37 protein-coding genes are annotated in these 44,834 nt (G+C 72.9%); 15 read left to right on the top strand and 22 right to left on the bottom strand.

The window, feature by feature from the left end; all coding sequences use genetic code 11:
* Nucleotides 1–20: 20 nt before the first annotated feature.
* The 3 genes from CITRIK5_RS00755 to glyA form a co-directional block, all read right to left on the bottom strand.
* Nucleotides 21–1,007: an ABC transporter ATP-binding protein gene (locus CITRIK5_RS00755; protein ID WP_095353399.1), complete on the bottom strand. Its 987-nt coding sequence runs from the start codon at nt 1,005–1,007 to the stop codon at nt 21–23.
* Nucleotides 1,008–1,136: 129 nt separating this feature from the next.
* The gene (locus CITRIK5_RS00750) at nt 1,137–2,048 is read right to left on the bottom strand and encodes a bifunctional methylenetetrahydrofolate dehydrogenase/methenyltetrahydrofolate cyclohydrolase (RefSeq protein ID WP_036338210.1); all 912 of its coding nucleotides are present in this window, start codon (nt 2,046–2,048) and stop codon (nt 1,137–1,139) included.
* Nucleotides 2,049–2,055: 7 nt separating this feature from the next.
* On the bottom strand, nt 2,056–3,336 hold the full coding sequence (glyA, locus tag CITRIK5_RS00745; protein WP_010079361.1) for a serine hydroxymethyltransferase: 1,281 nt from the start codon (nt 3,334–3,336) through the stop codon (nt 2,056–2,058).
* 227 nt (nt 3,337–3,563) lie between these two features.
* Here glyA and CITRIK5_RS00740 point away from each other — a divergent pair, with 227 nt between their 5' ends.
* Nucleotides 3,564–5,078, top strand: a complete 1,515-nt coding sequence (locus CITRIK5_RS00740) for a catalase (RefSeq protein ID WP_119217521.1) — start codon at nt 3,564–3,566, stop codon at nt 5,076–5,078.
* 105 nt (nt 5,079–5,183) lie between these two features.
* Here CITRIK5_RS00740 and CITRIK5_RS00735 read toward each other — a convergent pair whose 3' ends face one another.
* Nucleotides 5,184–6,734: a hypothetical protein gene (locus CITRIK5_RS00735; protein ID WP_119217522.1), complete on the bottom strand. Its 1,551-nt coding sequence runs from the start codon at nt 6,732–6,734 to the stop codon at nt 5,184–5,186.
* A gap of 179 nt (nt 6,735–6,913) precedes the next feature.
* On the opposite strand from CITRIK5_RS00735, the gene purU reads away from it, so the two are divergent.
* The 3 genes from purU to CITRIK5_RS00720 are packed head-to-tail and all read left to right on the top strand — an operon-like array spanning nt 6,914 to nt 9,425.
* A complete protein-coding gene (gene purU / locus CITRIK5_RS00730) occupies nt 6,914–7,819 on the top strand; it encodes a formyltetrahydrofolate deformylase (RefSeq protein WP_036314586.1) in 906 nt (301 codons plus the stop codon).
* Between the two features lie 55 nt (nt 7,820–7,874).
* Nucleotides 7,875–8,396 (top strand): gamma carbonic anhydrase family protein, encoded by a 522-nt coding sequence (locus tag CITRIK5_RS00725; RefSeq protein WP_036314590.1) that lies wholly within the window; start codon nt 7,875–7,877, stop codon nt 8,394–8,396.
* A 33-nt stretch (nt 8,397–8,429) separates the two neighbouring features.
* Nucleotides 8,430–9,425: a D-isomer specific 2-hydroxyacid dehydrogenase family protein gene (locus CITRIK5_RS00720; protein ID WP_230956267.1), complete on the top strand. Its 996-nt coding sequence runs from the start codon at nt 8,430–8,432 to the stop codon at nt 9,423–9,425.
* Nucleotides 9,426–9,453: 28 nt separating this feature from the next.
* Here the strand turns inward: CITRIK5_RS00720 and CITRIK5_RS00715 are convergent, their stop codons facing one another.
* The 5 genes from CITRIK5_RS00715 to CITRIK5_RS00695 form a co-directional block, all read right to left on the bottom strand.
* Nucleotides 9,454–10,746, bottom strand: a complete 1,293-nt coding sequence (locus CITRIK5_RS00715) for an ABC transporter ATP-binding protein (RefSeq protein ID WP_159832867.1) — start codon at nt 10,744–10,746, stop codon at nt 9,454–9,456.
* A gap of 35 nt (nt 10,747–10,781) precedes the next feature.
* Entirely contained in the window at nt 10,782–11,669 is an 888-nt protein-coding gene (locus CITRIK5_RS00710) for a carbohydrate ABC transporter permease (protein ID WP_041102960.1), read from the bottom strand.
* Nucleotides 11,666–12,637 (bottom strand): carbohydrate ABC transporter permease, encoded by a 972-nt coding sequence (locus CITRIK5_RS00705; RefSeq protein WP_041102962.1) that lies wholly within the window; start codon nt 12,635–12,637, stop codon nt 11,666–11,668. Before CITRIK5_RS00705 ends, CITRIK5_RS00710 begins: the two co-directional genes overlap by 4 nt.
* The gene (locus CITRIK5_RS00700) at nt 12,634–13,938 is read right to left on the bottom strand and encodes an extracellular solute-binding protein (RefSeq protein ID WP_060974376.1); all 1,305 of its coding nucleotides are present in this window, start codon (nt 13,936–13,938) and stop codon (nt 12,634–12,636) included. The genes CITRIK5_RS00705 and CITRIK5_RS00700 overlap by 4 nt, the downstream gene beginning before the upstream one ends.
* Nucleotides 13,939–14,024: 86 nt before the next feature.
* Entirely contained in the window at nt 14,025–16,712 is a 2,688-nt protein-coding gene (locus CITRIK5_RS00695) for an ATP-dependent helicase C-terminal domain-containing protein (protein ID WP_159832865.1), read from the bottom strand.
* 112 nt (nt 16,713–16,824) lie between these two features.
* On the opposite strand from CITRIK5_RS00695, the gene CITRIK5_RS00690 reads away from it, so the two are divergent.
* A complete protein-coding gene (locus tag CITRIK5_RS00690; RefSeq protein WP_095353464.1) occupies nt 16,825–17,664 on the top strand; it encodes an ATP-grasp fold amidoligase family protein in 840 nt (279 codons plus the stop codon).
* Between the two features lie 483 nt (nt 17,665–18,147).
* Here CITRIK5_RS00690 and CITRIK5_RS00685 read toward each other — a convergent pair whose 3' ends face one another.
* The gene (locus CITRIK5_RS00685; RefSeq protein ID WP_159832863.1) at nt 18,148–19,149 is read right to left on the bottom strand and encodes a glycosyltransferase; all 1,002 of its coding nucleotides are present in this window, start codon (nt 19,147–19,149) and stop codon (nt 18,148–18,150) included.
* The gene (locus CITRIK5_RS00680; protein WP_135019428.1) at nt 19,149–20,768 is read right to left on the bottom strand and encodes a hypothetical protein; all 1,620 of its coding nucleotides are present in this window, start codon (nt 20,766–20,768) and stop codon (nt 19,149–19,151) included. Before CITRIK5_RS00680 ends, CITRIK5_RS00685 begins: the two co-directional genes overlap by 1 nt.
* Nucleotides 20,769–20,877: 109 nt before the next feature.
* Here CITRIK5_RS00680 and CITRIK5_RS00675 point away from each other — a divergent pair, with 109 nt between their 5' ends.
* On the top strand, nt 20,878–22,131 hold the full coding sequence (locus tag CITRIK5_RS00675; RefSeq protein ID WP_095353390.1) for an IS256-like element ISMlu1 family transposase: 1,254 nt from the start codon (nt 20,878–20,880) through the stop codon (nt 22,129–22,131).
* 16 nt (nt 22,132–22,147) lie between these two features.
* Here the strand turns inward: CITRIK5_RS00675 and CITRIK5_RS00670 are convergent, their stop codons facing one another.
* A complete protein-coding gene (locus CITRIK5_RS00670; protein WP_135019429.1) occupies nt 22,148–22,438 on the bottom strand; it encodes a hypothetical protein in 291 nt (96 codons plus the stop codon).
* A gap of 207 nt (nt 22,439–22,645) precedes the next feature.
* Here CITRIK5_RS00670 and CITRIK5_RS00665 point away from each other — a divergent pair, with 207 nt between their 5' ends.
* Nucleotides 22,646–24,493, top strand: a complete 1,848-nt coding sequence (locus CITRIK5_RS00665) for a glutaminase (RefSeq protein WP_095353388.1) — start codon at nt 22,646–22,648, stop codon at nt 24,491–24,493.
* A gap of 46 nt (nt 24,494–24,539) precedes the next feature.
* On the opposite strand, the gene CITRIK5_RS00660 is transcribed toward CITRIK5_RS00665, so the two are convergent.
* Nucleotides 24,540–26,138, bottom strand: coding sequence for a TIGR01777 family oxidoreductase (locus CITRIK5_RS00660; RefSeq protein ID WP_095353387.1), 1,599 nt, complete (start codon nt 26,136–26,138; stop codon nt 24,540–24,542).
* 72 nt (nt 26,139–26,210) lie between these two features.
* On the opposite strand from CITRIK5_RS00660, the gene CITRIK5_RS00655 reads away from it, so the two are divergent.
* Entirely contained in the window at nt 26,211–26,804 is a 594-nt protein-coding gene (locus tag CITRIK5_RS00655) for a methylated-DNA--[protein]-cysteine S-methyltransferase (RefSeq protein ID WP_123244107.1), read from the top strand.
* A 145-nt stretch (nt 26,805–26,949) separates the two neighbouring features.
* Here the strand turns inward: CITRIK5_RS00655 and CITRIK5_RS00650 are convergent, their stop codons facing one another.
* The 4 genes from CITRIK5_RS00650 to purH all read right to left on the bottom strand — a co-directional run bounded on the left by CITRIK5_RS00650 (nt 26,950) and on the right by purH (nt 32,851).
* Complete coding sequence (locus CITRIK5_RS00650; protein WP_101967361.1) at nt 26,950–29,172, bottom strand: NADP-dependent isocitrate dehydrogenase; 2,223 nt, start codon at nt 29,170–29,172, stop codon at nt 26,950–26,952.
* A 74-nt stretch (nt 29,173–29,246) separates the two neighbouring features.
* Nucleotides 29,247–29,699 (bottom strand): hypothetical protein, encoded by a 453-nt coding sequence (locus CITRIK5_RS00645; RefSeq protein WP_228070504.1) that lies wholly within the window; start codon nt 29,697–29,699, stop codon nt 29,247–29,249.
* A gap of 39 nt (nt 29,700–29,738) precedes the next feature.
* A complete protein-coding gene (mgtE, locus tag CITRIK5_RS00640; RefSeq protein ID WP_101967362.1) occupies nt 29,739–31,091 on the bottom strand; it encodes a magnesium transporter in 1,353 nt (450 codons plus the stop codon).
* Nucleotides 31,092–31,159: 68 nt separating this feature from the next.
* The gene (gene purH, locus CITRIK5_RS00635) at nt 31,160–32,851 is read right to left on the bottom strand and encodes a bifunctional phosphoribosylaminoimidazolecarboxamide formyltransferase/IMP cyclohydrolase (protein ID WP_101967363.1); all 1,692 of its coding nucleotides are present in this window, start codon (nt 32,849–32,851) and stop codon (nt 31,160–31,162) included.
* A 76-nt stretch (nt 32,852–32,927) separates the two neighbouring features.
* Between purH and CITRIK5_RS00630 the strand changes: the two genes are divergently transcribed.
* A complete protein-coding gene (locus CITRIK5_RS00630) occupies nt 32,928–34,385 on the top strand; it encodes an MFS transporter (RefSeq protein WP_370462554.1) in 1,458 nt (485 codons plus the stop codon).
* Here CITRIK5_RS00630 and purN read toward each other — a convergent pair.
* Entirely contained in the window at nt 34,372–34,935 is a 564-nt protein-coding gene (gene purN / locus CITRIK5_RS00625; protein WP_069941533.1) for a phosphoribosylglycinamide formyltransferase, read from the bottom strand. The two genes, CITRIK5_RS00630 and purN, sit on opposite strands and share 14 nt — an antisense overlap.
* A gap of 22 nt (nt 34,936–34,957) precedes the next feature.
* Here purN and CITRIK5_RS00620 point away from each other — a divergent pair, with 22 nt between their 5' ends.
* Nucleotides 34,958–35,395: a hypothetical protein gene (locus CITRIK5_RS00620; RefSeq protein WP_036382019.1), complete on the top strand. Its 438-nt coding sequence runs from the start codon at nt 34,958–34,960 to the stop codon at nt 35,393–35,395.
* Nucleotides 35,396–35,405: 10 nt separating this feature from the next.
* Here CITRIK5_RS00620 and CITRIK5_RS00615 read toward each other — a convergent pair whose 3' ends face one another.
* On the bottom strand, nt 35,406–36,770 hold the full coding sequence (locus CITRIK5_RS00615; protein ID WP_231862054.1) for a DUF6350 family protein: 1,365 nt from the start codon (nt 36,768–36,770) through the stop codon (nt 35,406–35,408).
* A 160-nt stretch (nt 36,771–36,930) separates the two neighbouring features.
* Between CITRIK5_RS00615 and CITRIK5_RS00610 the strand changes: the two genes are divergently transcribed.
* The 4 genes from CITRIK5_RS00610 (at nt 36,931) to CITRIK5_RS12355 (ending at nt 42,152) form a co-directional block, all read left to right on the top strand.
* Nucleotides 36,931–38,148 (top strand): glycosyltransferase family 1 protein, encoded by a 1,218-nt coding sequence (locus CITRIK5_RS00610; RefSeq protein ID WP_061866968.1) that lies wholly within the window; start codon nt 36,931–36,933, stop codon nt 38,146–38,148.
* Between the two features lie 279 nt (nt 38,149–38,427).
* Nucleotides 38,428–39,402, top strand: coding sequence for an aldo/keto reductase (locus tag CITRIK5_RS00605; protein ID WP_255477340.1), 975 nt, complete (start codon nt 38,428–38,430; stop codon nt 39,400–39,402).
* 157 nt (nt 39,403–39,559) lie between these two features.
* Nucleotides 39,560–40,900: an NADP-specific glutamate dehydrogenase gene (gene gdhA / locus CITRIK5_RS00600; RefSeq protein WP_020621604.1), complete on the top strand. Its 1,341-nt coding sequence runs from the start codon at nt 39,560–39,562 to the stop codon at nt 40,898–40,900.
* Between the two features lie 193 nt (nt 40,901–41,093).
* Nucleotides 41,094–42,152, top strand: coding sequence for a hypothetical protein (locus tag CITRIK5_RS12355; protein ID WP_144825567.1), 1,059 nt, complete (start codon nt 41,094–41,096; stop codon nt 42,150–42,152).
* A 140-nt stretch (nt 42,153–42,292) separates the two neighbouring features.
* On the opposite strand, the gene CITRIK5_RS00590 is transcribed toward CITRIK5_RS12355, so the two are convergent.
* From CITRIK5_RS00590 to CITRIK5_RS00580, 3 genes are read right to left on the bottom strand one after another with little or no spacing between them, the layout of a single operon-like run.
* Nucleotides 42,293–42,739, bottom strand: coding sequence for a thioesterase family protein (locus CITRIK5_RS00590; protein WP_002853740.1), 447 nt, complete (start codon nt 42,737–42,739; stop codon nt 42,293–42,295).
* Nucleotides 42,736–43,956: an App1 family protein gene (locus CITRIK5_RS00585; RefSeq protein WP_159832861.1), complete on the bottom strand. Its 1,221-nt coding sequence runs from the start codon at nt 43,954–43,956 to the stop codon at nt 42,736–42,738. Before CITRIK5_RS00585 ends, CITRIK5_RS00590 begins: the two co-directional genes overlap by 4 nt.
* A 27-nt stretch (nt 43,957–43,983) precedes the next feature.
* Entirely contained in the window at nt 43,984–44,430 is a 447-nt protein-coding gene (locus CITRIK5_RS00580) for a DUF6508 domain-containing protein (protein WP_020621601.1), read from the bottom strand.
* A 185-nt stretch (nt 44,431–44,615) separates the two neighbouring features.
* Here CITRIK5_RS00580 and CITRIK5_RS00575 point away from each other — a divergent pair.
* Nucleotides 44,616–44,834: helix-turn-helix domain-containing protein (locus tag CITRIK5_RS00575; protein ID WP_145992809.1), on the top strand; the 219-nt coding region annotated here is incomplete at its 3' end.

Here is a 44,834-nt window from a genome sequence, read left to right as displayed (position 1 = left end):
GTGGTGGGGGACGGCACGGGTCAGTCCACCAGGGTGCGGCCGGTGAGGATGAGGAACACGTCCTCGAGGCTCGCGCGGCGGGTCAGCGTGGTGACGGGGGCGGGCAGGGCGCCCTCGTCGACGAGGCGCTGCACGACGTCGTGCAGGTCGTCCGCGCGTCGGGCGTAGACGAGGACGCGGTCCGGGAGGACCTCGACGCGGTGCACGACGCCGTCACCTGCGTGGGCCTGGACGGTGCGGGCCGCGGCCTCGTTGCGGTCCGCGCCGAAGCGCGCCTCGAGGACCTCGCGGGAGGCGTGCTCGCGGATGAGCTCGGCGGGGGTGCCGGCGGCCATGATCTCGCCGCCGTCGACCACGACGAGCCGATCGCACAGCTGCTCCGCCTCGTCCATGTGGTGCGTGGTCAGCAGCAGCGTGGTGCCGCGTTCCTTGAGCCGGTAGAGGCGGTCCCACAGGATGTGGCGGGCCTGCGGGTCCAGGCCCGTGGTGGGCTCGTCGAGGAGGAAGAGGGCCGGCTCGTTGACCAGGGCGCGGGCGATCACGAGCCGCCGCTTCATGCCGCCGGAGAGGTCGGTGACCTTGGCGTCCGCCTTCTCGGTGAGCTGGGCGAAGGCCAGCAGCTCCTCGGCCTTGGGCCGCAGGTACGAGTAGGGCAGACCGAAGTAGCGGCCGTAGATCAGGATGTTCTCCCGGGCGGTGAGCTCCTCGTCCAGGTTGTCCTGCTGGGGCACCACGCCCAGGCGCGCACGGACGGCCGGCCCGTCCTCCTCCGGGTCGATGCCCAGGATGGTCAGCTCGCCCGCGGTGCGCTGCGAGGTGCCCGCGAGCATGCGCATGGTGGTGGACTTGCCCGCGCCGTTGGGACCGAGCAGGCCGAAGCACTCACCGGGGCGCACGTCCAGGTCGATGCCCCTCACGGCGTGGAACTCGCCGTACTGCTTGCGCAGCCCACGGGCACGGATGACGGAGGCGTCGCCGGGGGACGCGTGCAGAGTGGTGTGACTCACAAGGCGACAGCATAGGCGCACCACCCGCCCGGACGCGTGCCGCCCCCTCGGCGACGAACCCTGCGATATGGCCCCCATCCGGGGTGGATGGGGGCCATATCGCAGGGTTGGTCGCGGGAGTGGGAGAGGTCAGGCTCCGGCCCGCTCCCCGGCCCAGTCCTCGCCGTCGGCGGCACGCTCGGCGGCCTCGACGACGTTCGCCAGCAGCATGACGCGGGTCATCGGCCCGACGCCGCCCGGGTTCGGCGCCATCCAGGCCGCCTTCTCCTTCACGGCCGGGTCCACGTCGCCCAGGACGCGCGACGTCCCGTCCTCCCCGGTCACGCGGGAGACGCCCACGTCCAGGACGATCACGCCCTCCTTGACCTGCTCCGGCTTCACCATGTGGGCGGAGCCGGCGGCGGCGATCACGACGTCGGCGCTCGCCAGCAGCTCGTCGAGGTTCGTGGTGCCGGTGTGGGCCAGGGTCACGGTGGCGTTGACCTCGCGGCGGGTGAACACGAGGCCGGCGGGCCGGCCGATGGTCACGCCGCGGCCGATCACGAGCACGTGCTTGCCGGCCAGCCCCACACCGTGGTGGCGCAGCAGCTCGACGCAGCCGGCCGGGGTGCACGGCAGCGGCGAGTCCAGCTCGCCGCCGACCGAGGCCACGAGCCGCCCCAGGTTCATGGGGTGCAGGCCGTCCGCGTCCTTGTCCGGGTCGATGGCCTCGAGCACCTTCTGGGTGTCCACGTGCTTCGGCAGCGGCAGCTGGACGATGTAGCCCGTGCAGGCCGGGTCCTCGTTCAGCTCGCGCACGACGTCGAGGATCTGCTCCTCCGTCGCGTCCGCGGGCAGCTCACGCTGGATGGACTCGATGCCCACCTCGGCGCAGTCGCGGTGCTTGCCCGCCACGTACTTCTGCGAGCCGGCGTCCTCACCGACGAGCAGGGTGCCGAGGCCGGGGGTGTGCCCGCGCTCGGCGAGGGCGGCCACGCGGCCGCGCAGCTCCTCCTTGATCGCGGCGGCGGTGGCCTTGCCGTCCAGGACCTTCGCGGTCATCGGCGGCTCACCAGCCCTCGAGGCCGTCGTACAGCGGGAAGTCCTCGGTGAGCTTCACGACGCGGGCGCGCAGCGCCTCCACGTCCGGGCTCGGCTTCAGCGCCTCGGCGATGACGTCGGACACCTCGCGGAACTCGGCCTCGCCGAAGCCGCGGGAGGCCAGCGCGGGGGTGCCGATGCGCAGGCCGGAGGTGGTCATCGGCGGACGCGGGTCCCACGGCACCGAGTTGCGGTTCACCGTGATGCCGACCTCGTGCAGGATGTCCTCGCCCTGCCTGCCGTCCAGCTGGGACTCGCGCAGGTCCACCAGGACCAGGTGCACGTCCGTGCCGCCGGTGAGCACCGAGATGCCGTGCTCGGCCATGTCCGGGGCGGTCAGGCGCTCGGCCAGGATCTGCGCGCCGGCCAGGGTGCGCTCCTGCTTCTCCTTGAAGTCCGCGGAGCCGGCGATCTTGAAGGCCACGGCCTTGCCCGCGATCGCGTGCATCAGCGGGCCGCCCTGCTGGCCCGGGAACACGGCGGAGTCGATCTTCTTCTTCAGCTCCTCGGTGGAGAGGATGAAGCCCGAACGGGGGCCGGCGAGGGTCTTGTGCACGGTGGAGGAGACGACGTCGGCGTGCGGCACCGGGTTCGGGTGCAGGCCGGCGGCCACGAGGCCGGCGAAGTGGGCCATGTCCACCCAGAGCCGGGCGCCGACCTCGTCCGCGATCGAGCGGAAGGCGGCGAAGTCGAGCTGACGGGGGTAGGCGGACCAGCCGGCCACGATCACCTTCGGCCGGGCCTCGAGGGCCTTCTCGCGCACCTTGTCCATGTCGATGCGGTGGGTGTCCGGCTCCACCTCGTACGCGGCGATGCTGTAGTTCTTGCCGGAGAAGTTCAGCTTCATGCCGTGCGTCAGGTGGCCGCCGTGCGCCAGGGACAGGCCCATCATCGTGTCCCCGTGGTCCAGCAGCGAGGTCATCACGGCCACGTTGGCCTGGGCGCCGGCGTGCGGCTGGACGTTGGCGTGCTCGGCGCCGAACAGGTCCTTGGCGCGCTGGATGGCCAGGTTCTCGGCCACGTCCACGAACTCGCAGCCGCCGTAGTAGCGGCGGCCCGGGTAGCCCTCCGCGTACTTGTTGGTCAGCACCGAGCCCTGCGTCTCGAGGATGGCGCGCGGCACGAAGTTCTCCGAGGCGATCATCTCGAGCGTGCCCCGCTGGCGGCCGAGCTCGTCCGCGAGCGCCGCGGCGATCTCCGGGTCCACCTCGGCGAGGGGCTGGGTGTTGATGTCGGGCGTCTGCGTCACGGGGGTTCCCTTCGAACGGGGGTCTGTGCGGCCGGAAGGCTCCGGTGCCCTCCATCCTAGTGACCAGGCGCCGTCGTCGGGCCTGCGCGACGGCGGCCCGCGGCCCCGGCGACCGACCCCGGCACCCGGTTCTTTTGACTGATTCAGAAATATGCCAAGATCGGGGGTGACGCCGCCCACCGCGCCGATCGGTGCGCGGCCGACGTCGATCGACGAAGGAGAGTTCCATGACGGAGTACCAGAAGAAGACCCCGCACGCGACCGGTTCCACCCGCCAGAACGGCGCCCCGGCCGTCAGCGACCGCCAGTCCCTGACCGTGGGCAGCGAGGGGCCCATCGTCCTGCACGACACCCACCTGCTGGAGACCCACCAGCACTTCAACCGCATGAACATCCCGGAGCGCCGCCCGCACGCCAAGGGCTCCGGCGCCTTCGGCGAGTTCGAGGTGACCGAGGACGTGTCGAAGTACACCAAGGCCCTCGTGTTCCAGCCGGGCACGAAGACCGAGACCCTCCTGCGCTTCTCCACCGTGGCCGGCGAGCTCGGCTCCCCGGACACCTGGCGCGACGTGCGCGGCTTCGCGCTGCGCTTCTACAGCGAGGAGGGCAACTACGACATCGTCGGCAACAACACCCCGATCTTCTTCCTGCGCGACCCGATGAAGTTCACCCACTTCATCCGCTCGCAGAAGCGTCTGCCGGACTCCGGCCTGCGCGATGCCACCATGCAGTGGGACTTCTGGACCAACAACCCCGAGTCGGCGCACCAGGTGACCTACCTGATGGGCCCGCGCGGCCTGCCCCGCACCTGGCGTGAGATGAACGGCTACGGCTCCCACACCTACCTGTGGGTCAACGCCCAGGGCGAGAAGCACTGGGTGAAGTACCACTTCATCTCCCAGCAGGGCGTGCACAGCCTCTCGAACGACGAGGCCACCAAGATCGCCGGCGAGAACGCCGACTTCCACCGCCAGGACCTGTTCGAGTCCATCGCCAAGGGCGACCACCCCAAGTGGGACCTCTACATCCAGGCGATCCCCTACGAGGAGGGCAAGACCTACCGGTTCAACCCCTTCGACCTGACGAAGACGATCTCCAAGAAGGACTACCCGCGCATCAAGGTCGGCACGCTGACCCTGAACCGCAACCCGGAGAACCACTTCGCGCAGATCGAGTCCGCCGCGTTCAGCCCGAGCAACACCGTGCCGGGCATCGGCCTCTCCCCGGACCGCATGCTCCTGGGCCGCGCCTTCGCGTACCACGACGCCCAGCTGTACCGCGTGGGCGCCCACGTGAACCAGCTGCCGGTGAACCGTCCCAAGAACGCGGTGCACAACTACGCCTTCGACGGCCAGATGTGGTACGACCACACCGGCGACCGCTCCACCTACGCGCCGAACTCCAACGGCGACTCCTGGTCGGACGAGACCGGCCCGGTGGACGACGGCTGGGAGGCCGACGGCACCCTGACCCGCGAGGCCCAGGCCCTGCGCGCGGACGACGACGACTTCGGCCAGGCCGGCACCCTCGTCCGCGAGGTCTTCTCGGCCCAGGAGCGCGAGGACTTCGTGGAGACCGTGGCCGGCGCGCTGAAGGGCGTCCGCCAGGACGTCCAGGCCCGCGCCTTCGAGTACTGGAAGAACGTGGACGCCACGATCGGCCAGCGCATCGAGGACGAGGTCAAGCGCCACGAGGGCGACGGCATCCCGGGCGTCGAGGCCGGCGGCGAGGCCCGCATCTGACGGCTCCTTCCCCCGGCGGGCGCCCGCGCGGGCTCCGCTGAACGCGCGGCGGCCGCTCCCTCACACGAGGGGGCGGCCGCCGTCGTCGTGGGGCGGTTGTTCCGGTCAGCGCTTGCCCCAGCGGCGCTCCTGCGCCTGGGACAGCTTGTCCTTGACCACCTTCACGACCGTGTCCTTGGCGGGCACGGCCACGTTGTCCCGCAGCGGGACGGCGACCTTGTCACGCACGGTCTCGAACGCGGAGGCCGCCACGGCGCCGACCTGGGCCAGCTTCGACTCACCCTCGGCGTCCGAGACTCGGGTCTCGTCGCGGTCCGCCCGCAGGTCCGGGAGGGCGGCGCCCTCGGTGTCGTCCTCGGCGGGCTCCTCATCCGTGGGGGCGGAGGAGGTGGAGGTGTCTGGGGCCACGGTCGTGGGCGTCGACGACGTCGGCGCGGCGGTCCCGGCAGTCCCGGCGGCTGCCGCCGACTGGGCGGCGCGGGCCTCGCGGCGGGTCGCCGGAGTGGCGTCCTCCGCACGGCCGGACGAGGCCGCGGTCGGATCCAGCTCCGGGGCGCCGCCCAGGGGCGTGGCCGGCGTGGTGCCGGCGTGGGTCTCCGGGGCCTCGGCCCGGCGGGTGGCCGGGGCGGCCTCGAGGGAAGGGCGCTCGGCTGCGGGCTCGACCGCCGCCGGCTGCGCGGCGTCCACGCGATGGTCCTCGGTACGCGCCGGCTCGCGGTCCGCCTCGGCCACGCGCCCGGGCACCCCGGGCGTGCCGTCGATGCGCAGGGCCCCGGCGGCCGAGCGATCCGCCCCGGCGGCGCCGGCCTGCTGGGCCTGGTCCAACTCGGCGGCCACGACGGTGACCGAGCCGTGCGCGGTGGTGGCGACCGTGTGCGTCTCGAGGTGCTCGCCCTGCGGGACGGGGATCGCGTCCGTGGCGAACTCCTTGGTGGGGGTGTGCTCGGTGGCGACCTCGGCGGCGGGGACGGTCCCGTGCACGTGCTCGGGAGCCGGGGTGAGGTGGCTCCTGTGCTGCGGAGCCTCGGCGGCCGGTGCCGCCGGGGCGGGGGTCTCGGTCACCGGGGACGGGGAGGCCGGGGTCGCCGGGACGTCCGCCGCGGGCGTCTGCTCGTCCAGGGTGACGCCGGAGCCGCCGGCCACACCGGCCGCGCCCAGGCCCACGGTGTCCGCCTCGCGCGCCGTGCTCGGCGCCGCCGGAGCGGGGCGCAGAGTGCCCCGGGTGGCCGGAGCCGCGGCGTCGCGGCGGTGGATCTGAGCGGCGGCGTCGGCGCTCGGGGCGTCGTGCTGGTCCACGGTCACCCCGGCACCGCCGGCCACGCCGGCGACGGACTCGTCGGTCTCGCGGTCCGCCGCGGCGGTGTCGGACGCAGCCGGACCCCCGGCGGGCTTCACCGCGGCCGCGGGGCGAGCGTCCTTCTCGGCCGCCACCTCGTCCAGGCGGGAGAGGCGGGTCGGGGCCGCGGGGGCGGCCGCGGCGGCGGCCGCCTGCTCACCCGCGGTGTCCGCGCTGACGCCCCGGCGCTCGAGCCGGGTCTCGGCCGCCTCGGCCTCGGCCTCACGACGACGGCGGGAGGCGATCACCGAGAGGATGATCAGGATCAGCAGCACGACGATGATCGCCGCGATGATCCAGTAGAGGGTGGACTGTGGCATGGGGGTGCTCCTCGGTCGTCTGGGGCGACCGGCCGGGCCGGGCGCCGCGTCGTGCTTCCCGCGCCGCCGCGCGGCGGGGAACCTGGTCTTGAGGATGACACGGGGCCCGGCCCCCCGACCAGGGATCAGCCCCGTCATCCCGCGGTTCCGCGCGGCCGGCACCGCCTACCATCGACGCCATGGACACGGCAGCCCTCTCCCCCAGCCCCTCCCCCGCCTCCGGCGCGGAGCACGCCCGCGTGCTCACGCTGGCCTGCACGAACCGCAAGGGCATCGTGCACGCCGTGACGGGCGCCCTGCTGGGCGTGGAGGCGGACATCACCGAGTCGCAGCAGTACGACTCCCCGGACACCGGCGACTTCTTCATGCGCGTGGAGTTCGTGACCCCGGCCACGCGGGAGGACATCGAGCAGGCGCTCGCGCCGGTGCGCGAGGAGTTCGGCATGCGCATGGGCCTGTGGGACGCGGCGCAGCGCATGCGCACCCTCGTGATGTGCTCCAAGGACGGGCACACCCTCAACGACCTGCTCTTCCAGCAGCGCGCCGGCACCCTGCCCATCGAGATCCCCGTGGTGGTCTCGAACCACCTGGACCTGCAGCCGCTCGCCTCCTTCTACGGCGTGCCCTTCATCCACGTGCCCGTCTCGAAGGACCCCTCGAGCCGGGACTCCAAGGAGGCCGCGGAGGACCGGCTGCGCGATCTGATCGCCCAGTTCGACATCGAGCTGGTGGTCCTGGCCCGCTACATGCAGATCCTCTCGGACGAGCTGTGCCGGGACCTGGCCGGGATGGCCATCAACATCCACCACTCGTTCCTGCCCTCCTTCAAGGGCGCCCGCCCCTACCACCAGGCGCACGAACGCGGCGTGAAGCTCATCGGCGCCACCGCCCACTACGTGACCGCCGACCTGGACGAGGGCCCGATCATCGCGCAGTCCGTGCAGCCGGTGACCCACGCCCAGACCGCCGCCGACTTCGTGGCCCGCGGCCGCGACGTCGAGGGCTCCACGCTCGCGCAGGCCGTGCGCTGGCACGCCCAGCACCGCGTCCTCGCGGACGGCCGGCGGACCGTCGTCTTCAGCTGAGCCCGGGACGACGGCGCCACGCGGCGCCGTCGTCCTGCCCGCCTAGGCTGGTGGCATGGCCCACATCATCACCGTCGCGGGTGCCACCCCGCGCATCCACGAGTCCGTCTTCCTCGCCCCGACCGCCGCGATCACCGGCGACGTCGAGATGGCCGAGCGCTCCTCGGCCTTCTACGGCGTCTCCGCCCGCGGTGACTCCGCCCCCATCCGCGTCGGGGCGGGCACCAACCTGCAGGACAACGTGGTGCTGCACGCGGACGAGGGCTTCCCGTGCACCCTGGGCGCCGGTGTCTCCGTGGGCCACTCCGCCGTGGTGCACGGGGCCACCGTGGAGGACGACTGCCTGATCGGCATGTCCGCCACGGTGATGAACGGCGCGGTCATCGGCGCCGGTTCGCTCGTGGCCGCCGGCGCCCTGGTGCTCGAGGGGACGCAGGTCCCGGCCGGCTCGCTCGTGGCGGGCGTCCCCGCGAAGGTCCGCCGCCCCCTCACGGACGAGGAGCGGGAGGGCCTCAAGAAGAACGCGGCCACCTACCTGCGGCTGTCCGCCGCGCACCGGGACGCCGTCGCCGGCTGAACCAGGCCCGGAGGATGTGGGACGGTGGGCACCATGCCCACCACTTCCACTCTCCCCCGCACCCGACCCGACGACGTCCCCGAGCGCCTGCTCATCCTCCCCGCGGCGCAGGACGTCGCCGACACCCCCTACGCCCACGCCCGGCGGCTGGCCGAGCAGGCCGTGGCCGACGTCGGCGGCACCGCCGTGGCCGAGGGCGACACCTCCGCCACGGCCCTGCTGATGGTCCGCCCGATCCCGGTCGATGCGCTCGCCGCGGCCCTGGCCGCCCACCCCCACGTGAGCTGGGTGCAGCTCCCGTTCGCCGGGATCGAGCCGTTCGTCCCCCTCGTGCGCAGCCGCCCGGACATCGTGTGGACGTCCGCCAAGGGCACGTACGCGCCGCCGGTGGCCGAACACGCGCTGCTGCTCACCCTGGCCCTGCTGCGGGACCTGCCCGCGCGCGTCCGCGCCACCACATGGGGCCCCTCCTCCGGTCGCACCCTGAACGGCCTGACCGCCGTGGTCGTGGGCGGCGGCGGGATCGCACAGGAGTACATCCGCCTGCTCAAGACCTGGGACGTGCACGTCACCGCGGTCCGCCGACGCGCGGGCGACGTGCCCGGCGCGGACCGCACCGTCACGACCGACCGCCTCGACGAGGTCCTGCCCGGCGCGCAGGTCGTGATGATCGCCGCGGCGGCCACCGAGGAGACCCGCGGCATGTTCGACGCCGACCGCCTCGCCCTCCTGGACGAGGACGCCGTGCTCGTGAACGTCGCCCGCGGGGCGCTGGTGGACACGGACGCCGTCGTCCAGACCCTCGCGGCGGGCCGGCTGCACGGCTACGGCACGGACGTCACCGACCCCGAGCCCCTCCCGGACGGCCACCCGCTCTGGACCGAGGAGCGCGCCCTCATCACGCCGCACACGGCGGACACCCCGGAGATGTGCGTCCCGCTGCTCCACGCGCGGGTCGAGCGGAACCTGCGGGCCCGCGCGGCCGGGACGGAGCTGGAGGGCCTGGTGGACGCCGAGGGCGGATACTGACCCGCCCCCGGCGTCCCGCGGCGCCGGCTCAGCGGCGCGGCGCGTCCGCCTCGTGCTCGGCGGCGTCACGCTCGGCCGCCATCTCGATCTGGCGGCGGCGCTCCTCGCCGGCCCGGCGGGTCAGCTCGGCGCCGACCTCCGGGTCGCGGGTGAGGTTCTCACCGGTCGTCGGGTCGAACAGGTGCACCCGCGTGGTGTCCACCCACAGGCGGGTCGGCGTGCCCGGCCGGGCGCGGGACTCGCCGGAGAGGGTGGCCACGACGACGGGGCGCAGCTCATCCGCATCCAGGTCCTTGGCCAGCGCGGAGAGCATCTCGGCCACGGCCGGGTCCGGCTCGAACTCGATGTAGCCGTACTGCTCGTGGCCCAGCCACTCCAGGTGCGTGAGCGTCGCGTCGAAGGTGGAGCCCCGGTCGCGGCGGCTGTCCTCCACCAGCTCGGCGTCCTCGAAGAACTCCGGCCGCAGGCCGAGGAACACGATGTCCCGCCCCTCGGCGGCGCGGGCCTTCTCGGGCGGCACCGGGATGTCACCGATCGGCGAGGACAGCACGTGGCCGCCCTCCTTCTGCTTCAGCGAGGCGGGCAGGAAGTTCATCGACGGCGAGCCGATGAAGCCGGCCACGAACAGGTTGAGCGGCTGCTCGTAGAGCTCGCGCGGGCTGGCCACCTGCTGCAGCTCGCCCTTCTTGAGCACGGCCACCCGGTCGCCCAGGGTCATGGCCTCGGTCTGGTCGTGCGTCACGTAGACGGAGGTCGTGGCCAGGCGGCGCTGCAGCTGCGAGATCTCCGCGCGCATCTGCCCGCGCAGCTTGGCGTCCAGGTTGGACAGCGGCTCGTCGAAGAGGAACGCGTCCGCCTCGCGCACGATCGCCCGGCCCATGGCCACACGCTGACGCTGGCCGCCGGAGAGGTTGCCGGGCTTGCGCCCGAGGTGGTCCTCGAGCTCGAGCACGCGGGCGGCGTCGCGCACCTTGCGGTCGATCTCCTCCTCGGAGGGCTTGTTGTCCTTGATCAGCCGCAGCGGGAAGGCGATGTTCTCGTACACCGTCAGGTGCGGGTACAGCGCGTAGTTCTGGAACACCATCGCGAGGTTGCGGTCCTTGGGGGCCGCCTCGTTCACGCGGCGGCCGTCGATCAGCATCTCGCCGTCGGTGATGTCCTCGAGGCCCACGATCATGCGCAGCAGCGTGGACTTGCCGGAGCCGGAGGGGCCCACGAGGATGACGAACTCGCCGTCCTCGATCTCCAGGTTCACGTCCTTGATGGCGTGGAAGCCGTCGTCGTAGGTCTTGTCGATGTGGTTCAGGGTGATGGAGGCCATCGGGGGGTCCTTTCAGGAGGTCTCGTGTGCGGGCCTCAGCCCTTCACCGCGCCGTTGGTCAGGCCGGCCACGATCTGACGCTGGAACGCCAGCACCAGGATCACGATCGGGATGGTCACGATGATCGCGGCCGCCGAGATGGCCCCGGTCGGCGACTCGAACTGCGAGGCGCCGGTGAAGAAGGCCAGGGCGGCGGGCACGGTGCGCGCGGTCTCGGTGGAGGTCAGGGAGATGCCGAACACGAAGTCGTTCCAGGCGATGAAGAAGGCGATGATCGCCGTCGTGAAGACGCCGGGGGCGGCCAGCGGGACGATCACCTTGCGGAACGCCTCGAGCGGGGTGGCGCCGTCCACCTGCGCGGCCTGGTCGAGCTCCCACGGGATCTGGCGGAAGAACGCGGCCAGGGTCCAGATGGAGATCGGCAGGGTCAGGGACAGGTAGGGGATGATCAGGCCGACCCACGTGTCGTACAGCCCGAGGGTGCGCCACATGTTGAACAGCGGCGTCACCAGGGAGATGACGGGGAACATCGAGACCATCAGGGACACCGTGAGCACGATCCGCTTGCCCGGGAAGTCCAGGCGGGCGATCGCGTAGGCGCACAGCGTGGCCAGGATGACGGCGATGATCGTGGCGATCACGGTGATGCCGATCGAGTTGCGCAGCGCCGTGAGGAACAGCTCGCGCGAGCCGCCCACGAAGATCTCCTCGTAGTTCACCGTGGACCACTGGGTGGGCAGCAGCTTGCCGTTGGCGAGGTCGGCGGGCGTCTTGAAGCTGGTCGCGAAGATCGAGAACAGCGGGAAGAGGCACCACACGCCGATCACGACGGTGAGGATCCACCACAGTGCGGTGGCCTTCCCGGTGCCGCGACGGTGGGGCGCGCGGCCCTCGGGGGCGGGAGCGGATGCGGCGGTGCTCACTTGGAACCTCCTCGGTCGGCCAGGTCCACCTTGAAGCCCTTGACGGCGATGACCGCCATGAGGGCCACGCACAGGAACAGGATCACGGAGACCGCCGAACCCATGCCGATCTCGAGCCGGCCGATGGACGTGCGGTAGGCCAGCAGCGAGAGGACCTCGGTGCCGTAGGCGCCGTTGGTCATGATGTAGATGGAGTCGAAGATGCGGAACGCGTCCATCGCGCGGAACAGGACGGCCACCATGATCGAGGCCTTCATGTTCGGCAGGATGACCAGCTTCATCCGCTGCCACCACGAGGCGCCGTCGACGGAGGCGGCCTCGGTGAGGTCGCCCGGCACCTGGGCCAGGCCGGCCAGCAGGAGCAGGGAGATGAACGGGGTGGTCTTCCAGATCTCGGAGAGCATGATCACGAACAGCGCGGTGCTGCCCTGCGCGAACCAGTTCAGGTCCGCGTCGACGCCCGGCAGCCACTCGAACCAGGCGTTGATGTAGCCCGAGTCGATCGAGAACATGTAGAACCACGCGAACGCGGAGACCACGGTGATGATGCCGTACGGCACCAGGATGATCGTGCGGATCAGGCCGCGGGTCTGCTTGATGGCGTGGTGCATGGCCAGGGCCAGCAGGAAGCCGAGGATGAGCTCGACCACCACGGTCACCACGGTGATCAGCAGGGTCACCCCGAGGCCCTTCCAGAACACGGGGTCCGTGAGGATCACGCCGTAGTTGCCCAGGCCCACGAACTCGCGGTCGCCCGGCGCGGTGAGCCGGTACTTGAACAGCGAGTCGTAGAGGGCCTGCAGGATCGGGTACAGGACCACGAACAGCATCACGAAGAACGCGGGGCCGGCCAGGAGCCAGCCGAGACGCGCCTCGGACTTCGCGCGCTGGGACTTCACCCGGCGGGGGCGACGACCCTCGGCGGCGCGCGGGGTGGATGCGGCGGGTGCGGTGTCGACGTGGCTCACAGCAGACGCTCCCCTCTCAGGACTTCCTGGATGAAGTCGTCGGTCTCGGCCGGGGTGGACTCGGAGACGCCCGACGGCGGCGCGTAGCGCTGCTGGATCGCGGTGGAGACCTCGTTGTAGTACGGGGTCTGCGGCCGCGGGGCGCCGAGTTCGAGGGACTCCCGGATGGTGTCCGCCATGGGGTACTTCTCGGCGACCTCGGGGGCGTCGTAGGCCGCCGGGTCGGCGGGCGGGTTGCCGTTCTCGACGAAGTACTGGCTCTGGTGCTCGGTGGTGGTGATGCAGGAGATCGCGTCCCAGGCGAGGTCCTGGTGCTCGGACTTCGCGCCCACCCCCAGGTTGATGCCGCCCACGGGCGGCGCGGCGTCCTTGCCCTCGACGGTGCGGGGGTAGACGGCCCAGCCGATGTCCTCGGGCAGGTCCTCCGGCAGCGAGCCCTCCTCCACGGAACCGAGGGTGGCCGGCCAGACGAACGGCCAGTTGACCATGAACGAGCCGTTCTTGCCCTGGAAGAGCAGCATGGAGGCGTTCTCGTCCTGGGTCGGCAGGCCGGCGCTGCCGAGGCCCTCCTTGCCGATCGTGGAGATGATCCGGGCGGCGGTGCGGCCGGCCTCGGAGTCGAGGTTCGTGGTGACCTCGTCCGTGGGCGCCTCGGCGTTGGGGACGATCTGCTCCCCGCCGCCCTCGATGAGCGCGTTGAGCCACACGGTCATGGACTCGGCACGGGCGCCCTGGACGGCCAGGTCCTTGTCCTGGCTGCGGGCGGCCTCGATCAGCTGGTCCCACGTGACGGGCTGGGACATGTCCAGCCCCGCTGCCTCGGCGACCGACTTGCGGTACCAGAGCAGCTGCGTGTTGGCCCAGAACGGGACCGTGACGAGCTCGTCCTTCCAGCTGGCGGCCGCGAGCGCGCCCTCCAGGGCGTTGTCCTTCGCGTACGCCTGCATCTCCTCCGGCACGGGGGCCAGGAAGCCGGGCTCGGCGAGCTCGGGGACGAACGGCGGGTCGAGGGACATGATGTCCATCGACGTGTCGCCCGCGGCGAGGCGGCGGGTCAGCTGCTCGCGCTGGGAGGCGGCGTCCGTCGGAAGCATGGACGTCTCGACTCTGTACCGGCCGTTCGCGGCGTCGGTGCACTGGGCGGCGATCTTCGCCTGCCCGCCGTCGTCGGGGTTGGTGTACCAGGTCAGGGTGGGCGTCTGCTCGGCCGGAGCACACCCGGCCAGGATCAGCGCGCCCGCGGCGACGGCGCCGGCCAGCGTGGCCCGGCGCCGTTGACGTGCCCGCGTGTCGTGTCTCACAAGTGGAACCTCAATCGATGCGAGTCGGATGTGACGGCCATCATCACGCATCACAGCGATTCCTGCACGTTTCGCGGACCCCTTTCTCAGCGGGCGCGGCGGTTCGTCCGGGCGGTCGGCTCCGCGGCGGCGGGATCCTCGGGCCACGGGTGCTTGGGGTAGCGCCCCCGGTTCTCAGCGCGGACCTGCGCGTAGGGGCCGGCCCAGAAGGAGGGCAGGTCGGCGGTCACGGCGAGCGGGCGACCTGCCGGGGAGAGCAGGTGCAGGACCACCGGCTCACGACCGTCCGCGACAGCGGGGGTGACACGCGCCCCGAAGAACTCCTGCAGCTTGGCGGCGACCACGGGCGGGGTGTCCTCGTGGACGGCCGGATAGTCCACGACGACGGCGCGCCCGCTCGGCACGGGCAGGCGCTCGGGGGCGAGCTCGTCCAGCCGGCCCGCCTCCGGCCAGGGCAGGGCGCCGCGCAGCAGCGCCTCGGCGTCCAGGCGTGCGAGGGACCGCCCCGCGGCCAGGTCGGCCGCAAGCCCGTCGACCAGCGCGTCCAGGCCGGGCAGCGCCGCGTCCGAGAGGTCCGGCCACGGGGCGCCGAGGACGCGGTGGAGCAGGTGCACCCGGCGGCGCAGGCGTTCGGTCCGACCGCTCGGGTCGAACCGGGCGAGGCCGTCGGCGGCGAGTGCGGCGCGCACGGCCTGCGCGGCGGCGTCGGGGGCGACGGGGGCCGGCGTCTCCGCCAGCACGAGCGCGCCCAGCCGGTCCACGCGGCGGCCGGTGAGCCGGTCCCCGCGCCAGTCGGCGGTGTCCTCGGTGCGCCGCAGGCCCGCGCCGGCGAGCTCGGCGAGCGTCCGGTCGATCGGCGCGGTCGCGCGGATCGCGGCACCCGTGCCGGCCGCGTCCCCGGCCACACGGGCGACCTCGGCCACGGCCAGCCACTCCTGCCCCGCCAGGCCGCCGCCGGCGGCGTCGCGGGGCAGGGCCGCGCGGGTGCCGGAGGCGAGCAGGTACGCGCCCGCCTCCCCCGCGCGTCGGGCGATCCACGCGGGGAAGGCCAGGGCGGACACGAGGCCGGCGGGGTGCCGGCGCGCGGCCGCCGTCGCCTCGGGCCCGGGCTCTCCCGGCGCTCTCGTCTCCAGGGAGTGGTGCGCGTGCCGACGGGCGAGTCGTTCCAGTCGGTCCGCCTCCCGACGCCAGCGCCCGGCCTCCGGGTGCCGGCCGTCCCGCACGGCCGCGACCAGCGCCTCGAGGTCGGCCCCGGGGGCGCGCAGGTCCAGGGCGAGGGCCGCCGTCGCCTCGGCCGCGGGGCGGGGCCCCGTCCACAGTGCCGCGCGCAGGAGGGCGTGGCCGAGCGGCGGGTCCAGGGGCAGCTCGGCCAGGACGGCGCCGTGCGGGGTGATGCGCCCGTCCGCGTCCACCGCGTCGAGGGAGGCGAGCGTGCGCTCGGCGGCGGCCATCGCGTCGGCCGGCGGATCCTCGGGCAGGGTCAGCCCGCGGCCGCCCGGGGCGCCCCACGCCGTGAACGCCAGGGCCACCGGCGCGAGGTCGACGACGGCGAGGGCCGGCGTCGGGGCTGCGGGCGCGGTGCCCAGGGCTGCAGCGGTGTGGCAGCGGACCACGGTGCCGGGGCCGAGGCGGGCGGCGCGGCCCGCGCGCTGGCCGGCGGCCGCGCGCGAGGCCTGGACGGTGACGAGCCCGGCCATGCCCCGCCCCCGGTCCCGGCGCGGCTCGCGGGCCAGGCCCGAGTCGACGACGAGGCGCACCCCCGGCACGGTCAGCGAGGACTCGGCGACCGCCGTCGCGACGACGACGCGCGGCACGGCGGGGTCGGCGCGGCCCGCGAGCGCGGCGTCCTGGTCGGCGGGTTCCTGGCGGCCGTGCAGGACGCGGACCTCGGTGTCCGGGGCGAGCGCGGCGACGCGCCCCGCGACGGCCTCGACCTCGGCCACGCCGGGCAGGAAGACGAGGGCGTCCACGGTCGGGTCGGCGTCGAGCGCCTCGGCGTGGGCGCGCGCGGCCGTGGCCGCGACGTGGTCGAGGAAGGCCCGGTCCACGCGGCCCTCGGCGGTGAGGCGGTGGCCGCGGAACGGGGCGTGCTCCTCGCGCAGCGGGTGCAGCACGGCCGGGGTGGAGACCACGGGCAGGGGCGCCTCCTCCCCCATGCCGCGGGCCCAGCGGGCGGCCAGGGCCGCCGCGTCCACGGTCGCGGACATGGCCACGAGCACGAGTTCGGGGCGCAGCTGCCGCAGGTCGGCGAGGAGGGCGAAGAGCACGTCCGTGTCCAGATCCCGCTCGTGGACCTCGTCCAGGACCACCGCGTCCACGCCATCGAGCCCGGGGTCGGCGAGGAGGCGGCGCAGCAGCAGGCCCGGGGTCACGAACTCGACGGCCGAGGCCCCGCCGCCCACCGCGTCGCCGCGCACGGCGTACCCGACGGCGGCGTCCGCGAGCCGAGCCTGCGCGTCGGGGTCGGCGCCGGGCAGCACGTCGGCCGCGGCGGCCAGCACCGCCGTGCGCAGCCGCCGCCAGGCCGCGCGCACCGCGACCCGCCGCGGCTGCGTGACCAGGACGCGCCCACCGCCGTGGTCCGCGAACCGGACCGCGAGCGCGGGCGGGACCACGGTGGTCTTGCCCGTGCCCGGGGGCGCCTCGACGACGGCCGCCCCGCGCGCGTCCAGCGCCGCTTCGAGGTCGGGCAGGGCGGCGGCGAACGTCAGGCCGGCGCTGAGGCGGCCGAGGGCGGCGGAGAGGGCGGAGGGGACGGCGACGGGGGTGGGCATCGGGACCCATTGTCACTAAGAACGCCCGGCTGTGTCTCCGCCGCGTGACTGGGGTCGCGGGCGCTTGTGCTTGACTGTCGACGTGATACAGAGCGCGAACGAGCCGCAGGCCATGGATTACTTCGACAGGATGCAGAATCGCCTGGACGGACGGGAAGTCGGCGTCCCGGGATGGCTGGGCGCGAAGACCGCGACCCGGCAGTTCGCTGCGCAGATCGGGATCAGGACTCCCGAACAGCTCTTCAAGGGGCCGCTGTCCGATCTCGAGCGGTTCGATTTCCCCGAGCGGTGCATCGTCAAGCCTGGCTTCGCCTCCACGTCCATCGGCGTGCATCTGCTCGAACGCCGCGGGGCCGACCTGTGGGACCTCGTGAAGGACGAGCCTGTGACAGTTCCGGGGCTCATCGAGACGCTGCGCGAGATCGAGGGCAGGTACGATCTGAGCCCCGATGCCGGCGAGTTCCTCGTCGAGGAGCTGCTGAGTGACCGTCGCGGAGTGACTCCGCCGGCCGATGTCCGGTGCTACATGTTCCAAGGCGAGTGCGGTTTCGTGCTGGTGGAAGACCACATCGCCGGCCCCGCTGCAGCATCGTACTTCAACGGTGACTTCTCACCGATGACGGACGTCCATGACCGATTCGGTGTGCATCCGGGCGTGACCCACTTGGAGGCCATCGTCGACGAGGCGGAACCCCCGGAGGGGGCCGAGGCGCTCCTGGCCGTGGCTCGCCGTGTGAGCACCGCCGTGCCCTCGGCATTCTGCCGCGTGGATCTCTACGACACCCCCGCCGGGCCGGTGCTCGGTGAGATCACGTTCTACCCGGGCACCTTCTTCTACAAGAACAGGAAACTCATGGCTCCCGAAGAAGCTGTTCGGCTGGGAGCAATGTGGGGCGTGGCGGAGAAGCGACTCGCTGGCTCGCTTCTCGCCCCCGCACCTAAGCCCAATTGATCGGCCGGGGGCGAGCCAAGACGGCCATGCCCCCGACTGTCTGTCCGCACGCGGAGAGCAGACCGGCTATAGGTTCGGATTCGGACTCGGGGCAATTCGTACCGTGGCCAGGAGTCGCGATTTCCGGGGCGGAAAGGCGATCAGCTGGCGCCGTGACGGCGGGCAGGACCACGGCTGGGCACATGGTCGAACCGAGATGCGGTATCTGCCGCCCACGCATTCCGCATGCTCGAGCCACCTTCGGACACGGAACGCGAACCACGCCTGCGTCGACACCGGGCGGGGTGGGGTTCTTCTCCGGGCAACGCATGGCCCTGCTCCATTCCAAGGCCCGGGGGGTAGAATTCCCTTTCAAAGAGAACGCGACATGTTGCGCTGCCTGCAGTCAATGCGAATTCTCTCATCGCCGCGGTCGATGTGCATGTCAGACTCACGCACGTCGCGAAAGTCTGCCTGCCGCCCCGAGTGCGGCGCTCGATGCACTCACCCGGCCGTTGTGGCGCCCACGGAGACCGGCGCTCCCTCCCGGATGACTCGCACCAGGTCCGCGATAGACCCGCTGGGGACACGGTGCACCAGACCGGTGCCAGCGAAGAGGTCCCAGACCGGAAGGTCTGAGGCAGCCACCCGCAGCCCGGTGTTCGTCGCCTCTGCCACGGCGTACCCGAAGGACTCCTTGAGCGACGTGGACACCAGCCAGCCGTCCGCGTCCCTGACCGAGCGGTAGAACTCCCCGAGCGCCTGCGGGGTGAGGTTCAGGTAGAGACGCACACGCTCCAGGACGCCCAGGCCCGCCGCCTCCGCGAAGAATCGCTCCGCGCGATGTGGGTCGTCTTCCAGACTCACCACGACATGCCCCACGTACTCCTGAGGAAGCGCCGCCACGACCCTCAAAAAGTGCGCGTACGCCTTCCCTTGGTCGAACCGCCCGATCCACAGCAGCGGAATGGTGGCCGGCCCATCGGCGAATCCGGAGTCGGCGAGGAACCGCGCCGCCCCCTGCGCCGCGAAGGTCTCGACATCCACGAGGTTGGGCTCCACCGCCAGGCGGAACCGGAGACGACGCGGAAGCAGCGGCTGGATCTCACGAGCCATGATCTGGGAGGGCACGACGACGGCGGCCAGCCTGTCCAGTTCCAACGCTCCGAGCTCCTTCTCGATGACGGGGATGCTGGACGAATGGAACTCATACGTCACGGCGAGGTGATCCAGAGCTGACAGCACGTTGGCCGAGGCCGGGTGACTGAGGACAGACACGGACTCATAGTCGAACTGGTGGGCCAAGTACGTCAGATAAGGCGCGGACCTGCTCTCTTGGACCAGACGCACCTGGACGTTGGCCAGGTCGGAGAACGCGTCCGAACCCCCGCGGTCGTGGAGGAACACGGTGTCGAACTGGACGTCAGGCTCAGCCTGAGCCCGACCCCGGATCACGGCGGAGACGCCGCCCTTGGACAGGTTGGGGTAGAAGATGAGCTTGCGCATCAGTCGCGTCCCTTCGTCGTGATCCCGTAGTAGGACAACAGGCGTGCGGCCCGGTCGTCCCAGTCGCTCGTCTGGACGAACGAGACCATGGCCTCCCTTTCGCCGGGCGCCCATGGTGTGCTCAAGGCGTCGTCGAGCTTCTCAACGAACTCGTCCACTCCCCGATGGACCCAGGTCGACGGGTACGTCTCCACACTCCCCATGGGCGCGGTGACACAGCGCAGACCCCAAGCGAAGTACTCGTAGATCTTGTTCGGATCAACTGATCGAGTGAGCGGGATGTCGAGGAAGGGGATGAGCCCGACCTTCCAGCCGGTGACGATGTCTGCCAGCTGCTCATGGGAACGGGGGCCCAGAAGATGGACATTGGAGGGCAGCGACATGCCCTGGGGCGCACCGTGCCCGATGATCTCGAAGACGGTCTCCGGCATGCGGCGGGCTGCCTCAGCGATCAGGGGCCAGTCGAACCACGAGGGCGTCAGGTGCCCGACGTACCCGGCCACCCGCAGATGTTCACGGCGTTCGAAGCTGTCTTCTGTCCGCAGGCTCTCCGTCTGGTCGATGACGTGCCGGTTGACCGCATTCGGGATGACCGTGTGGTCGCGGAGGGCCGGCCACATCGACACGAGCTTGGCGTCGAGGGCTGTGCTGACGCTGACCACCTTGTCGGCCACGATCAGCATCTGACGCTCCAGGGCCGGCGAATACCACTTGGAGTAGCCCACGCGATTGAACTCCTCCATGTCGTCACGGCACTCGTAGACGACCTGCCACCCGAGGGTCTTGAGCTGGGTACCGAGGGCGACGGCCGCGATCGAGGGGAAGGAGCTGCAGATGTAGGTGTCGCCCATGGATCGCCGTCGGGTGGTCAGGCCGCGTACCAACCTGCCGAAGTCCTTGCGGGCGACCTGGAGGACTCGTTCTGACACTCGCGCCGGGAATTGCTGGAGTGACGAGAAGGGCAGGAACACGACCCACATCCCGGCCCGTTCGAAGGCCCGGGCCAAGTTGTTGGGCCGCAGCGACAGCGTCTCGTGCCCCAGCGGAGGCGCCGTGGTGTCTATCACGAGCAGGGTGTCATCCTCCGGGATCTCCGCCAGGAAAGCGTCGATCTCAGCCGTGGAGGAGCGCACCTCCGCCAGGTCGATCTGCGCATGCATCATGACGTCGGCATTCCCCCAGTCGCGGCGGCCCTGGAGGCGGATCCAGCGCGCGTGCGGCGGGACCGTGATGTGGAACGGCGTCTCGAGTGTCCCCGCCGCGTCCCCCCGCAGCTGGACGAAGGGCCCGAACGTCGGGTTCTGCGACAGGGCGGAGGGCCCGGGGAGCAGATGGCCGGCCTCGTCCAGGAAGCCGACGGTGAGGAGAGCCGTGCTCGCCTCGGTGGGCAGATCCGAGCGGATGACCCCCTCGACGGAGGCCGCGTCAGGGCTGAGAGGAAAGTGCTGGACGAAGTCCCATACGCGCACTCGCGTATCCGGGCTGAACGGGGTGGAAGGCGTCTCGAGCGGGTGGACGTGGTGAAGAACCGTCGCGTCTCTGTCCACTCGTACGGGGAATTCGGGCTTCCAGGCGTGCCCCTGCAGCACAAGATGGGCCGCGCCGTAGTAGTGCCCCATAGAGTGGTGTAGCGCACGGTGACTGGGCACGTCGTTCCGGATGTGGACGCGGCCACCGTGTGATCCTTCGAGTCAACCTTCCACAGAATCCTCGAACGGAGTCATCACGATGACCGCTCCTCATATTGTCGACCCTGCCGGCCTGCTCGGCGAAGCCCTGTCCGAAGCACCCCCGGATTTGATGCGTTCGTTGCTGCAGACCGTGATCAACTCCCTGCTCTCCGCTGACGCCGACGCGGTGGTCGGCGCCGAATGGGGTAAACCCACCCCGGGCCGAGCTACCCAGCGCAACGGGTACCGGCACCGGGACCTGGACACCCGGGTCGGGACCCTGGACGTGGCGATCCCCAAACTCAGGTCGGGCACGTACTTCCCGGAGTGGCTGCTCGAGCGCCGCAAAAGGGCCGAATCCGCGCTGATCACGGTGGTCGCCGACTGCTACCTGGCCGGGGTCTCGACCCGGCGGATGGACAAACTGGTCAAGACCCTCGGGATCAACGCGCTGTCGAAGTCCCAGGTCTCGCGGATGGCCACCGAGCTGGACGAGCAGGTCGAGTCCTTCCGTCATCGCCCGCTCGGGGAGGCTGGGCCGTTCACGTTCGTGGCCGCCGACGCGCTGAGCATGAAGGTCCGCGAGGGCGGCCGGGTGGTCAACGCCGTGGTGCTGCTGGCCACCGGGGTCAATGGTGACGGCCACCGCGAGGTCCTCGGCCTGCGGGTGGCCACCTCGGAGACGGGGTCGGCGTGGAACGAGTTCTTCGCCGACCTGGTGACCCGGGGCCTGACCGGAGTCCGCCTGGTCACTTCCGACGCCCACACCGGGCTCAAGGACGCCATCGCCGCGAACCTGCCCGGAGCGACCTGGCAGCGGTGCCGGACCCACTACGCGGCGAACCTGATGGGCATCACCCCCAAGTCCATGTGGCCGGCCGTGAAGGCCATGCTGCACTCGGTGTATGACCAGCCCGACGCCGCCAGCGTGGACGCCCAGTTCGACCGGCTGCTGGACTACGTCAGCGAAAAGCTGCCCGCGGTGGCCGAACACCTCGATGGTGCCCGGGCGGACATCCTGGCGTTCACCACGTTCCCCAAGGACGTGTGGACCCAGATCTGGTCGAACAACCCGGCCGAACGGCTCAACCGCGAGATCCGGCGTCGCACCGACGCCGTGGGCATCTTCCCGAACCGGGCAGCGATCGTGCGCCTGGTCGGGGCGGTGCTGGCTGAGCAGACCGATGAGTGGGCCGAGGGCCGCCGCTACCTCGGCCTCGAGGTGTTGGCCCGCTGCCGCCTCACCACCGTGGACGACACCGGGAACGAGGTGAACGCCGAACCGGAAACCACCCTCGAACTCAGCGCCTAGCAGCACCAATGGAGGATCAGAGCGTTACACCACTACTCGGGACTTGACCCGCGCCGTCCGGCACCGTGACGTCGAAGGCGGTGACACGCCGGCCCTCACCGGCGGAGAGGTACCGGTACTCCCCCAGGCTCGGCGAGACGTGGGTCCACCCCGCGATCTCCACCCGATCTCCAGCTGCGTCCTCAAACCGCAGCTGCACCAGCGCCGCCGCTCGCGCGTCCGCGTCGTTGACGTGGCCGATCGCCACACTGAGGAGCTCGCCCGGAACGACCGAAGTCCGGTAGGTGAGGTCGGAGACATCGGTCAAGGAAACCCCCGGCCCTCCGGCATCAACTGGAAGAATCATCGACCCTGCTTTCCATCGGTTTTCTGTCGAGCGGACGGTGCCGCCCGCGGGCGGCATGACTCAACTTACGTGACGGCCGACTAATCATGTACCGGCGCGACAGATGGGCTTTCGTCACCGCCTCCGCCACGCTGTCCCGGGACTGTCCCACTGACTAGGCTGTGACCCATGACCACACCCGTCCAGGAGCACCTCGATCGCCTCACGTCGGCCCACGCGGGTGAGGGGGAGGTCCCGGACGGGCTGGGCGTCGCGATGCTCATGGTGGACGGACACCGTTACGTCTCCGGATCCATGACGCCCGTGCCGCTCGCCACGCTCGCCTCTCCCCTGTTCCACGCGCAGGCCCTCGAGGACCTCGGCGCGGTGCGGGTGGGCGAGCGCGTGGGAGCCGCCCCCGTGCGCGACCTGGACCACCGGGTCGAGGTGGACGCCGCCACGGGCCTGCCGCACAACCCGCTGCAGAACGCGGGCGCGGTGGCCACGGCCTCCCTGGTGAAGGGCCGCGGTGGCCGCGACCGGACCGCACGCATGATGCAGCTGCTCTTCGCACTGTTCGACCGCGAGGTCACCGTCACGGAGTCGGCCGCACGGGCGGAGAACCGCGCCCAGCACCACACCCGGTCCGCTGCCTGGCTGATGAAGTCCCTCGACACGCTGGACGCCGACCCCGAGACGCTGCTCGAGGACATCGCCACGGTGCGTGCCGCCGCCGTGACCGTGGAGGACCTCGCCCTGCTCGCCGGCACCCTCGCGCACGGTGGCGTCCACCCCGTCACCGGGGACCGTGTGCTGAGCGAGGAGACGGTCCGCGGTGTGCTCTCCGTGATGGACTCCTGCGGCATGGACACCCGGGACTCCCGGTGGGCGTACGACGTCGGCCAGCCCGGCTGGGCGTCCACGCGCGGCGGCACGGTGCTCGTGGTGGTGCCGGGCCACCTCGGTCTGGCGCTGCAGTCGGACACGACGGACGAGAACGGGCTCGGCGCCGCGGCGATGGCCGCCCTGCGGACCCTCGTCGAGGACTTCGAGCTGCACCCGTCGGTGGTCACCGGTTCCCCGCGCGCGGCTCTGCGCACCCACTACCGGATCGACCAGGCCCCCTCGGGCACGGTGCGCAGCGCCGTCGTCCTCGAGGCGCTCGGGCGGTTCGCGGACACCGTGCACGTCATGGAGCTGGGCGGTCACCTCGGCTTCAGCCAGGTGGACGCGATCGCCCGCGTCAGCCGCGGTCTGCCGGAGGCCCTCGAGACGCTCGTGGTGGACATGCGCTCGGTCAGCTCCATCTCCCGTCCGGCCCGGCTGCTGGTGGCCCAGTGGTTCGCCCGCGCGCTGGGCAACGGGCTCGACGTCGTCGTCGTGGACCGGGACGCCGCGGAGATGAAGGAGCTGATGGCGGCCGTCGAGGAGTCCGTGGAGGTGGACCTGCCCGAGCCGCTGCAGGATGAGGCCGAGGGGGTGGACCCCGCTGCCGAGGGCGCGCAGTTCGTGTTCTTCGACTCCCGCTCGCGGGCCGCCCAGTGGGCCGAGCAGCGGCTGCTCTCCCGGCACGCCCCCCACCTGCTGCCGCGGGACGCCCAGGAGGCGGCCGTGGCACCCCTGCTGCAGCACCTCTCCGCGGACGACGCGCGTCTGCTCGAGTCCATGATGGACGAGCGGGTCTACTCGGACGGCCAGATCATCCGCCGCGCCGGCCAGCCGTTCGGCGGCATCTACGTGATCGTCTCCGGCACCGTGGAGCTCTCGGGCCAGGGCACGGGCAGCCGCCGCGTGCGCCGCACCCTGCTCACCCCGGGGATGACGTTCGGCGAGATGGCCCTTGGCCAGCCCGGCCGCCAGCCCTCCACCGTCCGCGCGCGCGGGCCGGTCACGGCGCGAGTCCTCACCGCCCAGGTGATGGTCGCGCTCCAGGAGGGCTTCCCCCAGCTGGCCCTGGCCCTGTGGGAGGCGCTGGCCCGCGACGCGTTCACCGCGCTGGGCCAGCTCATCCGGGAGACCGGCGCGCTGCAGGACTGACGACCCGCGGGGGCAGCGTCCCCGTGGGACGCTGCCCCCACCCCCGTCACCGCCCGAGGACGTGGCGCAACGCGCCCTCCAGTTCGGGGTCGCGCATCTCGTAGCCGGAGGAGACCAGCCGGTCCGCCACGACCTTCTGGTCCGCCGCGACGGTCTCCACCCGGCCCTCCTCGCCCAGCAGCAGGCGCGGCCCGGCCTCGGGCACCGGGATGAGAGCGGGCCGGCGCAGCACCCGCCCGAGCACGGTGGCGAACTCCTTCGCCGTGACCGGCTCGGGCGCCACCGCGTTGACCGGGCCGGTGACGCCGTCGTCGAGCACCGCGTGGGCGAAGGCCCCCGCGATGTCATCCGCGCCGATCCAGCTCAGCCACGGGCTGCCGTCGTGGCTCTCCCCGCCCGAGGTCGCGACCGGGCCGCCGAGCCCCGCGAGGAACAGCGGCAGCACCTGCTGCAGCATGCCCCCGGCCGGGCTCAGGACCACGCCGGTCCGCAGCATCGCCACCCGGATGCCGGACGTCTCGGCGCGTCGGGCCTCGGCCTCCCAGTCCGCGACGACCTCGGCGAGGAAGTCGTCCCCGGGCTCCAGATCCTCGACGAGGCCGCTGCCGAACGGGCCCGTGCCCGCGTCCGCCCCGTAGTACCCGATCGCCGAGCCGTTCACGAGTGCCCGCACCCGCGCGTCGTCCCCCTCCCGTGCGGCAATCCGGGCGAGCGCGTCCACGAGGGTGCGCGTGCCGCGCACGCGCGAGTCGTGCACGGCCTCCTTGTGCGCGTCCGAGAACCGGCCGGCGATGGGCTCGCCCGCCAGGTTCACGACGACGTCGGCCTCGGCCAGGGCGTCCTCGTCCACGGTCTCCCGGCCGGGGTCCCACAGCGCCGCGTCCAGCGCGCCGGCCTTCTTCGGGCTCCGCACGAGCCGGATGACGCGGTGGCCGCCGGTGGTGAGCAGGGCACAGAGCTGCCGGCCGATCAGTCCGCCGGACCCCGTCACGGCGACCGTGCGAGCCGGCCCGCCGACGAGGGGGCCGGGATGGGCGGCGTGGAAGTCCAGGTCATCGGCCATCACGCGGGCCCGATAGGCGAACTGGCGGCCCAGCTCCGCCTCGAAGGCCTCGTGGGTGCGGCGCGAGGCCGCGCTGCCCAGAGCAGGCACGCGGGCCACCAGGGACTCCCCCGGCAGGGCGTACTCGATGTGGTCCGTCACGACCGTGCCGCGCCGGCCGTCCGCCGTGTCCGCCTCACCGGGCGCGGCGTCATCGAGCAGGTGGGTGTGCCGCCAGGAGGCGAGGGGACCGGAGACCATCTCGTCCCGGAACATGCGGCCCTCCTCGTAGGCCGTGTGGCGGGCCCGCCACGGCACCGCGGGCGCGGCCCCACCGGGCAGGCGGGAGGCGACGGCGTCCGGCAGCAGGCCGGTGAGCATCCCGTGGGCCGCGCCGGCGAACAGGCCGGCCGCCCCGGGGGCCTGGATGCGCAGCCGCGACTCGGAGCCCACGCGGAGGCCGTCCGTGGGTCCCTGGACCACCTCGCCCGCGAAGGGCGGGGTGAGCCGCTCCAGCGCGCCGGGGTTCTCCAGCCAGCGGAAGACCACCTCACGCGGGTGGCGCAGGAGGGTGCGATGCTCGAAGACGCGGATCTCGGTCATGGACGCCAGCCTGACACAGGGAGAGGACGCGCGAACACCTGTCCGGGCCGGGCCGTGCAGGACAATGAGGGGATGGACCTGCTTCCCGAGCTGCGCTGGACCGCCGCCGCCCTGCCCGCCACCGAGCTCACCCTCGTGGCCGTCTTCTCCCCCGAGGACCAGACGGTGCGCGCCTCCGGCGTGGCCGTGCCGGAGGACTCGGAGCCCCCCGCCGCCGCGATCGGGCGCCTCCTCGAGACGCTCATGGACCGGCTCGTGGCCCTGGACCCGGAGACCGCCGACCGCGAGATGAACCCGCGCCCCGTGGAGCCGCGCCCGGGCGTGTCCCAGCCCGTCGCCGACGCCCTGGCCGCCTACACCGCGGGGGACGTGGCCGCGCTGGACGCCCTCGACGTCGCCCAGCCGGGCACCGCGTTCCGGCAGCGGGCGTGGCGGGAGCTGCGCGGCATCGCCCCCGGCTCCCCCGCCACCTACGGCGGCCTGGCCGAGCGGTGCGGGGCTCCGCGGGCCGTGCGTGCCGCCGGCGGGGCGTGCGCCGCCAACCTGGTGGCCGTCGTCGTGCCCTGCCACCGCGTGGTGCGCGCCGACGGCGCCGCCGGCCACTACCTCTACGGCACCGCCGCGAAGCAGGCCCTGCTGGCCCACGAGGCGGCGCGCGCGGGCTGACCACCCCTCCCCCCGGGCAACGCGGGTTGAGTTGTCACGGGTCCGGGGCTCGAACACCCGTGACAACTCAACCCGCGTTGCGGACACGAGAAGGGGCCGGGCCGCGCGCTCCACGCACGCGGCCCGGCCCCAGGCGCTCAGATCGTCAGACGGAGAGCTTGTCCACGATCGCGTTGAGCGTCGCGGACGGACGCATCACGGAGGTGACCTTCTCCAGCTCCGGCCAGTAGTAGCCGCCCAGGTCCACCGGGGAGCCCTGCACGCCGTTGAGCTCGGCCAGGATGGTCTCCTCCTGGGCCTCCAGCTCCTCGGCGACCGGCTTCGCCGCGGCCGCCAGCTCGGCGTCCTCGGTCTGCTTCGCCAGCTCGCGGGCCCAGTACAGCGCCAGGTAGAAGTGGCTGCCGCGGTTGTCCAGCTCGCCGACCTTGCGCTTCGGGGACTTGCCCTCGATCAGCAGGGTGCCGGTGGCGGCGTCCAGGGTGTCCGCCAGGACCCGCGCGCGGTGGTTCTCGTTCGCGACCGCCTCGTGCTCGAAGGACACGGCCAGCGCGAGGAACTCACCGAGGGAGTCCCAGCGCAGGTGGTTCTCCTCCACCAGCTGCTGCACGTGCTTCGGGGCGGAGCCGCCCGCACCGGTCTCGAACAGGCCGCCGCCGTTGAGCAGCGGGACGATCGAGAGCATCTTCGCGGAGGTGCCCAGCTCGAGGATCGGGAACAGGTCCGTGTTGTAGTCACGCAGCACGTTGCCGGTCACGGAGATGGTGTCCTCGCCGCGGCGGATGCGCTCCACCGAGAGCTTGGCGGCCTCCACCGGGGAGAGGATGCGGATGTCCAGGCCCTCGGTGTCGTGCTCCTTGAGGTACTCCTCGACCTTCTTGATGAGCTCGCGGTCGTGGGCGCGGGTCTCGTCCAGCCAGAACACGGCCGGGGTCTGGGACGCGCGGGCGCGGGTCACGGCCAGCTTCACCCAGTCGCGCACCGGGACGTCCTTGGTCTGGCAGGCGCGCCAGATGTCGCCGGCCTCGACGTCGTGGGAGAGCAGGGTCTCCCCGGCGGAGTTCTTCACGGCCACGGTGCCCGCGGCGTCCATGATGAACGTCTTGTCGTGCGAGCCGTACTCCTCGGCCTTCTGCGCCATGAGGCCCACGTTCGGGACGGTGCCCATGGTGGTGGGGTCGTAGGCGCCGTTGGCCCTGCAGTCGTCGATCACGGCCTGGTAGACGCCGGCGTAGGAGGAGTCCGGGATGACGGCCAGGGTGTCCTGGGTCTGGTCGTCCTTGTTCCACATGCGACCGGAGGTGCGGATCATGGCGGGCATGGAGGCGTCCACGATCACGTCGGAGGGCACGTGGAGGTTGGTGATGCCCTTGGCGGAGTTCACCATGGCCACGTCCGGGCCGTTCTCGTAGGCGGCGGCGATGGCCGCGCGGACACCCTCGGCGGTCTCGGCGTCGAGCTTGTCCAGGCCGCCCTCGATCGCGGCGAGGCCGTTGTTCGCGGACAGGCCGGCGGCGGCCAGCTGCTCGCCGTACTTCTCGAACAGCTCGGAGAAGTAGGCCTTCACGACGTGGCCGAAGATCACCGGGTCGGAGACCTTCATCATGGTGGCCTTCAGGTGCGCGGAGAAGAGGATGCCCTCCTCCTTGGCGCGCTTGACCTGCTCGGCGAGGAACGCGTCCAGGGCCTTGGCGGACATGAACGTGCCGTCCACGACCTCGCCCTTGAGGACCTTCAGGCCCTCCTTGAGCACGGTGGTCTTGCCGTCCTCGTCGGTGAACTCGATCGTCAGCACGTCGGCGGCCGGCAGGGTCACGGACTGCTCATTGGCGCGGAAGTCGTCCGCGCCCATGGTGGCGACGGCGGTCTTGGAGTCCGGGGTCCACTCGCCCATCGAGTGGGGGAAGCGCTTGGCGTACGCCTTCACGGCCTTCGGGGCGCGGCGGTCCGAGTTGCCCTCGCGCAGCACCGGGTTCACGGCGGAGCCCTTGACCGAGTCGTAGCGCGCCTTCGCGTCCTTCTCCTCGTCGGTCTTCGGCTCGTCCGGGTACTCCGGCAGCGCGTAGCCGTCCGCCTGCAGCTCCTTGATCGCGGCGCGCAGCTGCGGCACGGAGGCGGAGATGTTCGGCAGCTTGATGACGTTCGCCTCGGGGGACTTCACGAGCTCGCCGAGCTCGGCGAGGGCGTCCGCGGTGCGCTGCTCCTCGGGCAGGACGTCCTTGAACGCGGCGAGGATGCGGCCGGCCAGCGAGATGTCACGGGTCTCCAGCTCCACGCCGGCGGTGCCCGCGTAGGCGCGCACGATCGGCAGCAGCGACGCGGTGGCCAGCATGGGCGCCTCGTCCGTGAGCGTGTAGATGATCTTCGACATGCGGATGATCTCTCCTTCTGGCCGCACTCGAGACGCGGCCCTCGTCGGCAGGGAACGGGTGACTCGCCGCCAATCTACCCGGCGTCTCGGACGCGCCACACCGTGTGTGGCTCGTGTGGCTCGGCGTCAGCGCCCGCGGCCGGTCCGGCGGGCCCGCCCCGGAACGCCTCGCCGAGGCGGGCCGCATGCCGCACCTGCTCGGCCTCGCGCCGGCGTCGCCGCTCCCCCTCGGTGAACGACTGCCAGGCGCCGAGGGCGGTGACCGCGGTGAAGGTGATCCCCATGAACCCGAAGAACGTGCCCCACGCGGCCAGGGCCACCACGACCGCCACGGCGAGCAGCCCGAAGCCGACCGCCCCGGGGACGGCCCACGGCTGCCCCTCGGCCCGTCGCTCGCCGGCCGCGCGCAGAGGGACGCGCGCGAAGCCCCCGAGCACGAGGCACGCCAGCAGCGCCAGCCAGCCGCTGCCGACCATGAGTTCACCCATCATGCCGCCCATGCCACCCCAGGGCCCGTCGTGCATCATGCGGCCAGTGTAGGCAGGGCGGCGTGGATCGTGGTCGGCTCAGATGCCGAGCACGGCCTGGGCGATGAAGAAGTAGACGACCAGGCCGAGGGCGTCCACGAGCGTCGAGATGAACGGGTTCGAGAACACGGCGGGGTCGGCGCCGATCGTGCGGGCCGCCAACGGCATGAGACCGCCGACGGTGGCGGCGAAGGAGCACACGGTGAACAGCGTCGCCCCGATCACGAGACCGACGGGCCACGAGAACACGAGCCCGGCGATCACGAGGCCCAGCAGGCCGATGCACCCGCCCAGGGCCATGCCGACACGCAGCTCGCGGAACATCACGCGCGGCGCGTCGCGGGGCCGGACGTCGTCGAGGGCGAGCGCCCGGGTGACCGTGGTGGCCGCCTGGTTGCCCGTGTTGCCGCCGGTGCCGATGATCAGCGGGATGAACAGGGAGAGGACGACCATCTCCTCGAGCGTGTCCTCGAAGACGCCGAGCACCTGCACGGTGAGGGTGGCGCCGACCGCGAGCACGAGCAGCCACGTGATGCGCGAGCGCATCAGCGCCAGCACGGAGGTCGCCAAATAGGGCCGGCCGAGGGGCTCCACACCACCGGCGCGCGCCGCGTCCTCCGTCGACTCCTCGTCGAGGACCTCGAGGGCGTCGGCCACGGTGAACACGCCGATCAGGCGCCCCTCCGAGTCCGTCACGGGGACCGTCCACAGGCGGCGGTCCGCACAGAGCCGGGCCACCTCCTCGGCGTCCTCGGTGGCGACCGCGGACACCGGTTCCCGCATGATCTCCGAGACCCGCGCGTCGAGCGGCTGCGTGACCAGGACGGAGACGTCCACGACGCCGGTCAGGCGCGCCTGCGGGCTCACCACCGGCACGGAGACGATGGCGGCCTGCTCCCGGCCGCCGTGGTCCCGGAGGTTCTCCAGGGCCACGGCCACGGTCCAGTCCTCGCGCAGACGCACCGGCGCCATGCGCAGCCGGCGGCCCACCGAGTCCGCCGGGTAGCCCAGGAGCCGACCGACCTCGCCGCGCGCCTCGGCGTCGAGCCCGGCGAGCATCTTCCGGGCCACGGTGGCCGGCATCTCGTCGAGCAGCCGGGCCTGGCCCGAGACCCGCAGCTCGGCGAAGAGGTCCTGGACCTGACCGTCCTGGAGCTGGCGCACCAGGTCGGACTGCTGGCCCGTCTCCATCGCCGCGAAGACGTGGACCGCCGTCGACTTGTCCAGGAGCCGGAACAGCACGGGGACCATGCGCGGCTCGGAGCGGTCGAGCAGTTCGAGCGCGTCGCCCGGAGACAGCGCGCGCAGCAGCTCGACCGCGCTGTCGAGGTCGTCCCTGCGCAGGTGCTCGCGGATGCGGTCCTCGACGCTCTCAACCTCGCGGCGGGTCATCGCCTCGTCACCTCCTGGGGGTCGCGGGGGCCCGGTCCGGGCCCCCGTCCGGCAGCGGCGCGCCGCGCTCAGCCGTGGAAGAAGTGGCGCGCCCCGGTCAGGTACAGGGTCACGCCGGCGGCCTCGGCCGCGGCCACGACCTCCTCGTCCCGGACGGAGCCGCCCGGCTGGACGACGGCCTTCACGCCGGCGTCGATGAGGATCTGCAGCCCGTCCGCGAACGGGAAGAACGCGTCCGAGGCGGCCACGGAGCCGCGGGCCCGCTCGGGGGCGCCCTCCCCGGAGACGTTCTCCGCGCCGCCGGCGCTGCTCACGTCCTGCCCGCCGGTCTGCGCGGCGCCCAGGGTGTTGGCGCGCTCGACGGCCAGGCGGCAGGAGTCGAGGCGGTTGACCTGGCCCATGCCCACGCCCACCGTGGCGCCGTCGTGGGCCAGCAGCACGGCGTTGGACTTGGCCGCGCGCACGGCACGCCACGCGAACGCCAGGTCGGCCAGGACGGCGTCGTCGGCGGCGGGACCGGCGGCGAGGGTCCAGGTGGCCGGGTCGTCGCCGTCCGCGTCCACCGCGTCCGCAATCTGCAGCAGCATGCCGCCGGAGACCTGCTTGGCCTCCACGGCGTCCCGCAGGAAGCCCTCGGGCAGGCTCAGCAGGCGCAGGTTCTTCTTGGCGGAGAGGATCTCCAGGGCCTCGGACTCGAACGCCGGGGCCACGACGACCTCCGTGAACACGTCCTTCACCTGGGCGGCCATGGCGGCGGTGACGGGGCGGTTGGCCGCGATCACGCCTCCGAACGCGGAGACCGGGTCGCACGCGTGGGCCTTGGCGTGCGCCTGCGCGATGTCCGTGCCCTCGTCCGTGACGGCCACGCCGCACGGGTTGGCGTGCTTGACGATCGCCACGGCCGGGACCGGGTGGTCGAAGGCGGCGCGCACCGCGGCATCGGCGTCCACGTAGTTGTTGTAGCTCATCGGCTTGCCGTGCAGCAGCTCGGCCTGCGCGATGCCGGGGGCCGCCGAGGAGTCCAGGTACAGCGCCGCGGGCTGGTGCGGGTTCTCGCCGTAGCGCAGGATCTGCGCGCGCTCGAGGGAGAAGCCGGCGTAGGGCGGGAACACGGGGATCTCGTCGGCGTGCGTGTCCTCGCCGAAGTGGGCGGCGGTCCAGGCGGCCACGGCGTTGTCGTACGCCGCGGTGTGGGCGAAGGCCAGGGCGGCCAGGCGCCGGCGGGCGTGCAGGTCGAAGCCGCCGGACTGCGCGGCCTGGACGACCTCTCCGTAGCGGGCCGGGTCCACGACGATCGCCACGGACGCGTGGTTCTTCGCGGCCGCGCGCACCATGGACGGCCCGCCGATGTCGATCTGCTCGACGACGGCGTCCTCCGCGGCGCCCGAGTTCACGGTGTCCACGAACGGGTAGAGGTTCACGACGACGAGGTCGAACGGCTCCACCTCGAGCTCGCGCAGCTGGGTCACGTGGTCCTCACGACGACGGTCGGCCAGGATGCCCGCGTGCACGCGCGGGTGCAGCGTCTTCACGCGGCCGTCCAGGCACTCCTGGAACCCGGTGACCTCGGCGACCTCGGTGACGGGCACGCCGGCGGCGGCGATGCGCTGGGCGGTGGAGCCGGTCGAGACGATCTGCACGCCCGCGGCGTGGAGCCCGGTGGCGAGCTCCTCGAGTCCGGTCTTGTCGTACACGGAGATCAGGGCCCGCTTCAGGGGCACCGTGTCCAGGACGGTGGGGATTGACTGGGCAGAGGTCACGAGGGGGCGCTCCTTCGAGGGGGTCCGGGTGCGTCCCCCAGCATAGGCCGGGCCGCATAATGGCCCAGGCGTCCGCGTGACGGACCGCCCCCACTCCACCCGACGAACGGGAGCCGACCATGTCCTCCGCCACCCCCCCAGCGCCGACGGCGCGCACCCCGGGCCCACGTCCGACGTCGTCGCCCCCGACGCCACCCTGCCCACCGGTGAGGCGGTCGTCCAGGAGCTGCCGTGGCGCTGGTCCGTCCAGGGCCGCATCTTCCTGATCGGCGGCCTGGGCTTCATGTTCGACGCGTGGGACGTCACGCTCAACGGCGTGATGATCCCGCTGCTGCGCGAGGAGTGGGCCCTGGACAAGGCCGACGCCGCGTGGATCGGCACCGCCAACCTCATCGGCATGGCCGTGGGCGCGTTCCTGTGGGGCACCATCGCGGACCGCATCGGCCGCAAGGCGGCGTTCGCGTGGACGCTGGCGATCTTCTCCGTGTTCACGATCGCGGGCGCGCTGACGGACTCCCTGCTGTGGTTCGCGCTGTTCCGGTTCGTGGCCGGCATGGGCCTGGGCGGAACGATCCCCGTGGACTACGCGCTCGTGGGCGAGTTCACCCCGCGCCGGCTGCGCGGTCGCGTCCTGGCCGCGATGGACGGCTGGTGGCCCGTCGGTGCCGCGCTGTGCGGCCTCGTCTCCGCCTGGCTCGTGGGCACGTGGGGCGACTGGCGCCTGCCCCTGATGGCCATGGTCCTGCCGGCCCTGCTCGTGTTCGTCGTGCGCCTGGGCATCCCCGAGTCCCCGCTGTTCCTGATGAGCCGGGGCCGCGAGACACAGGCCCGCGCCGTCATCGACCGCATGGTGGCGGCCACCGGCGCGCCTCGCCGGCCCTACACGATGCCCCCGGCCGAGCCGGCCCGCTCCGGCGGCGTCGGCGCGCAGCTCGCCGCGGTCTGGCGGTTCTCCCCGCGCATCACCGCGGTCGCCTGGGCCCTGTTCGTGGCCATCATGCTCGTCTACTACATCGCGCTGCAGTGGCTGCCGACGTTCCTCATCGACGCCGGCTACGCGGAGGGCCGCGCCTTCATCATGACCTCCGGCATGGCCGCGGCCGGCCTGCTCGGCGTGGTCGTGGCCACCGCGCTGATCGAGGTCACCGGCCGCCGCTGGCTGCTGGCCGTCAGCGCCGTCGTCGCGAGCGCCCTGACCGTCTGGCTGGCGAGCGTGCTGGACGTGCCCGCTGCGGTGCTGCCGCTCGTGCTGACGTTCGGCTTCGTGGTGCAGGTCGCGATCCCGGTGCTCTACACGTACGTCTCCGAGCTGTACCCGACGACGCTGCGCGCCTCCGGCTTCGGCTGGGCGTCGGCGGCCTCGCGGGTGGGCGCGGGCCTGGGCCCGCTGCTCTTCGTGGGCACGCTGGTCCCCGCCCTCGGGCTGCCGGGGGCGTTCGCCGTCACCGGCGGGCTCGTGGTCCTGGCCTGCGCGGCGATGCTGGCGCTGGCCCCGGAGACCCGCGGCCGCGCCCTCGAGGTCAGCGCCGACTGAGCTCGCCGAGCACGCGCAGCAGCAGGGCCCGCTCCTGGACCTTGATGCGCTCGTGCAGCTCGGCCTCGGTGTCCGTGTCCAGCACGGGCACCGCGGCCTGCGCGAGGATCGGGCCGGTGTCCACGCCCGCGTCCACCACGTGCACGGTGCAGCCGGTGACCTTCACCCCGTGCGCCAGCGCGTCCCGGACGCCGTGGGCCCCCGGGAAGGACGGCAGCAGGGCCGGGTGGGTGTTGAGGATGCGGCCCTCGAACCGCTCGAGCAGCGGGGCGCCCAGGATCCGCATGAACCCGGAGCACACCACCCAGTCCGGCGCGTAGGCGGCGACGGCGTCCGCGAGCGCCTCGTCCCACGCGCGCCGGTCCGCGTGGTCCTTCGGTGACACCACGAACGTCTCGATCCCGTGGGCGCGGGCGCGCTCCAGGCCGCCGGCGTCGGCGACGTCGGCGCCCACCGCGGCGATCTCCACGTCCAGGGCGCCGGAGGCGACGGCGTCGAGGACGGCCTGCAGGTTGGTGCCGGAACCGGAGACGAGGGCAACGATGCGCATGCGCCCATCGTAGGGTGAGGGGGTGTCCGCCCCCGTTCCCTCCTCCCCGCCCCGCCCGCCGCAGGGCGCCCCGGACCCCGGCCGCGTCCGCACCGGTCGTGCCCTGCTGTGGCAGTCCGTGGCGCTGCTGGGGATGGTGCTCTCCTTCTCCCTCGTGCTGCCGTGGAAGCTGATCGCCCTCGCGCTGGGGCTGGTCGCCCTCGTGCTCGGCGTGCGCGTGTGGGTCACGAGCCGCGGCGCCGAGCGCTCGGGGCTGCCCCGCGCGGTGGCGTCCGCCGGCATGGCGATGGCGCTGATGGGCATGACGACGGCGGCGCTGCCGCTGCTCGCGTGGGACGCGACGGTCCAGCTCGAGCAGTGCAGCGCCTCCGCGCTCACCGTGCGGGCACAGCAGGCGTGCGCGGACGAGTTCACCCGTCAGGTGGAGGAGCGCACGGGGGTGCCCCAGCTGCGGCCCTGAGCCGCGGGCGTCAGTCCCGCGCCCGGCGCGGGGACGGCCGGTCGCGCGGGCCCGAGGCGCGGTCGCCGGACCGCGGCACCGTCGTCGTCCCGTCCCGGTGCCCGGCCACGGCCAGGGCGGTGAGGTAGCCGGCCGCGCAGCCCAGCGCGACCCACCCGGCGACGGCGGCGCACACCGCCCAGACGTGGGAGCCGATGTCCGTCAGCGTGCCGAGCCCGAGCGTCCCGGAGGTGAGGGCCAGCGGCACGAGCAGCAGCAGCCCCGTGAGCAGTCCGGTGAGCACGGCCAGGGCCAGCGTGGACAGTGTCAAGGACACCGCGCGGCTGCCGTGGCGGGTGTGCAGCCAGTCGTCGAGGTGGTTCTCCCCCTCCCGCAGCAGCCACACGCCGGCCACGGCGCCGGCGCCGATCGGCACGGCCAGCAGGAGCAGCTGCCACGGCGACCACGTCCCGGGCAGCGCACCCAGCGCCGGGAGGGCGGGCGCGGTGGCCGGCGTCGCGCCGAACACGGAGTAGAGGCTGTCCGCGCCCACGGAGAACCCCGGGCCCGCCGTCCACGCGATCGACCACGCGGTGAACGTGGGCAGCCAGCCGATCTGCAGCAGCGCCAGGAGCAGGCCGCCCAGCGGACCGCCCCCGATCGCCTCGGCCACGGTGACGACGGCGGTCCACTCGACGGCCAGCCGCCCCGCCACGAGCAGCGCGTTCAGGCCCGTCAGGGCGAGCACGGCGAGGACCGCGGCGCGCACCACGGACCAGGCGTACGAACCGGCCCAGCGTTCGTACTGCGAGCGCCGCGAGATCCGCTCCGTGAGGTCCAGGCCGATCAGGTGGGCCCAGGTGCCCGCCTCGCGCCGGGCCCCCGCGAGGGCGGCGACGCCGAAGAGCAGGGCGGGCAGCAGCGCCGCCGGGGCGGGGTGGACCGTCAGCTCGTCCGTGCCGGGCAGGAACGCCACGGCCAGCCCCACCAGGGCGTAGGCCCCCACCGCGCCCACGAAGGCCTGCCACGCCTGGTCCCGGTAGGACGCGCGGGCCAGGCGCCGGCCGGCCCGCCACGACAGCGCGAGCGGGACCAGGGTCAGGCCCCACGGCACGAGCCACGCCGTGCCGGTGATGAGGTGATCCGGCGCGGTGGGCATGGCCGTGGCCACGGTGACGGGCACCGCGTGCAGGGCCAGCCACAGGACGCCGCCCACCTGGACGGCACCCTCGATGGTCGGCCGCTCGAACCCGCCCGTGGCCCACACCGCGAGGGTGGGGACCATGACCGCCAGCAGGCTGATCATCGCCGTGACGAGCGCCTCGACCACCCCCTGCAGCCACAGCGGCAGGGGGACGGGGCGCAGCAGACGGGGCGCAGCGGGGCGGGAACTCACCCGTCCATGGTGCCACCCGACTCCGGGCGGCGCCTGGACGGGGGCGGGCCGCGCGGGCCGGTGCGACGACCGTCACGCGCCCCGAGAGTTCACCGCGGGGTCACCGGGCCGTCGTCGGCGGGTGTCCCGGCCGTGGTCCGGGGTCCTTAGCGTCGGCCACGTGCGTGTCGTCGTGGTCGCCGAATCGTTCCTGCCCCACATGAACGGGGTCACCAACTCCATCCTCCAGGTGCTGCGGCACCTGCGGGAACGGGGCGACGAGGCGATGGTGGTCGCCCCGGCCGCCTCGTGGTCCGCCGGGTGGACCCAACGCGCGGGCGCCGGTGAGGCCCCCCGCGAGGTCGAGGGCTTCCCCGTGCGCACCCTGCCCTCCGTGCCCCTGACCGGGTACACCTCCGTGCGGGTGGCCGCCGGCACGGTGGGCCGGCTGCGCGGCATGCTCGCCGACTTCGCCCCGGACGTGGTGCACATCGCCTCCCCCTTCGTGCTGGGCTGGCGCGCGGTGCAGGCGGCCGAGGAGCTCGGCATCCCCTCCGTGGCCGTCTACCAGACCGAGGTCCCCGGCTACGCGGCCCGGTACGGCGCCCCGTGGCTGGAGGACGTCCTGTGGAGCCACGTGGCGCGCCTGCACAACATGGCCACGCTGACGCTCGCGCCGTCGTCGTTCACCGTCCGGCAGCTGCACCGCCAGGGGGTGCGACGCGTGCACCTGTGGGGCCGCGGCGTCGACTCCCGCCGATTCCATCCCGCCAAGCGGGACGAGGCGCTGCGCGCCGAGCTCGCCCCGAACGGCGAGAAGCTCGTGGGCTTCGTGGGGCGGCTGGCGCACGAGAAGCAGGTCGGGGACCTGCGGGTGCTCTCGGACCTGCCGGGCACCCGCCTCGTGGTCATCGGCTCCGGGCCGCTGCGCGAACAGCTCGAGCGGGAGCTGCCCGGCGCGCACTTCGCCGGCTTCCAGGGGGGCGAGGACCTCGCGCGCCACGTGGCCAGCCTGGACCTGTTCGTGCACCCCGGCGAGTCCGACACCTTCGGCCAGACGCTGCAGGAGGCGATGGCCTCGGGCGTGCCCGTCGTCGCCGTCGGCCGCGGCGGCCCCCTCGACATCGTGGACGCCTCCCGCACCGGCTGGCTCTACCCGCCCGGCGAGCTGGACGAGCTGCGCCGCCACGTCGCGGACCTCGTGTACGACGACGTCAAGCGGGCCGCGTTCGCCGACGCGGCGTGGGCGTCGGTGCAGGGCCGGACCTGGCCGGTGCTGTGCGAGCAGCTCGTGGGCTACTACGAGAAGGCGATCGCGGTGCAGGAGCGCCGCCGCGTGGAGCTGGCCCGCCGGCTGCTGACGGCGCCGTCGCTGCTGGCCGCGCGCGTGTTCGGCTGAACCCCGGGCCGGACGCCGGGCGGGCGCCCGGCGGTCCGGGTCTCGCGTCCGGAGCCGTGGCTAGGGTGGCGGGCATGGACGCCACCCTAGCCACGGCTCCGGACGCGAGACCCGGACCGCCGGGCGCCCGCCCGGCGTCCGGCCCGGGGTTCAGCCGAACACGCGCGCGGCCAGCAGCGACGGCGCCGTCAGCAGCCGGCGGGCCAGCTCCACGCGGCGGNCGCCGAGCCCGGCCCCCTGCCCGATCCCGCCGCGCCCCGCCGCCTCGCCGGCAAGGACGTGCACCCCGTCGGCCTCGGGTGCATGAACATCGTGCACGGCTACTCCGGATTCCTCGACGACGACGCCGCCGTCGACCTGCTCACCCGCGTGCTGGAGGACGGCACCGACCACCTGGACACCGCCACCCTCTACGGCGGCGGCCGCAGCGAGGAGCTCGTGGGGCGCGCGCTCGCCCGGGCGGGGTCGGACGTCCGCGAGCGCGTGCTGCTCGCCTCCAAGGGCGGGCTCGTGCGGGACGGGCAGCGGCGGATCGACGGCCGCCCGGAGACGCTGCGCGCGCACGTGGACGCCTCCCTGAGCCGGCTCGGCCAGGACCGGATCGACCTGTACTACCTGCACCGGCTGGACCCGGAGGTCCCCGTCGAGGAGTCCGTGGGGGCGCTCGCAGAGGCCGTCACGGAGGGCAAGATCGGGGCGATCGGCCTGTCCGAGGTCTCGGCCGTCACCCTGACCCGGGCCGTGGCCGTCCACCCGATCGCGGCCGTGCAGTCCGAGTACTCCCTCGCCACCCGCAACCCCGAGTGGGGCGTGCTCGAGGCGTGCCGCCGCCATGGGACCGCCTTCGTGGCCTTCTCCCCCGTCAGCCGCGGCCTGCTCACGGACGCGCCGCCGCGGCTGGGCGGGCTGGACGCGGGAGATCTGCGGCACCGGCTGCCCCGCTTCGCCGAGGGCCACTACGAGGCCAACCTGACGCTGCGCGAGGCGCTCTCGGCCGAGGCCGTCCGGCTCGGGACGAGCACGGCGGGGCTCGCCGTCGCCTGGGTCCTGGCCCAGGGCAAGGACGTCCTGGCGATCCCGGGCACCACCTCGTGGGAGCACTGGCTCGAGGACCGGGGCGCGCACGAGGTGCGGCTGACCCCGGCCGACGTCGCCCGGCTGGACGACCTCGTCAACGACGCGACCGTGGCGGGCCCGCGCTACAGCGAGAGCCAGCAGGCCAGCATCGACACCGAGGCGGCGCCGCCGCGCTGAGCCGAACGCGGGGCCCGGGGTGGCCCGCGTCTCATTTCGGCAACAGAGCGCACTCCCTGTCAGGATGGGCGTCAGGCACCGCGGCCTCCTCCGACCGCGGCGCGCCACGGCGGGGGCACCGCGGGGCGTCTCTACCCCGACGTCCGAGGAGGACACCATGAATGAGTCTCTGGAGACCCTGCGCGACGAAGTGTTCGCGCGCAACCCCGGCGAGGCCGAGTTCCACCAGGCGGTGTCCGAGGTGTTCGAGGCGCTGGGGCCGGTGGTGCAGCGCCACCCCCAGTACGTCGAGGCCGGGGTCATGCACCGCCTCTGCGAGCCGGAGCGCCAGATCATCTTCCGCGTCCCGTGGATCGACGACGCCGGCGTCGTGCAGGTCAACCGCGGGTTCCGCGTGGAGTTCAACTCGGCGCTCGGCCCGTACAAGGGCGGGCTGCGCTTCCACCCCTCCGTGTACCTCGGGATCGTCAAGTTCCTGGGCTTCGAGCAGATCTTCAAGAACTCGCTCACCGGCATGCCGATCGGCGGCGGCAAGGGCGGCTCGGACTTCGACCCCGCCGGCAAGTCCGACCGCGAGATCATGCGGTTCTGCCAGTCCTTCATGACGGAGCTGCATCGCCACATCGGTGAGCACACGGACGTGCCGGCCGGTGACATCGGCGTGGGCGCCCGCGAGATCGGCTACATGTTCGGCCAGTACAAGCGACTGACCAACCGCTTCGAGGCCGGCGCCCTCACCGGCAAGGGCCTGACGTGGGGCGGCTCGCTGGTCCGCACTGAGGCCACCGGCTACGGCGCCGTGATGTTCGTCGACTCCATGCTGCGCACGCGCGGCGAATCCATGGACGGTCAGCAGGTGCTGATCTCCGGCTCCGGCAACGTGGCCATCTACGCCGCGGAGAAGGCCGCCGCGCTCGGGGCCACCGTGCTCACCGCGTCCGACTCCTCGGGCTACATCGTGGACCCGGACGGCCTCGACCTGGACCTGCTCAAGCAGATCAAGGAGGTCGAGCGTGCCCGCATCTCCGAGTACGCCGAGCGCCGCGGCGGGCGGTCCCGCTACGTGACCGGCGGCAGCGTCTGGGACGTCGAGGGCACCGTGGCCCTGCCGTGTGCCACCCAGAACGAGCTCGACGAGTCCGCCGCGCGGACCCTGCTGAAGAACGGGGTGAAGGCCGTGGCCGAGGGCGCGAACATGCCCTGCACCGAGGCGGCCGCCCACCTGTTCGTCGACTCCGGGACGCTGTTCGGCCCGGGCAAGGCCGCCAACGCGGGCGGCGTGGCGACGTCGGCGCTGGAGATGCAGCAGAACGCCTCGCGGGACTCGTGGAGCTTCGACTACACCCACGACCGGCTCGAGCAGATCATGCGCGACATCCACGACCGCTGCGTGGAGACCGCCGAGGAGTACGGCACGCCCGGCAACTACGTGGCGGGGGCGAACATCGCCGGGTTCATCAAGGTCGCCGACGCGATGATCGCCCAGGGCGTGGTCTGAGGCCCGGCCCTGTCCCTTCCGTGATCCTCCGCCGCCCTGCGACATCACCGCCGTTCTGACGCGCGGTGATGTCGCAGGGCGGCGGTCGCTCAAGGGCGCCCGGCTCCTGCACAGGCCCCCCGACGTCGGGTGCCCTCCACCGCCGGCGCGGCCGACCCGTCGCGCCCCCGACGGGCCCACGAGACTGGGCCGCATGACCCTGCTCTCCGACCACTCGCGTGCGCTGCTCCCGGGACGCGGGCCCCTGCTCAGCGCGGCGGACCCTCACGACGGGGCGGCGCGGCGCCGTCTCGAACGCGCCTGGACCCGCGGGGTCCTCGTGCGGCTCTGCCCGCGCGTCTACATCAGCGTCAGCGACTGGGCCGCGCTGCGTCCGTGGGACAGGGCGGTCGTGTCCGCCGTCGCCCTCTCGATCGCCCGCCCCGCGACGGTGTTCACGGGCCTGACCGCGGCCCGGTTGCACGGTCTGGGGCCGGCCGTCGAGCCGCCCGTGCTCGAGCTGCGCGCCCCCTCGCCCGGGCATCACGGCGCCGGTCCGCTGACCCGCCGTCCCTTCGCCCCCTCCGTGGTGGCCCACGATCGCCGGCTTCCCGTCCCGCCGCGCCGCCGACCCCGGTGGGGGCTGCCGGAGGCGGCCCCCGCCGCGCCTCAGCCGGTCGAGGCCATCCTGTCGGACGGGCAGAGCCTGGGAACCGTCCTGGCGGATCCGCTGCCCACGGTGCTGCTGGTGCTGGGGGCGGCCACCCCGTTCCGCGACGCCGTGGCCCCGCTGGACGCGCTCGTCCGAGCCCGGCCCGAGGAGGCCGCACGCTGGGCGAGGCAGGCGGAGAGCCGACTCAAATCCGCGGCCGCCCTCCGCCGATTCGAGCGGGCCTGGCACTTCGCGGACGCGCGGGCGGAATCCGCCGGCGAGTCCTACAGCCGGGCCAGCATCCACGAGCTCGGCTTCGTCCCGCCCACGGCGCTGCAGCATCGCCACCGGGATGCGAACGGACGCGAGGTGGCCCGCACGGACTTCTGGTGGGAGCAGGTGCGGGTGTACGGGGAGTTCGACGGGCTGGGCAAGTACGACCTGTCGTTCTTCGACGGTGACGACACGGCCCGCCGCGCCAGCATCCGCCGGGAGAAGGAACGGGAGGTGGCCCTGCAGCTGGTCACCCGGGCGGGCGCGCATTGGACGTGGGGAGACCTCCTGCGGCCGGACCGGCTGGCGCGGATCCTCACCGCCGCGGGCGTCCCCCGCTCGGTCTGATCCACGGCCGTCCCACGGGCCCGGTCCCGACTCGGCGAGCCCGAGCGGCGGACCTCCGCTCTGCGACATCGCAGCCGTGCTGCACGGCGGTGATGTCGCTGGGCGGCTGTCGGGCGGTCAGCAGCCCACCTCAGCCCACCTCAGCCGGCCAGGGCCGCCCGCTGCTCGGGGCTGATGCGCACGGGGCGGCCCGTCTGCCCGTCGACGAACACCATGACGGACGTCGCGGTGGCGCAGAGGGTGTCGTCGACGCCGTCGTGCAGGGCGTAGCCCACGTGCACCGAGGCGGCCTTCACGGCGTCCACGCTCACCACCACGCGCAGCGGCACGGGGCGGTAGGGCATCTGGGCCCGGTACTTCACGGTGTGCTCGGAGATGAACGTCCGCACACCGGGGGCCACCCCCTCGAGGAGGTCGATCGGCGGGGCCTGCCCGCCACCGGCGCCGGTGTTCGCGGGCACGCCGAAGGCCGCCACACGGGCCTCCTCCAGCAGCTGCACCACGGCGATGTTGTTCACGTGGCCGTAGGCGTCCATGTCCGCCCAGCGCAGCGGGATGCGGACCTCGACGGAGCGTGAGGCGGTCATCGGGCGGCCTCCTCGTCCGCGGGCCGACCGTCGCGCTGCGCCGCGGCGTCGAGGGTCGCCGGCGCCTCGTCGTCGCCGAGGATGTCCTCGCGCCAGGCCTCGGGCTGCACGTCCACGAACTCGACGGGCAGGATGCCCAGGTCCTCGAGCTGATTGGACAGCGTGGCCCCGTCCGGGCCGTAGCACCACGGGATGCCCGGGGTGGAATGGCGGGTGTCCTCCGCCCGGCCGCCCGCGAGCAGCGCCTGCGAGGGGGTCAGCTGCCGGATGACGATCGCCTTGACCCGGTCGGGGTGGCGCTGCGCGAACTCGGCGTAGATCTCGGGGTCGTGCTGGCCGTCGTCGCCCACCAGGATCCACTGGATGTCCGGGAACTGCTCGGCGAGGCGCTCGAGCTGGACCCTCTTGTGCTCCTGACCGGAGCGGAACCAGCGGTCCCTCGTGGGCCCCCAGCTGGTCAGCAGCAGAGCGCCGAGCGGGTAGAGGTTGCGGCCCAGGAAGCGGGTGAGGGTCTGCGCCACGTTCCACGCGCCCGTGGACAGGTACAGCACGGGGGCCTTCGGCTCGAGCTCGGCGATCCGGCGCAGCAGCACGGCGATCCCCGGAGTGGGCGTGCGGGCGTGCTCGTCGATCACGAACGAGTTCCAGGCCGCCAGCAGGGGGCGGGGCAGCGAGGTGACCACCACGGTGTCGTCGATGTCCGAGACCAGGCCGATCCGCGCGCCCGGCTCGCAGATGTACAGGTCCATGACGGCGTGCCCCTCTTGGCCGCCGACGTGGAGGGTGGCGGTCTGCCAGCCGGGCTCCAGCTCGACGTCCAGCACGACGTCGACGACGCCCATCCGGTCCGTGCGCACCGTGGTGCGCAGGTCCCCCACCTGCACCTCCACCTCGGCGTAGGCCATGGGCGGGGCCACGAAGTTGCGCCAGCCGCGCACGCCGTCCGCCACCACCTTCGACAGCCGACGGCCGTTCATGAACTCCTCGTCGGAGGCGATCACCACACGGGAGAGGATCCGCACCCAGCTGGTGCTGCCGTAGCCCGTGAACGCCATGACCGTCGGCACGTTGCCGGCACGCAGCGCGCGGGCGCGGTGCCAGCGGTTCCATCCCTCCTGCAGGTGCGTGGCGACGTTCTCCACGGGAGTGGGGTCACCGGAAGGGGCCAGGCGGCCGCGCCGGGGCGCGGGCGTGGGTGCGTCGGAGGCTGCGGGCATGCGTCCAGTATTCCGCACCGCGCGCTCTCAGCGGATCTCGGGGACCAGCGCGGTCAGGCGGTCCAGCATGCGGCCGACCTTGCCGTTCTCGATCGCGGCGGCCACGTGCCCGTCCGCGAACCGCTCGCCGCGCACCAGGTAGGTGAACAGCGTGCCGAGGTCGGCCAGGGACGCCTCGGCGATGCCGGCCTCGCTCACCCGGTCCACGTTCCGCAGGTAATCGACGTCGATGCCGGCCAGCTCCTGCGCGGCCACGAGGCCGGGGAACACGCGGTCGTCGTAGTCCGGGTAGACGCCGCCGAGGGTGCCGGGCGCGGGGGCGCCGTACGAGGCGATGGGCCGGGCCTCGGTGCCGTAGCCGGCGGCGAGCAGCTCGCGCAGCGCACGCACGGCGGCCACGCGCTGGGGCGTGGGGGTCTGCGGGCCGGTGAGGGTGGCGTCGTCGTCGGGGGTCGGGAGGGGGTGCTCGGTCATGGCGGCTCCTCTGCTCGGTGGGTCGGCCCCATTGTCTCGCGTGCGGTCTGGAGTGTCCGAACCCCCGCCTAGGTGTTGTGGGTCATGAGGTTCTTGCCACGAGGCGCCGGCTGAGATGAGACGAGTGGGCCTCTCCCGCAGGATGGAAGTTCCTACACCACCGACCTGCCCGAGAAGACCCACTCATGACTCACGCTAACGCACCCCTGACCCCCACTGGCCGTCTCAGGATGGTCCACCGCCACCTGCACGACGGGATCCCGCAGGCACACGTGGCCGCCGAGTTCCGGGTGAGCCGGCCCACGGTGGCCACCTGGGTCGCCCGCTACCGCGCCCAGGGAGAAGCCGGCCTTCAGGACCTGCCCAGCCGGCCGCACCGTTCACCTGCCCAGCTCGATCCGGTC

The sequence above is a fragment of the Micrococcus sp. 116 genome, from assembly GCF_902506395.1.
GTDB classification, from domain to species: Bacteria; Actinomycetota; Actinomycetes; order Actinomycetales; family Micrococcaceae; genus Micrococcus; species Micrococcus luteus.
This window is presented reverse-complemented; position numbering and strand designations above follow the sequence as displayed.

Excerpts from the sequence above, each read along its gene's own strand:
- CITRIK5_RS00675 (WP_095353390.1), top strand. The coding sequence starts at position 20,878 with ATGACCGCTCCTCATATTGTCGACCCTGCCGGCCTGCTCGGCGAAGCC.
- CITRIK5_RS00665 (WP_095353388.1), top strand. The coding sequence starts at position 22,646 with ATGACCACACCCGTCCAGGAGCACCTCGATCGCCTCACGTCGGCCCAC.
- CITRIK5_RS00690 (WP_095353464.1), top strand. The coding sequence starts at position 16,825 with ATGGATTACTTCGACAGGATGCAGAATCGCCTGGACGGACGGGAAGTC.
- CITRIK5_RS00685 (WP_159832863.1), bottom strand. The coding sequence starts at position 19,149 with ATGCGCAAGCTCATCTTCTACCCCAACCTGTCCAAGGGCGGCGTCTCC.
- CITRIK5_RS00720 (WP_230956267.1), top strand. The coding sequence starts at position 8,430 with ATGCCCACCACTTCCACTCTCCCCCGCACCCGACCCGACGACGTCCCC.
- gdhA (WP_020621604.1), top strand. The coding sequence starts at position 39,560 with ATGAATGAGTCTCTGGAGACCCTGCGCGACGAAGTGTTCGCGCGCAAC.
- CITRIK5_RS00695 (WP_159832865.1), bottom strand. The coding sequence starts at position 16,712 with ATGCCCACCCCCGTCGCCGTCCCCTCCGCCCTCTCCGCCGCCCTCGGC.
- CITRIK5_RS00645 (WP_228070504.1), bottom strand. The coding sequence starts at position 29,699 with ATGATGCACGACGGGCCCTGGGGTGGCATGGGCGGCATGATGGGTGAA.
- CITRIK5_RS00650 (WP_101967361.1), bottom strand. The coding sequence starts at position 29,172 with ATGTCGAAGATCATCTACACGCTCACGGACGAGGCGCCCATGCTGGCC.
- purU (WP_036314586.1), top strand. The coding sequence starts at position 6,914 with ATGGACACGGCAGCCCTCTCCCCCAGCCCCTCCCCCGCCTCCGGCGCG.
- CITRIK5_RS00580 (WP_020621601.1), bottom strand. The coding sequence starts at position 44,430 with ATGACCGAGCACCCCCTCCCGACCCCCGACGACGACGCCACCCTCACC.
- CITRIK5_RS00660 (WP_095353387.1), bottom strand. The coding sequence starts at position 26,138 with ATGACCGAGATCCGCGTCTTCGAGCATCGCACCCTCCTGCGCCACCCG.
- mgtE (WP_101967362.1), bottom strand. The coding sequence starts at position 31,091 with ATGACCCGCCGCGAGGTTGAGAGCGTCGAGGACCGCATCCGCGAGCAC.
- purN (WP_069941533.1), bottom strand. The coding sequence starts at position 34,935 with ATGCGCATCGTTGCCCTCGTCTCCGGTTCCGGCACCAACCTGCAGGCC.
- CITRIK5_RS00725 (WP_036314590.1), top strand. The coding sequence starts at position 7,875 with ATGGCCCACATCATCACCGTCGCGGGTGCCACCCCGCGCATCCACGAG.
- CITRIK5_RS00585 (WP_159832861.1), bottom strand. The coding sequence starts at position 43,956 with ATGCCCGCAGCCTCCGACGCACCCACGCCCGCGCCCCGGCGCGGCCGC.
- CITRIK5_RS12355 (WP_144825567.1), top strand. The coding sequence starts at position 41,094 with ATGACCCTGCTCTCCGACCACTCGCGTGCGCTGCTCCCGGGACGCGGG.
- CITRIK5_RS00750 (WP_036338210.1), bottom strand. The coding sequence starts at position 2,048 with ATGACCGCGAAGGTCCTGGACGGCAAGGCCACCGCCGCCGCGATCAAG.
- CITRIK5_RS00740 (WP_119217521.1), top strand. The coding sequence starts at position 3,564 with ATGACGGAGTACCAGAAGAAGACCCCGCACGCGACCGGTTCCACCCGC.
- CITRIK5_RS00715 (WP_159832867.1), bottom strand. The coding sequence starts at position 10,746 with ATGGCCTCCATCACCCTGAACCACATCGACAAGACCTACGACGACGGC.
- CITRIK5_RS00680 (WP_135019428.1), bottom strand. The coding sequence starts at position 20,768 with ATGGGGCACTACTACGGCGCGGCCCATCTTGTGCTGCAGGGGCACGCC.
- CITRIK5_RS00590 (WP_002853740.1), bottom strand. The coding sequence starts at position 42,739 with ATGACCGCCTCACGCTCCGTCGAGGTCCGCATCCCGCTGCGCTGGGCG.
- CITRIK5_RS00735 (WP_119217522.1), bottom strand. The coding sequence starts at position 6,734 with ATGCCACAGTCCACCCTCTACTGGATCATCGCGGCGATCATCGTCGTG.
- CITRIK5_RS00655 (WP_123244107.1), top strand. The coding sequence starts at position 26,211 with ATGGACCTGCTTCCCGAGCTGCGCTGGACCGCCGCCGCCCTGCCCGCC.